We start from the raw sequence: 57139 nt of genomic DNA on the forward strand, positions 1-57139 counted from the left end.
TTGCTCATGTTAACTCCATCAACACCGGTGAAGATCTGATATACCCTCTATAACTACGTCTATTACACTATGGGTAGAGAAGATATCGAAGAGGAAACCCATGTCAGCACCTGATGAAGATCTGTCTACCAAACCAAAATCGTCATCTAGGCCTAGAGCGGTCTCCACCGAAGGGATCCTGGACGTCGAGAAGGCACGGCCGGTGCTTGAGCAGATCGCTAACAAGTGGTCGGTTCTGATCCTGACCGTCCTGTGTACCAGGCCATCAAGGTTCAACGAGATCATGCGGCGCCTTGACGGGATCACGCACAAAGCGCTTTCTGAAGCATTGAAGCGCCTGGAGCGCAATGGACTCATTCGCCGTGAGGTGCTCACGACGACGCCGGTCGGCGTCGAATATACCATCACGACCCTCGGCCGTTCCCTTCAGCAACCGTTCGAGGCGCTCTATGGCTGGTCGATTGCGTACGGTCCCGAGCTTGAGCGGGCGCAAGAAGAATACGATCGGGTGCGAGATTAGCCCGATTGACATTTCAGACCTTCTAACGCTCGCTCGACACCCTGACGACCGCAAGCCAAATTGGGTCCCCTCGTGAAGGCATATGAGCGCAGCTGGAGCATTCTCAAGCCCGTCAAAGAAGTCCTCTTTCCACTTCAACCTGCCATCGCAATTCAGGAAGCCGAGGCCCTTCTCCTGATCGAAAATTTGACTGTGCCGTTCGCCACTTCGAATTCCCGGTCCAGATCAAAACGAATTCATAACCGCTCGACATCCCGCCGCACCGGTGCGCCGTCCGGCCTCGTTCACATAGTCGAGGCACTGACTAGCTTAGCGGGTGATGCCACTCGATTTTCAGGAAGCGACCATTGGGGTCCGCCGGTCGCTTGCCAACTCCGAGCGATCCGCCGCCTGGCGCTCAAGGCAACCCGCACATACACATCAGCGGACCATCTCGGAATTAGTACGAGGAACCTCCGCTAGCGTTTGCCGCCACGCAGCATCTGAAGGTTTCATGTGAGGGGAGAAAAAGACGTGGTTACATGGGGTTACGCTGTGAACAGGCTGTGGGTAACATGTGGGTGACAGTTATCGGGCGGAACGATGCGTTCCACATCCGTTCACCGGCTGCTTGTCAAACCGCACCGACTCGGCTGACATTCTTTCCAACCACTCCTTGGCCCCCGCCACAAGCATCGCTGAGATGGTTCGGCGCTCCCCATTGGGTTGAGCGCCCTTTTTTCAGGAGATGCCACGTCATAGACAAACCGCTTGCCGCCGGTGGATTCGATTTTGAAGGAGGCGGTAGGGGCGAGGGATTCAAGCTCCGACCGACGGGCTACGGCGGCCCTTACCGCGTCGTCTGGGCGAAGAATCCCCTTAACAATGATTTCCCCCTCCAGCGTTCGCGACTTTGCTCCAAATGCGACGAGTTCAAATCGTTCTTTCGCCCGAAGTCGCGCATGACGTGCGCGGCGATGATCGGTGCTGGGCGGCTTCTCGATCCGTTTCGACTACCTCTTCACCATGCCGGAAGCAGCGATACGGCAGGCAGCCGAGCAGTTTCGGCCTGCGCCCCATCCGGGGCGTATGCCCCTGAAGCAGTGGCCGAAGCGCACGAGTTGCAGGAGGGCAGGAAGGCTATCGAAAAGGTTCTCATCCGATTGCAGAACTCGTGGCGCGCGCAGTGCAAGCTGCGCTTTACTGAACGGTAGAGCGATGGCGCTACTGCAAAAGCAGAGGTAGGTGTCAACCGCACCGACGTGGCCGGTGGAGCCCATCATCTCACGGGAGCTTGATCCCGCCCATATCAAAATCCCCCTCGCGGTATGGAAAGCGATAAAACCCGTGAAACTGGCTCGCCAGAAACGAACTTCGTATGAGCCTCGTCGGCTAAATCTCTAAATCGACTACCGTCGCTACAAATCGCTGCTTTGCCGCAGCTCCCTGATCAAGTCGACAAACCGGCGCAGCTTCGCCGGTATATTGCGTCTGCCGGGATAGTAGAGACACAGCCCCGGATACGGCGGTGTCCAATCCGACAGAACCTGCCCCAGCTTTCCGGCGGCGACGTCGTCTGCCACCTGCCACTTGTTCAGATAGGCGAGTCCGGCTCCATCGCGGGCAGCGCGGAGCATCAAGTCACTGTCGTCGAGCATGAGCTTGCCCGGAACGTCGAGCGCGAAGCCCTCTCCTCGCCGTTCGAACTCCCAGCGGTAGACCTCGCCGCTCGCCATACGGGCGCGAATGCACACGTGGTTCGAGAGATCTGCCGGTACCTGCGGCCTTCCATGTCGTCGGAAGTATTCGGGCGAACCGACGATCGCTGGGCAGACGCTGTCGCCGATCGGGACGACCACCATGTCAGGAGGAACGGCCTCCCTAATCCTGATCCCGGCGTCGAAGCCCTTGGCGTTGACATCAACCAATGCGCCCTCCGTGACGATCTCCACTGACATCTGCGGGTTCCTGCGCATGTATTCAAGGATCAGCGGCGTCAGGATCATCCGCGTCGCCCCCACCGACGCGTTGATCCGCATGGTCCCCGTGGCCTCCGCCCGGTGCTCGTCGACATGCTCGACGGCGCTACGGATCGCCTCCAGCGCCGGACCGACGCTCGCCACAAATTGCTCGCCGGCCGCTGAAAGCACCACGCTCCGCGTCGAGCGGTTGAACAGTCTGACCCCCATGCGCGTCTCCAGCGCGGCGATCTGTTGGCTGAGGGACGACGGCGAGATGCCCAGTTCGCGAGCCGCGGCTCGGAATCCGCCCCGGGAAGAGATGGCGAGGACCGCCTCGAGTTCGGCAAGCGAGCCACGCATCATTGTTCGTAATCTCCAATCAGGCTGAGCGTTTTTGACCAGCTTATCAGGACAATCTGGAAATGCCAGATATGCCTGGCCACCGAAAGGAGTTTGAAATGCGCGACATCGACAAGATTTACATCGACGGCCAATTCGTCACGCCGCAGGCGACAGAGACGGCTGATCTCCACAATCCGGCCACGGAGAAGAAGATAGGCACGGTCCGACTCGGCGGCATCGAAGACGCGCGGGAAGCTGTCGCCGCTGCGAAACGCGCCTTTCCCGCGTTCTCACGCACCTCGAAGGCCGAACGCGTCGACATTCTGAAGCGGTTGAACGCCGCCGTTGCCGCGCGAGTTTCCGACCTCACCGACGCGATGGCGCTCGAATACGGCGCTCCGCAGACATTCACGCGGTTCTCAATTCCGCACGCGGCTTCGAGCTTCCTGACAATGGCGAACGTTCTCGAGGACTACGAGTTCGAACGCAGGATCGGCCGTGCGCGAGTGGTCATGCAGCCGATCGGCGTGGCGGCCGCCATCACCCCCTGGAACAGCAACATCGGCTTCATCACCTCTAAGCTTGCAACCGCCATCGCCGCCGGTTCGACGATCGTCATGAAGCCGAGCGAGATGAGTGCGACACAGACGCAGATCCTGACCGAGTGCCTTCATGACGCCGGTTTGCCGAATGGTGTGTTCAACATCGTCAACGGGCTCGGCAATGTCGTCGGTGCGGAACTTAGCCGGCATCCGGATATCGCGAAAGTGACCTTCACGGGTTCCACCGCGGTCGGTAAAGAAATCCTGCACAGCGCGGCCGACACCTTCAAGCGCGTCACGCTGGAGCTTGGCGGCAAGGGTCCGAACATTATTCTCGACGACGCCGATCTGGACGTGGCCATCCCCTCAGTCTTGAGGATGGGCTTCATCAACAGCGGCCAGGCCTGCATTGCCGGCACCCGCATTCTGGTTCCGAACCATCTGCTCGATGACGTACTCGCCAGGCTGAAGCAGGAGATCGAGACGTTCAAGGTGGGTGCTCCCGACGATCCTGACGCGATGATTGGGCCGATGGTCAGTCAGAAGCAGTACGATCGCGTGCAGTCCTACATCGAACTGGGGACGCGAGAAGGGGCCGGCCTCTTGACGGGCGGTCTCGGACGCCCGTCAGGATTGGATCGCGGGTGGTTTACGAAGCCGACCATATTCACTGACGTCAACAACCAGATGCGCATCGCGCGCGAAGAAATATTCGGTCCGGTCCTGTCGGTCATCGCCTACCGCGATGAAGAGGAGGCCGTTTCCATCGCGAACGATACCCCGTACGGACTACAGGCCTATCTTCATGGCACCGACGCCGCACGCATGCAGGCGCTTGCGGATCGATTGGATTGCGGTCGCGTTGTCATCAACGGCGCTCCCCATGAGCCGCTTGCGCCGTTTGGCGGGTTCAAGCAGTCTGGAATAGGTCGCGAGTACGGCGTGTTCGGTCTTGAGGCGTTTCTGGAGCCGAAGGCAATTATCGCGTAACGTGCTGCCTCAGCAGAGTTATGATCGTCACGCGTGGCGGCGGTCAGGCAGATCTCGTTGCGACCTAGTTACGTCACACTCTTAAAGTGGCAGCGGTAACACTGTGGCTTGAGGGTGAAATCAATCGGTAATCGGCAGACCTCAATTCTTCTCGCACGAGAAACAGCCAGTTGGATCGCCTCCATGATTTACCGAAATCTTTCGTCCTTTTCCACCGTCACGCTCATGAGGGGACTCATTTTGCTGACACGGTGCTGGCGCCTTTTGGCTTGGCCGCAGGCGCTTGCCCGGGACTTGCGTCTGAGACAAGAAGCACAGCGGCTTGCAGGGCTTAGTGACAAAGCTCTCGCTGACATCGGGGTCGCACGTGGTGCGATCGACCACTATGTGATGCACGGTAGAACTGTCGGCCCTTGTCATCAGCGAAGACCACGAAGCCGGAGCCGCGGGTGCGCTCCCCGTTTTAAAGGAATTTGACTGTTGACGGCCATTTGCGGAATTCGCGTCAGCTCGCCTGGGCCCCGCAACCGCTCGACGCCACAAAGAACCGGCGATATCACCTGGGCCGGCTTTTATCGAATGCCGAATTCAAACTTCGCTCATAATGCCACCGCCCTCGGGCGTTCCGCCGGAGGTTCGAGTGTAACTACCGCCTTCGGCCATCGGCCTAGCCTTGTTCCCAGCAAAAGTTGCAGCAATGAAGGCAAAATGCCATTGTTTCAGGTTCCAAACGTTGTTGCGATTTGGCCAATTCGAAGCATTGGTTTTTGCCGGACGCGTCGGTCGCAGGTTCTGTTCCGAAAGACGCCAGCGCGCGCCCAGCTCCTAACAGAAACCGTCAAGCTTCAGGATCTTATGCGCATCGATCGCCGCCCGAAGAGCATCCTCTGACGCGCGGTCTCCACCGTTTGCGTCGGGATGGTGCATCTTGAGCTTATGCTTGTAACGGCTTCTGATCTCGTCCGGCGTCGCGTCCGGTGAAAGCCCAAGGGTTTCGAACGCATTTGCTTCCAGCACCTTGAGTTTCCGGGATTGAAGGGCCACACGAGCCATCTGGCTCTGCGCAGCGTTCTTTCTTTCATTGATCGCCTTCGCGGTCCCGGAGCGAACCGAGGAGAGCAGGGGTGTTGCAGAAGCATGATTGACCCTCACGCCCCAGGTCGGTCGGCTGCCGCTCGCCGCTTCCCTCTGATAGCGGGCCGTGACAGGGTTCGAGAGCTTCGTCACGTAGTTGTAGCCTTCGCCGTTCTGTTTTGCGTGGCTTCGACAAAAGAGAAGGTAAAGACCTTCGGCATCCGCTCCGACGGGCGCGCGATGCGTGCCTTGCTTGTCGCATCCATCCCATTGGCATCTCGGGCCGCTAGTATCGCGATGTTCAGGTGGCCTGTTTCGCGTCGGTCGTAGGCCGACAAAAATCTTTGAATCAGACGTCATCGCGCCTTACATGGCAATGCTGCTGGCCCAGACAAGCTTGTCCTCGGCAGATGATAAACCTCTTGCCTATCGCTGGACTCGATGGGACGGCACCCGAAACGACCGCGATCTTGGCATATATTCTTTGGAATGATCTGTTCACGAATGCGGCGGTGCCATCGTGAGGCCTGCCTGCGCTTTTACGCGACCGAAGTGCGGATGGTTTTCTCACCACGAGATCGTGCAGAGCAAACAGCGCTGGGACGTGAACCTCCTAGGCGCTCGCAAAACCCTATGATATCGAGACGGTACCCTTCTCTTTTCCACATCGAAACAACACAGGACCGACGCTAAGTCGTTCGCGCATGTCAGGCGAGTGACACAGAGCGGCCGGCGATTGTCAGCGACGGTTTCGTGCCGGAATCGACCCAGGACTTGTCGAACCGCGGTTTCGAGCTGACGGAGCTGAGGGCATCGACTTTAAGATCGGGCTCGGTACCGCATGGGATCGGGAAGAACCGACCGCTGCGCTCAACGACATTATCGATATCGTACGGTCGCTCGCGCGGCAGGAGAAGTGAAGGCGGCGAATGACGACGTCGGCTAGGAGGTGGTGGGCCAGTCGGTCCGTTTGTCCTCCGGAACGCTCACGCTAGAGTCCTGCGGTTGCCCTTGCTCACACCTCGGTTTGACACGAGTTCCCGCTTTCGCGCGTGGCCCCGCGCCGCGATGCTGAAAGCTCCGATGCGCTTCATTTCTTTGATCGAGCAGCACGCTCTGCGCCGCGTTCGGCGTCTTAACGGATGTCTTTCTTCAGCATTGAAGATTCATCGCCGGCGAAGCAAAGGGAGGCGATGACCATGCGGATGGCCTTGGACTTCCCGCGTGTTTGTTGTGTGGTTATCCCATAATTTTGCCCAGCTCTTGGGGTCGCTCACGTCGAATCTTCTCCTTTGTCGTTTCAAATGCGGCGTTTGATTGTCGCCAATAGCTCTTCTGCCCGGGCATTCGCGTTCAGCATCAAAGCAGGGTTATCGGCGAGCGAAATGAGTGCGACGAGCGTTTCCTGACAGCGCACGAACCTCTCTTGCTGATCCTCCGATGGTTTGGGGGGGAGCTATCTTCATTGTTCCGAAGTTGAAAGAGGTTTTGGGCTCTTGGCGGACGCAATTGACTGAGTCCTCTCACATAGCCCCGCCGAAGCCCGTGATGAAGCGGGGTGCTTGCAGAGATCCGCTGCCAGCGACCTTATCCACACTTTGTGCCCGAAAGCTCGCTAACGCGGATCCTGGTGGCGAGGAAGACGACAAACCCTGTGTCAACATCAGCCGCATTGCAAAAGTTTTTCAAGTGGGAGGTGACCCGTGACGCTTACCTGAGGTGGCCCATTAATGACAGAACCCACACTGAGTATGCCGCGTCATTGTGACGAGGCGCGCCCCAGGGTCCCGCCCAAACTGCCCAGGATCTCTTTCAGCATGTTCTGTGGCCGATAACCGATGTCGTTCGGTGTCAGTCCCATACGCACGAAGACAAGATGGGCCGATGGCACGATCGCCACTGTTTGCCCGTCATGGCCCTCCAGCCAAAACGTGTCCTCAGGAAGCCCAAACTCCGCACTCGTCTGATCTCCCGGCCCCGCAAGCCAAGCTTGGCCCTCTGTGTACTTGCCATCAGAGCTCGTGGTAGGCGTTCGCATCTTGGCGACGAAACCTTCTGGCAAAAGTCTGTGCCCGTTCCAGGTGCCATCCTGCAGCAAGAACTGGCCGAATCTCGCCCAGTCACGCGCTGTGGCATAAAGGTAAGCTGCCCCCACGAAAGTGCCGCGCTCATCGGCTTCAAAAACCGCGCTGGTCATGCCGAGGGGGCCGAAAAGCGCCTCGCGGGGAAAGTTGAGAGCAGCGCGCCGATTACCCGTCTTGACCATCCAGATGCGTGATAAAAGCATTGCGGTGCCGCTCGAATAGTGGAACTTGGTGCCCGGGGTCGCCGCCAGGGGGGCGTCGGCAGGCAGCAAAACCATGTCGGGCTCGAGATACAACATACGCGTCACATCGGAGACGGCACCATATTCCTCATTAAAGGCGAGCCCACCTTCCATGGCGAGCAAATCAGACAGCATAATGCCTCGGCGGTTGTCGTTATCCCATTGCGGGAGAAGATGTGTATCGTCGAAGGAGATCTTGCCTGACAGCATCAGCCGGCCGATCAGCGCCGCGTTGACCGTCTTCGTCATCGACCACCCGATCAGCGGCGTGTCAGATGAAAAGCCAGGGCCGTAACGTTCGGCAATAATACGGCCGTCCTGCACCACGATTATCGCCCGCATCGCCGACCCCGCGAGCCTGGCATCAGAGAGCAGCCTGACGATATCGGCGCGACCGTCGGCGGGATCGACACCATCACCCTTTGGCCAAACTGCTTTGTTTTCGTTCGTTGGCGACGCCGGCGCAAACGGCACAGCCTTTGACGCGGCTTCGAAATCGCCATCCGGTACGCTCGTGCAGCCGAATGAACCACGATAGAGCGCATAGCTTGGCGCAGATAGACCCAGGAACCGCGAAGTCACCCGCTTGTGGTCGCGATCGACTTCGACACGTATCAGCCGCAAAAGCGGATTTCCTGGAGCCTGGACATCTTCATAGAGCACCGCATCAGGATCGCGTCCGGCAATGAAGACGTTGGAGCAAACGATCTTGGCGGCATAAGCATTCCCTACCTTAAGAAGTTCGGGCGGGCTTACCAAAAGCCAAGCGAAACCAAATCCAACGGCGGCCAAACCAAGATAGGCTAAGGCGGACCGATGATTGTGAGTGTATCGCATCCAGCAACCGTTTCTAATTATTGGACCGGTGGGTCGGGTCGTTGAAAGACGACCCAAATAAGGTTTGCACGAGCAGGCCTGCTGATCGGGCAGCTTTATAATCGGAAGAAACGAAATTTAGGTCCGACCGCAGTTGCGATGATGAAAAGGCGGTAAGGTCCTTTTGTTATTCAGGAGGCATGGTTCGCGTCCATCGGCTCTCATAATGACGTCTCCGTTTAACAAAGTATCCTTATCTCTCCCATTCCTGTTACCCTGTTATTTCGTCACGCCCTTTCGTGTTTCAGATGCAAGACGGATGTGCATGCCCGATTGGCCTTGGCCTGTTTACAGTTCAGGCGTCAGCGAACGGCAGTGGACTGAGCCCCTCCGGCGGAACGACGGGACACGGGAAGGCCTCAATTGAGGAGGCTCATGACGTCCCACCATGGCGGCGGCACTCGACACCGTTCGAACTTCAGCTTGACCAGGAACCCGGGACGACGTCATGGGAAGACGAGATCCTCAGCGAACTTGCGGGGTGTCGGCCAACCTCACTCAGTTGTCGTGGACGCAGCTGGAGCGCAGCAAGCTCCATGATGAGAACAGACTGCCGCGTACGTCCTATGGCGCTAAATTCACTGACCGACGAGCAAAACCGGCGGGTTTAGCGACGTCTCTGCGAAACTCCGCCCGCACGCAACGCCTGAGAAACCTGACGCTAAGGCAATTGTCTCGGCTTTGGTCGATGACCTCGAGTGGCGTTCGCCGAAGGCAGGCGGACTTTGGTTTTCTGGCCACCTGAGCCACTCGGTCTTCGGAGGGGCGGCCGGCGACTACACGCCGACCGTGAGGTACCCGCCGGCTGATTAGGCGTGGCGGTGTTCAGCGGACGGTTTTTGGTTGCCGCTGAACATGCCACCCCGATAGACCTCCGCCTTCGGGTCGAATGAGAATAGGATTAGATCGGAAGTCATCAAAGCGCGTGGTCGCTGATCCCGCGATGTCGTGAACACGCTCTCACCCTCCGAAATCGTCTCGTCGCCCAGACCGATTTTGCCGGTGAAAACATAAAGCAGGAACCCATTTTGAGAATCCGCTGCGACTGGCAATCGCAGCTGAGTTCCCTCGGTGAGCCGCGTATCGTAAACCCAGATAGCAGACCGTACCATCAGAGGTGCCGTTCGAGGTCCAGCAATCAGTCGCCAGTTGTCAGCGCTTTCTTCATCTGCAAATTCATGAAACTGGACCATTGGCTCAAGATTGGGAGCGTTCGGTCGAAGGAATATTTGCAATGCCCGAACGGGCGCCTGCCCGAGCATCAGCTCTTCATGTTGAAAGGTGTGCCCGGCGTTCATCATCATGAAGTGCGTCTTGTCGAGCCTCTTTGCGTTCCCAACGGTGTCGCGATGGAGCATCTCGCCGCCGCGGATATAGGTCAGGATCTCGTCGTCCTTGTGCGGGTGCATGCCGATGAGATGGCCCGGCTGGACCTGGGCTCGGTCGATCCTTCCGATCGGGCCGATCCCGCTGTCGTCTGAAGTCACCGTCAGCCCGGGATACAGGATTTCGACGCCGAAGCCGTGCCTGAAGTCACCGCGCATCCGGCCTGCGGGAATCTTGTTGATGGTCATTATGTCTTCCTTCAATCCAGGCGCGGGCTGTTTTACCCGCGCCAAACACTGCGTGTTCACATTCAATGGTAGTTAAGGATGCCGACAAGTTTCTGGCCGAGCGGGCTCGTCCAGTCGACGGCGAGTTCCGAGATGATCTGGTCGACGGTGGTGATGATCGCGCCAGCCTTTTCCATGCGGCGCAGGGCGATTTCATCGCCGTACTTGGTGTAGGAGGCCGAGGCGTCCGCTGAGACCTGGACTTCGTAGCCCTCGTCCAGCATCTGAAGAACCGGGAAGGTGACGCAGATCTCGGTCGTCACGCCGGCGACGAACAGCTTCTTGCGGCCGGTCGCCTTGACGGCCTTGTTGAAGCCGTCGTGATGCATTGCATTGACGATGCCGGGACGCTTGACGCGTGCTTCGAAGGCTTCGGGCAGGATCGCTTCGAGTTCCGGCAGCAGCGGTCCCTGGATCTGGTCTTCCATGCTGGACGTCAGGATCGTCGGGATGTTGGCGGCGTTCGCGATGCGGGCGAGCTTCAGCGCGTTCTGCTTGACCAGATTGATGTCGTGCGAGTGCGTCCAGGCCATCGTGCCGATCTGATGGTCGATCAGCAGCATGGCGGAATTTTCGGGAGAGAATACGTCCTTATGCATTGTCGTGTTCCTTTTCCTTGTCGGCGGCGGTTGGTGAGGTTCGTTTTGATCCGCTCGACGATTGGAATTTAGTGTTGCGATTGATGGCGCGGTAGCTCTATGGTTAGCCACTCTGTAGAACGAAAAATGGAACGCAAGATGATCAGCTTCGAGGACATGCAGACCTTCGTAGAGGTGGCGGACGGCGGCGGGATCACGGTGGCCGCCCGGCGTCTCGGACTGCCAAAGTCTATCGTGAGCCGCCGTCTCGTGCGCCTGGAAAGCGAGCTCGGCGTCCAGCTTCTGGCCCGCACCACGCGAGGTGCCTCGTTGACTGAGGCAGGCGCCTCCTTCCGCGAGCACGCCGCGCGCATGTGCCTGGAGATGGACGTGGCGCGCGAAGAAATGCTGCCGACCGGAGAGCTGCGGGGACGGCTGCGTGTCGCCGTTCCCTCGTCATTCGGTCCTGGACACTTCGCTCCGGCGCTGGCCGAGCTCGCCCGTCAATATCCGCTCCTGCAGCTCCATGCGCATTACAGCGACAGATACGTCGACCTCGTTGCAGAGGGCTTCGACTGCGCTATCCGCGTCGGCTACCTCCAGGATTCGAATCTCACGGCGCGTAAGATCGGCGCCTTTGCGGCCGGACTGTTCGCAAATCCCGGATACCTGAGTGTCCACGGCGTCCCACAGAAACCGTCAGACCTTCTTGAACATCAGGCTATCCTTCAGGGAACCGAAAGCTGGAAGGTGTCCGATGGCGGCAGGACGGTCGTCGTCAACGCTCAGGGACGGTTCAAGGCTGACAGCGCCGTGGGTATCGCTGAAGGGACTGCCGCTGGCCTGGGTATCGCGGCACTCCCCGTCGTGATCGCGGAAAGCTACGTCACCCAAGGGACGCTCGTGCCGATCATGTCAGACTTCAGTCTGCCAGAAATCGGCGTTTACATCGTCCGGCCGCCGGGATCGCACGTGTCTCGAAAGGTCAGGGTATTGACTGACTTTTTCGTGGGGCGTTTCGCTACAGGCGCTTCGTCCTGATTACTAGGTGGTCTGCTCACTCGTTTTTGACTGGCGACGTTTCTGGAAGGACGCTCCCCAGTCTCGCATAGCGATGAGGACGGGCGCGAGCGTGTGTCCGAATGGAGTGAGGGAATACTCGACCCGAGGGGGGACCTCTGCGAAGACCGCGCGAGCGACGATCCCGTCTGCCTCGAGTTCGCGAAGTTGCATCGTCAGTGAGCGCTGGCTCGGGTCGCCGACCAGGCGGCGCAACTCGCCGAATCGGCGCGGGCCGTCGAGGAGACGGTAAATGATCATCGGTTTCCACTTGCCTCCGGTCACGTCGACAGTGATTTCGACCGGGCATCTTTGACCGTTGTCCATTTTCTTGCTCCAAGAATGTACCTTCTATCCTATAGGAAAAACTGTGACATACCTGCAAGTCCGAGTGTGTCGCCTCTCGCTGGACGCTGGATTTCCGAGAAGATCGCTCAGCTGGACCAAACACTGGGTCTGAGGATTTGATCTCATGCGGAGCGGCTGGCGATAGAACCCAACTAGGCATTCTTCGATCTGCCTCAAAATTCCAACTCGACGAACCGAGGAATTCCCTGGGTATCGATCTAGAGCGAGCCGTCCTTCACAACGAAGCGCTTTTGGCATGGTCGCCAATCGCACGTTCGTTGTACTCGAGCACACCTATAATCCGTTGAAGTTTCAGATCGAGGAGAGCACGTCTCAAGAACCGATGTATCGCAACCGCTGTTTGCGTAATTTGAGGCTTTGCTTTGTCGCCCTCTCGGGCTCGGGGCGGGGCGGAGAGCAGCGGTCAGGCTGTTGAGCCTGCTTTCGCCGCGTCAGGGAGCTGTCCGTAGGCACTCAGGATGGCCCTGACGAGGCCGGGGAAGCGTTCCTCCACTTCCTGGCAGCGCGAATGGTTGCGCATCTCCACGCCCTGACGTTCGCCGCGGATAAGGCCGGCTTCACGCAGCACCTTCATATGTTGCGACAGCGATGATTTGGGGATGACGCGCCCGCCGAGATTGGAAAGCGCTACGCACGTGCCGCTGGAGCCGTCGCCAACAATCTGTGCAAAGATCTCCACACGCTCCGGATCGGAAAGCGCATAAAGAATCGCCTCCGGCTTAATGTCTTCAATGGCTGGGTGAAAAAGCGGTCTCATGGATTTTGATATAGGCCTCGCAGATTTGATGTTCAACCGGATACTTGAACTCGGGAACGGATCGTCCTTGGGATCGAAGGAAACCCAAGAAAGAGTCACCGTTGTGACAGGGCAACTAAAGGCATCGGCCCCCCGATCGACAAGGATTGCCGGCACCTGTGTCCGGGGATGTTGGGCTGGAGGTTCAAAATGTCTTCCTCGCGGTGAGGGCCGCATCAATTCTGACTGCTCCAACTTGTGGTAGAAGCTTTGGATAGCGTGGTGCTCAACGGTCTCCGGGCGAACTCCGCATCGAGATAGTCAAACGCGGGCCCCAATTCCTCCGCCAGCTGGTCAAATGGTCCAATCCTCTCTTTCCGTCCGACCTCCCACATTGCTGAGGCTCGAGGCCGAGCGGGCGATCCGGCAGCTGGTCGTGAAATTTGTCTACCCTGCGGACGCCCGCGATTTCGCAGCTGTCGCCGACATGCTCAGATATGTGACCCTTGTCGTGCCGCCGAAACCCACGGTCGAGAGGCGACCGCAGCTTTTATCGCCAAAGGTATCCGTCGACACGAAGACGGCACGCCTAAGACCTGGCATTCCGTCTCCGATCTCCTCAATGTCGATTTGTCGAGGGGGCAGGCGACCTCGATCTTACTTCACGGTCGTCAGGCGTTCGAAGGTCTTTTTTGCAACCGATCAATACCGGACGGTACGCCGACGCGGCGGCGTTCTGGTAGCTAGCAGGCTGTTTGGCACGAAATCAGGAACCTCTCCCGCTGATAGTCCGGTCGAAGGAGCCGCTCGCCAATCGCATCGGCCAACGCCTTTGCCGTAAGCGGTTTACGCAGCCAGGTCAGGTCGGGAGCGCTCATCAGACTGATGCCTGCCGTTTGCCCCGGCTGCGCGATAAGGATGATCGGCGCATCACCTGCCATCGCTTCGAGTTCTCGCAACGAATAACCGGCCGGAACGGAACTCACATCGATCATCACAACGTCCGGTGCCGTTGCGGCCAAGCCGTCCTGCATTCGCTGAATATCCGAAAATCCCATGGGCTCGTATCCGAGAGCCGCGATCTTTTCCTCAAGCATCGGCCGTTCGTTAGGATTGGCCTCCAACAATGCGACGAGTTGACCGCCGCCCCTCTTCACCCGGGGAGCGTCGAAGAATTCGCTGACAGGAACAGGCGGCAGGCTAGACTGGGGAAAATAGATCTCGAAGCAGGTGCCGCTTTCGGGTCGACTTGTCACATGGATGCGACCATCCGAGGCCGTAACCAGTCCGTGAACCGCCGCCAAGCCAAGGCCAGTGCCACCCACTGCACCCCGCGTGGTGAAAAAAGGCTCGAAGATGCGCGGCAATATATCGGCAGCTATTCCCTTTCCGTTGTCCGCAACGCGAAGAAGCAAATATCGTCCGGGAGACAGCAGGCCCAGGCTAAGGGCTTGGACCTGCTCGATCGACACGACACTGATCTCGATATCGACGCGGGCATAACCATGTGATGCCTCCGAAGCATTCTTGCACAGGTTCATCACGACCTGTTGAAGCTCGACCGGGTGGCCGACCATGACGCAAGCGGCGTCCGGCACCAGCTTTGCGTTGATGTCCAGATCAGGCAAGGACGCGCGAGTGAGGGGAAGCGCATCTGTGATCGCCTCGATAAGATTGAACGGTTGTCTTTCTTGCTCCCGGTCTCGGCTCAAGGTCAGGATCTGGTTGACGATATACTCCGCCCTCTTGGCCGTTGTCGTGATCTCCTCCAGATAATGACCAACCTCGCCGCCTTCCCTGGACAACTGGGAGGCGATCTCTCCATAGCCAAGGATCGCTGAAAGGATGTTGTTGAATTCATGTGCGATCCCGCCAGCCAGTGTGCCAACGGCCTGCACCCGTTCTGCATGCCTTAGCCGCCTCTCGAGATCCTCCCGATTCTTTCGCTTGCAGTGGTCGACCGCGGTCTGGATGAGGCCTGACAGAGAGGCACACAACAAGGAAATCTCGTCCTCAGAGAAGGCGCGGCGCGGCGTGTCGAAAGCAAGATGCAGTATGGCGATCCGTCCAAGAGGCGTCTTTACTCCGGCGGCGACGTCCGTCGTTGAGGTGCGTATGTGAGTTGCGAAAGCGCGCATTTTGCCGGTGTCGACGAAATGCGAGGGGGCATTGTATCCCTGTTCGGCCGGCGATCCAATGCGCCTCAAAAACTCCGATTTGACTTTCGGTGTCACCCCATGCGGCGAATGTTCGCTGGCAAATTCTTCCACGATGACGCCGGTGCGCGGCTCTATGATCTCGAGTTTGAATTCGTGAGCGCCGAAATGGAGTGAAAATTCGGTCAGCGCCCGGAGCGCTAGGGTGTGGAACTCTCCGCGCGTCAGGTCCTCCGCGAAATCCTTTTTGAACTTGTCGAGCAACCACTGACTTTGAAGCAGACCGGACAATGTACGGGCTTGCGCGCCAACCTTGAATGCGAGACCACATGCGGAGGCGAAAAGTGCGATAAAAGCAGCGATGATGATCATCCGGTAGGGATCCGTTAAGGACGGGTAATCCCCCTCGCAGGCACCAAGCGGCACCTGCACCAATGCCAGCAGGGCGCACAGCAGCGCGCCGGAGAGAGCGAGGAGAATGCGCAAGGGCTTGTGCGTTGACGACGTGTTCAACCTCTGTCCGGCTCCGTATTTCGGCGAAAGACCGGCCGATCTAACATTTTCTCGCTGATGGAAGATTTCAAGCTAGCCCAATTCGATTTCAAAGGTAATCAACCTGCACGCTGCTCTCCCAAGTCAAAGACTGTTGGGAGTCTTCACCCAGGACCCAAGCCATAATTCGCACACGCCCACCGGGGCCGCTAAACGCGTCCCTGGTGAATGTCAAGAATTCTCGTTCCAACGCTGGCCTATCGCTCCATTTAAAACTTGAGCGCGAAAGTTTTCCCAGGCCGCTTTGAGAAATGTCCTCATCTGCTCACGCTTGGGAACACAGTATGTTTGGCACACGACTTTCGTTGCTGGTTGGCAACGGCATGCAAGGGCTGCAAGCGACCGCCGGCCATTGCCGAAGCTACAGCTGTAGCATGATTGCAGCGAAACGCTCATCGGGTCGGAGCCGGTGTGGGTTAACCTGATCCTCATCGCAAAGAGGAGCTCACTAAAATGGGATATTACTTCGGCCATTCACCACTAGAATTGGATCGTCTCAAGGCCCAGTCTACTGTCTTGAAGCCGATAACCAAGCGTCTTCTTGATAGGGCCAGAATCCGAGAGAGTGATGTGGTGCTCGATTTGGGATGCGGAGCCGGAGATGTTTCCCTTCTGGCGGCCGAACTCGTCGGGCCGACGGGCGCAGTCATCGGTGTCGACCAGAGCGCAGCGGCAGTCGGCCTAGCGCGTGCCCGGGCGCACCAGGCGGGGTTAAAGTAAAGAACGTCGAATTCCAGGTAGCCCCGGTTGGGAACTCAAGGCGCGAGGCGAATTCGATATCGTGGTTGGCCGATATGTCTTGATGCATCAGGAGCACCCGTCTGCTTTTCTCAAGACTGTCAGCTCATATGTAAAGGATGGCGGTATCCTCGCGTTTCACGAAATCGACATGCGCACCACATTTGATATTTTGCCAAATGTCCTGGCCTACCTGGCAGTATGCGATGAAATCATGCAGGCCATTGCGGCCGGGACGCCCCATCCCGATACCGCGGCAAAGCGTCCCTTTTTCGGCAAGCCGAGCTGCCCGAGCCGAAGCTCTTCTGCGAAAGACCGGTTGGAACTCCAGAGACGTTAGAACTGCATCGTTGGGTGGCATCGGTTCTTTTGGCTGTGCGCGAGATCGAGGGTCTTGCCTCAGACGGCGATGGCGTTGAAAAGTGGGAGCGCAGGCTCGCAGGCTGGCTCGCGACGTCCAACAGTCAGGTCGTTGGGCCAGACCAATATTGTTGCTGGGTCAGGCTTTGACGAGCCGACAAGGGCTGGGTCGGATCTAATCGGCTGCCTGCGGCGCACTGGCGCCGACTAAAGATGCCGAGAAATGCACAGGTCGGGATCGCGAGCAGTCTTGGGCGTCATCGTCGTAGGCACCCGAAAGCCCGATTGGGCAATTTCAGAACTCTAAAGACCACTAGAAATCATGAAGATCGCGGCAAGATTGGTGGCGAGCGTGAACGTCGTATTTCTGCAAGACGCGGAGGGGCGCCGTGACGGGAAGCGATGGCCTCATTGCGAAGGCCTGCGAAGTCGCAACGGCATTTGCCCCGAAGGTGTCCCGTCTGGTCGAACGCGAAACCACGTTTTGTCTTCCCTCGACCATGTCAGCGTGCAATGACCAAATTTGATGGCGACGCGCATGGCGAGCCTTACGGATCTTAAATCGATCGCGGGCTCGCGCTCGTGGAGGTACTTGTAAAGCTGGCCGACTGTCGACCCGACAGCTACCTTGTCGATGAAAAACAAACGGTTCTTACGCACCGCCCCGTCGAGATTGAATTCGATGAGATAGGTTGTTGCGAAGGCGCGATCATCAGAATCACGGTGAGGCGCTTGCATCGGTGAACTCCAGGCCGGCCACCATTTCCCGCCGAACAATCACGGTTGTAACGAGTGGATTGCTTCGACGAGCGCGTGCGGATCGGAAAGAAACGGGGAATGGTCGCAAGCAAGGGTGACAACCTGCTGGCACGGCATATTTACGAGCATGGCACGTTGGAGCTCGATCGGAATCGCCCTGTCGAGTGTGCATTCAATGTAAGCGCGCGGTACTGTTCCAAAACGCGACGAGGTCACCTTTATCGGCGTTGCCAACGCGCTTAGCGGTTCAAGTCCCAGAGACTCATGGGCGATGACGAGCCAATCTTCTGATACCTCATTGTAAAAGAGCGCGTCTGCGCTGTCGACAGAGACGGACAACATACCGCCGCCGGCCTCACGGAAAGCAGCCGTGATAGCCGCGGCATTGCTGCCGGTGGCCGCGAGATCAAACACGCTTTTGCCGGATGGCAGGATGAACGCTGCCAGGTAGATCAGTAGCTGGACCCGTTGCGGCACACGTTCGGCCACCTCGCTTATCAGGGCGCCGCCGCGACTATGCCCGACCAGGACAACCGGTTCGTCGATATCAGCAAGGACGGCGGCAATCTGATCTGCCCATATGGACAGAGATATTTCCGATAGTGGTGTCCCGTCGCCGCCCATTCCAAGAAGTTCCGGGGCGGTGACGCGATGGCCAGCCGTCTCCAGCAGCGGGATCAATCTGCTCCAGCATCGCCGACCATGAAAGGCCCCAGGAACAAGGACGATATGTGCCATGCAGATCTCCGTTTCGTGTACCCGCGCTGCGCACACATTGCACAGACCGCCTCCATGGAGTTAATTCCCGAAGGTCGAAGGCTTGTGTCAGATTGGCAGGCTTTGACTACAACTGTGATTTGGGTTCCACCATGCTGGCACCCGACGAAGATATGGGACGAGGTTTTTCGCCGGAACCTTTCTTATTGCAAGAACGGGACTCCGGTGGTTGGGCGGGAAACGACCCATCTTCCATCGCAGCGCTGTGCTAGACGGCTTCGTTCGCCATTTGAGGATGCGCTGGATCAACAGCCGGACATGCACGTGATACTCGCTTGATGCCGGCTTTGATCGCAGGCCGATTTCGGTGCCACCATATAATCATGCGTTTTTGGAATCCGTCCGTCTTTCCTGAAAGATAAGAGATACCGCGATCTCCATGGTGAGCCTACCGTTATGTTTCAACCGGCAGAACACTTAAACGTCTCTGGCAGGACGGTTCTATCCGCCGGCGAATGAAGAGGACACTGAATATGCCTTTATCAGGACGCTCGGGATCTCTGGTGTATGGTTTTGTTGCTGCAGCGCTCATCGCACTCTTTCTGCTCGAGGTGTTGGGTCCATTCGATGTAATGCTGAGCGTCCTCTACATCCCCGTAATCGTATACACAGCGCGAACATCCACAAGCAGCGCTGTCATTTGCGTTGGCCTCATCTGCGCCGTGTTGTCACTCGTAAGCTTCCTGATCACGGATATTTCCACGTTCGAGCCAGTACAATATGCGGAATTTACAGCAGTCATGGTCACAATAGCCGCCACGACGTTGCTCACGGGTACCGTTGGCGCGCCGGCGCTCTCGGCCGACAGGACGGGCAAGGCGTCGTTTACGGAGCCACGGTCTTCGATCTGGATCATTGACGACACCCGATATGCTGAAGAAATTAAGATGGCGACCGGATTCGCTTCTGCCGTTTCCTGCGAGATCCGCCTGCCTCTGTCGGCCGCTGAGTTACATGCCCACGCGGGTCTTCGGTGGCTCAATCGCGCACATCCCGATCTGGAGCGCGCCAGGGATTCCTTTGCTCGGATTATTCAAAGCTCGAAAAAATCTATCTTCTTGATCGAGCAGTTCGACAGACAGCGCGTTACCGCAACGGGACGGCAACTCTCTGTCGGCACGGAGGCAAGAGCATGAAGCCACGTTATGCGGCTGTGGCAAAAGACGCCTGAGGGGCTTGGTGAGAGGCGCTACACCTGCATGAGGCGACAAGAGGGCCGCCTCCGAAGAAAAGCACGCCCCGCCTCTAAGCGGATGATCTCCATACAATGACGAGTTTGAGCCATATGGGACGCAATCGCGAATTCGACACAGAGACGGCCCTGGAAGCTGTGCTGCGCGTTTTCTGGCGCAAAGGCTATGAGGGTTCCTCCTATACCGACCTGACTGAGGCGACCGGGGTACAAAGTCCTTCGCTTTACTCGGCATTTGGCAACAAAGAGGATCTATTTCGCTGTGCGCTTGTGCGCTACAACGATCGTTACTTGGACTATGTGCCCGAAGCGCTTGCCTTGCCGAGGGCGGGGGACGTCGTGGCATATCTGCTCGATCGCGCCGTCGATCTCAATACTCGCTATCCTGACCGGCTCGGCTGTTTTGTCATCAATGGACTGCTGGCGGGATCGGATGAGGCGGAACCCATCCGATTGGCCCTGGTCGAAGCCCGCTCTGCCCAAGAAGCGGGGCTTCGACGCCGACTTGAAAGGGCAAAGGACGAGAAGGATCTTGACGCCAGGGCCGATCCGGCCGTTCTGGCCGCATTCGTGATGACGATCCAACATGGGATCGCAGTGCAGGCCAAGTCCGGCATTGGCCGCATGGTGCTGCAACCGGTCGTCCGCCAGGCGCTATCGACGTGGCCAGAAGGCGCCTGCTCCAACAGTGTCCGTTCCGACCGGAGAGATGACGCCACGCCACGCTGATGTCGCGGCGTCCGAACCGGCGCATTCTGGATGCGACGCAATCAATTGCGATCGTAACCAGAACCTGAAACGGCGGAATGAAGGCGAAACATGGCGATTGCATCCTGTCCCGGTACCCAATGAAAGGACAGTTCCGTGCACAATATAGTCAATGACGAGGATCTCAGGCAGTGCGGCAACGAGAAGATAAATACAGATCCGTTACGCCCGCTCGGAGCATTTGAGAGACTTCTCTATGTCGATTCCATTGCCCACCAGCGACACTTCTGCATCGTTGCCGAAATCGAAACTGAAAAGGGGCTAGCCGATTTTCGCCGCGCGATCGACAAGGTGCAGAAACGCCATCCGCTGCTGTGCGCTGGGATCTCGGAGGATCCCGCAGCCGGCCCGGCCTTCCACCGAAGGAGTGAGGAGATCAAGATCATCTTTGAACCTCTCACATCGATGACGGACTGGCGCCAAGCCGTGGAGCGTGAACTCGCGACGCCGTTCATCGCAGAGAAGGCGCCGTTGATGCGCGCCATAATCCTTCACAGTCCGCGGCGCTCGATCGTGATCCTGACGCTTCACCATTCTATTGGCGACGGCCTTTCAGCCGTCTTTCTCATCCGCGACCTCATGCAGGCCCTGGAAGGTCAAGATCTGCAGGCGCTTGGCCTGCCTCCGACAATGGAGGAACTCGCAACGCGGGCCGCTGAGGCAAGCGGGACGACGATCGCAAACGGCAGGGCCCCGGAGGCAGTGCTCGAGCACATGCGCTCGCTTGCCTGCTCGCCTTTGTGGCGGCCGTTCCAGGGAGATCAACCTTCTGTCTCCAGCCTGACCTTGTCCCGCAGCTCCAGCGAGTTGCTGCGCGCGACCAGCCGCGCTCAGGGCACGACTGTCCATGGAGCACTATGTGCAGCGGTCGTTCGCAGCATTGCAAGTGAGCTCAGCCAGGAGACGGTTCTGATCGCGAACCCGATCAATCGACGCAGCGACGTCGGTGCTGTCGATGGCGTGTGTGCGTTGATCGCAGATCTGGAAATGGTCCACTTTCCAATAAGCGTCCCTTCGAATTTCTGGGACCTCGCCAGGCACGCCACCGGGAAACTTGCCGAAGCCAGAGGCCATCAGGCGCTCTACAACCACATTTCCGGCATGCAGTCGTTGCTGCCGTCGCGCACAGATCCGGCATTGGCTTCGGGCATCTTCGCCTCTATGCGCCCGGATGTCATTCTTAGCAATCTTGGCAGCCTGCCGATCCCGTGCAAGATTGGGAACACAACGCTCAAGACCCTCTTCGGACCCTTTGTCCAAGGGCGATTCCGCGAGGAACGGGTCATCGGCGCGGCCTCGACCGATGGCAGGTTGACGGTCGTGCAAAGCAGCCCGAACTATATCCGGTCGGTCCTGCCAAGGATGAAAGAGGAACTCCTGCGGGCCTGCGGCTGATACGGTCTGTGATGTTCTGGCTTGGCGCCCGCGAGCGTCGCGAGCGTCGAAAGACCACGCCACGACTTTTCGTTTTTCGATACGGCCATAACATGGAGCCTCACAAGACATGCTCGATGCACGCGGGCTAAGCGCCTCGTCTATCCGAAGTACCCGCGGCCGTCGGATACTGGAATCTGAAGGCGGTAATGTCCTTGTGCCAGTCGATGATCGGCATTCCTCGCAAATCCCGCTATAGGCGGGGCAACCGCCCGCAATCGCTGCCACCGGTGCCCCGTCTGCCTGAAACCCTTATGTGGAAAACACCCTGCCGGGGAGCCCGGGTTGGAAACTTCGGACCCGGATTGCTCTCATTTTGCGCAACGCAGCCTTTCTGCGATTTTATCTTCATCCGCACCGTGGTGTCCCGCAGAGTGAACACAGAGCCGGCTGACACGCGCTCTCCGAACTGTTGGTTGATCCCGTGTCGCAGCTTCGATCCCACACCGTTCAGTGAGGGATCTCACTTTGACGGCGTCTCGTACCTGCTCGCAGACGTCAAGGCCAGCGGTGCATCACGACGGCACCCGTTATAAAGCAAGGAGATAGTCGATGAACAGGTTTTTGAAGACAACGATTCTACTGGCGCTTGCAGGCACCTTTTCAACCGGGGCGCTTGCCGCATCGGGCAAGCCGACGGTCGTCCTCGTTCATGGCGCGTTTGCCGACGCGTCGAGCTGGAATGGCGTCATCTCGATCCTCGAGAGAGATGGTTTCAAGGTCGTTGCCGTTGCCAATCCCCTGCGCAGCGTCAAAACCGATGGCGACTATGTTGCCCGCATCGTCGAAAGTATCAAGACGCCGGTGGTGCTCGTGGGTCATTCCTATGGCGGCTCGGTGATTAGCGCATCAGGCGCTGCAGCTAAGAACGTGAAGTCCCTCGTCTACGTGGCAGCTTTCGCACCGGAGGTGGGGGAATCGGCTGCCGATCTGTCGGATCGGTTTCCCGGAGGGACATTGAAGCCGACGCTGGCCGAACCCGTCGCCCTTGCTGGTGGCGACAAGGACATGTCCATTCGCAAGGACAGGTTTCACGAGCAGTTCGCCGCAGACATTGCCGCGCCGGTGGCAGACCTGATGGCGGCTACACAACGTCCGATCACGTTGTCCGCACTGACGGAGCCGGCCCCGGGCGCGGCCTGGCGGACAATTCCCTCGTTCTTCATCTACGGCGAAAAAGACAAGAACATCCCTGCTCAAGCCCACGCGTTCATGGCCGACCGTGCGCACTCCAAAGACACGGTGGCCGTCAAGGATGCATCGCACGTGGTCATGATCTCGCATGCGAACAAGGTTGCGAAGGTGATCGAGGAGGCGGCCAAGTAAGTATCTTGCTGGTCTCAGAACCGCGAGACGCACCTGTCGGAAGTGCGTCTCCACTTCACGGGGAATGCCCGACGCGCCACTTCGGGGTACAGGAAAAGGGGCCACCGCTTTATCTGGTCGAGCCATGCGAAGATCGCGACAGCCTGGCGCGGCTTTGCCCTTGGCGAAATCCGCTAGTCAATCACCTTGATGGCTCATGGCGATCGTCGATAAAGATGGCTGTAAGAGGCGACTGGATGTGATGAGCAGTCGGGCTAGGTCAAGCCGACACATCGCTCGATGGAAGTGCCGCGCAAAGCGGATCGACCTGCTCAGTTGAAGTGGCGATGCGCCCGAAGCCTTTCGACAGCGAACTCTATGAAGCTTCGCACTTTGGCAGAGGCGTTGCGGCCATTCGGATGGATGACATGGATCGGCAACGGATCTTCCTCATATTCCGACAACACGGTCTGCAGCTTGCCTGTTTCAAGCTGGACCGCGACCTTGTAAGACAAGACCCTGGTCAGCCCCCAGCCTCTCTCGGCCGCTGAAATGGCCGCTTCATTGGTGCTCGTCGTCAATCTCGGGCTTATCAGGATCGATGGTGCCTGGGCTCCGCTGAACCCCCATTCGAGCACGGATCCGGTGCTCGTCGCGGCGACGATGCGATGACTGTTGAGATCGGCCGGCACGATCGGCACGCCAAACGTCGCGAAGTATTTCGGGGCTCCGCAAATCACCCGTTTGACAGAGCCAACACGAGTGGCGGTAAAGCCGGAGGCCGGCAAGTCGCCCACACGTATTGCGACATCGACCCCTTCTTCAATAATATTGACGGCCCGATCGACAAACATTCCGCGAGCTGAAACTTCAGGATAGTGATCGAGATATTCGGTAATGATGGGCAGGATAAACCTGGTGCCGAACATGGCCGATGCTGTCACGGTTAGCGACCCCTTCGGTCTCGCATTGGCGCCGGCGGCGACCGCCTCGGTCTCGGCAAGCTCAATCAGCAGCCGCTGGCAGTCGGTGACGTAGCGGGCTCCGGCTTCCGTCAGTCTGACCGATCGTGTTGTGCGCACGAGCAACCGCGTGCCTATCGTCTCTTCCAATGCTGACACGATCCGGGTGACGGCTGGCGGGCTCAGTTGCAACTGGCGGCCCGCATCTGCGAAGCTTTCAGCTTCAGCGACCTTGACGAATACCTTCATTGCTTGCCAGCGATCCATGGTGCCTCCGTTTATACAGACGTTTGAAATTATTCACTCGGTTTCACAGACTTGGCTTCTCAATCGACATCACTTCAGCCCTTTCTGCGAACCCGAAATCCCAACCTCGAGCATGGCCAGCGTGGACGAAGCGACCAGCACGGTTCACGTATTTGCGGACGCGGTTTGGCATCCGGTTAACTAGAGCCATCTCGCTACCGCTTCCGTCCTGTCGATCCCTGGCATTGCGTTGGTACCTTCCGGATTGGGTTGACAGGGCCGGGCGCAGCCCCCTTGCGTTTCCCCGCGTCGATGCCAGCGTCTCCGTCGCAATTATCCTGCAGGCCGAGGCCGCTCGGGATCGTTCCCGTTTTGCGACGCTTGAGCCAGAGGCTTTGCGACGTGAGTGTATCTTCGCCCAAATCAATGGTTCGGGCTTTCATAATGAGCGTTGTGTTTTTAACAATTGCACGATTTCGACGGCGTGGTGCCGACGTGTTCGCTAGTCACCCATCGTCCGGCGCCAGCGCGCTGGAGTGTCTCCCAGGATCTTGCGAAACGCTTGTGTCATGTGTGCTTGGCTGCTGAAGCCCGTGCGCAGGGCAGCTTCCACGATCGACACGTCCTGCCGCTTTAGGAGTTCCTGGGCACGCGCGACCCGGCATTGGACGATGTAGGCTGCCGGGGCATGGCCCGTGGCGGCTCGGAACTGACTTGCAAAGTGCATGCGGCTCAAACCGGCGACATCACTCAGTTCAGCGAGGTAGATCGGCCGCTCGAGATGCGCGTCGATATACTCGATAACACGTATGAGACGCCATTTTGCCAGCGGTGAGACTTTACTGGGACGGACACCGATCGCGCTATGATAGAGCCCAAGGAGGCGTGATGTCAGCGTCAGTCCCAAGGCATCCAGAAAGCTCGGACCGAGCAAAGCATCAGAGGCTTCAAAGCCACGCAACGTTCGCGCAATCTGCCCGAGGTTGTCATTCTCCAGACGCTGGCTCTCGAAAAGGCAGATCGGGCCGGCTGGCGCGCGGCCGAATGTAGCTTCATGACATTCGACCAAGAGGGACTGCGGAATGAAGATCCGAAAAACATTATAGGAGGTTCGTACAACACCACGCCAACAGCCCTGAGCCGGCCCCGTCAAGAACATCGTGTTTGGGAACCACTGACCGCTCCAGACGGAGCGACCGTCTAGGGAAATTTCTCCGGTGATCTTGTGCGACACGATGCTGAGTATATGAGAATCGTCATTCTGGTCCGAATAGACTTCGGTCACGCCAACTGGCCGCGAATCGACCCAACGCGACAACGCTATGCGCGATGCGTTTTGTCCCGGCTCCGAACCGACCGGATTGGGGCGGCGACGCCAGTGCGATTCTGATTGAACAAGTTTGGATTGCGCGGGCTGCAAGCGTGGCTCAGAAGTCGGTCTGGCCTGGAGTGCGACTTCAGGTGAAAATTCGTCATCCAATGGGTTGAAGCTCTCGCTGTCTGAAGAGATTGTTACGGAATTTGCCAGGGACCTGTCGCTCCTTTGGCTGCCGGCATCCCGACTGGTCATCTCTTTCTCCTCGTGATCTCCTTGGAACCAAAGTCTTGAGGGCAAAGACGTTGGGACACGTTTGTTATCGGCTCGACGGGACGGTGACTAGGCGTCCCAACTGTTTTTGGGGGCGCAGTCCTGAATTGCTGTCGACGATCCCAGCGAGCGTCTCCGATAGACCTATCATAGGAGAGGATTATCTCTCAATCGCGTTACGGTTGCGAGAGGATCGGCCTTGCGCCACAGGCCATCATTTGCCGTGTAGAAATGCAACCTCGCGGAGCCTTCACCAACATTTTATCTGTCGTGATGCGGATTGCCATCGAGAGGAGTGCTGCAGGCGTCAAGCCCATGTGGGCTGACACGAAAGCTGGTCGCGTTATCTCTAAAAATGGCAAGCCGATAGCCCTTCCGTGATGCGGTTCAATAAGACTTACGTATCGGCCGGGTTAAACTCGGAGGCGATTCATCTGCCGCTTCGCCCGACGTATTGTCGGCACCGATCGGCGACCGCGTCGGCGGCTCGTGCGGGCCTTTGCGCTCTAGATTTTCAGCCGGATAGGACCTGACACATGAAAAACAGACTTCGTCTCTTTGCAATTGTTATGCTTGCCGTCCCCTCCGCCACGACCGCTGCCCAGACCGAAGTCGGCAAATTGGATTGCGACGTGTCGAAGCGGATTGGAGTAATTGTCGGCTCGAAGCAGGGCATCGACTGCACGTTCACGTCTGATGCTGGCAACCACAGCCAACACTATGTCGGCACGATCACTAACTTTGGGCTCGACATCGGGACTGTTGAGAAGGGCCGCCTTTTATGGTTGGTTTTCAACGCTACGCGCGGGCCGGTCACCTGCAGGGCGAGTATGTCGGCGCTACTGCAAATGCGAGCGTTGTGGTGGGCGGGGGCGCCAACCTCCTCGTCGGGGGCACCAATAAGACGGTCTCGCTTCAGCCGATTTCCCTCGACGGAGATGTCGGCGTCAACCTTGCCGTTGGCGTCACGGCTTTGACGCTCCAGGTTGCGAAGTAACATCTTCTGAGACGCAGCCTTGCGAGGTCGATCGCGAGATCTGCATTCGATTTTGCCGCGGCCATTTGTGGCCCTAGTTACCTGGACTGGTCATGTTCGATCAAAAAAAACACCCAGTGCCGAATATTGCAATCGCCCCGTCTGGCTCGTCCCTTGCGATCCCAGCCGAAACGACCGCAAGGTTGGCACGAAAAACTCTCATGCTTGATATGTCGTCCCATGCGGACCGATTGGCTGAGGACGCCGGCCTGAGACAGCGGAGCGATCTGCAGATCGTCCTTTACGATATCGCCCAGTCGCTTCGGGCGCGTGCGGACGATATCGCTTCGGCACGCGCCGGCCCGTTGTTGATCGAGCGGATTAGAGGAAGCCTCGAACGGATCGAACGCGATCTCCACAACACGGCCGAACGTGGCAGTCTGGTCTGCATCTCGACCACATGACCAGCAAGTCTGCAAACGGCCCGTTCGGCATGGTCTCACGGGCACCGGCAACTGGCGCAAGGCGCAAACGTATCCGAACCGTCCTCGATCATTGCGGGATGGGGTTAGGCTTGCGTCGGCACTGAGGTTCCGCGAACGCTCCTGGCAATTACAAAAGCAACGCAAAAGCCCTTGCCGCGACATTCATTCGAAGGCTTCATCATCAGGATCCAGCCGTCGTGCTGGAACGTACCTATATCCGAGAAGGGGAGCTGATGACCACTGTCAAACTCGTAAGCGACGCACAAGCCGCAAACAATCCGGACATACTTGCAGTCTTCAACGATATCCGCACCACCCGGCAATCCGATTTCATCAACAATTTCTGGCGGGCACTCGCCATCGACCCCCCGCTTCTTCAGCGCACCTGGAGCGGTTTGAAGGCCGTCATGGCGAGCGAGGGGGCACTCGACCCCCTGGTGCGAGAGATGATCTACATTGCAGTCTCCACGGCTAATGGGTGCGCCTATTGCATCCACTCCCACACGGCCGCAGCCCGCGCACGCGGCATGAGCGACGCCCAGCATGCGGAGCTCTTGGCGGTCATCGGCCTGGCGGCACAGACCAATCATCTGGTCACGGCGATGCAGGTCCCGGTCGATCTTGAGTTCGAGGTCAATTCCGAAGACTAACTGCTTCTGCCGCCTTGATTAGCCTGTTCGCCAGCCTGTCTGGCGCTCGCGACCTGCGATCGTCGGCTTGAATGCGTCATCAGCATGCCTGGGCCGCGCAGGGAAGCCGCGCTTTCGGACCCTTTCGATTCTTGAAAGTGAGCGTGCGCCCGTCGAGGCTGTTTGAAAGACGGCATCCTGCCATCAGGGCTGCAAACGGCCGGAAGGTTTCGATCATGTCTTGTGGGCGAAAGCGAGCGGCAAGACAAAAGGAGGTCACCGCGTGATGGGGGGAGCGGTGACCTCAAGTCGAAGGTCCAGGACCTTCTGGGGAGCTTCCAGGATGGGAACCAGGAAACGTCATCATAATGACCGAAGATTCCTCGATCGCAACTACAAAAACGCCCTTAGATTGAGTAAAATACTTTCAAAAACAACCTGAGGGTTACTTTTGTAATCATCTGTTGCATTGAACGCTTTGCGGCGTGAACAGGTCAGGCTTTGAGCGCCCAGAAGCCGACGGCGCCAGATTTCTTGTAGCCGATTCTTTCATAGACCGGGGCTCCGGCCTCGGTGGCCTGCAGGACGCTGCGCGTCAGACCGGTGCCCTTCCAGGCCTCTTGAAGCGCCTTGCGGCAAGTTGCCTCCCCAAAGCCTCGACGTTGGTGATCCGGAAGTGTCGCGACGAGGGCAAGAAAGAGCCGCCCATCATGCTCAATAACAGAAGCCGTCGATACCGGATGGTCCTGGCTAAAGCCCAGATAGGTATAGGCTCTCTCGTGCCAGATGCGCGAGCCTAGCATGCCGTCGCGGACATCCTCGGCGCCCATGCCGTATGCCGCCGCGTTTATATCGAAGGCAAGGCGTGTATCGTCTTGTGTCGCAGCTCGCCTGAAGACGAGATCCTGATGATGTGTTTCGCCCATGGGAAGGATGTCGCCTGCCATTGCATATCCTGAAAGGGCGCGTACCAAGCCTGCTTCGTTTGCAAGGTGCTCCAAATTGTTGCGAGCATCGGCATCGAGAAGATCTTCAAATAGCCAGAGAAAACCGCTTTTCGACTGATCTGCCATGTAGTTGGCGGCTTTTAACAGCCTGTCCTGCAACAGCTGCCCGTTCGCTTCCTCGTCCGTGAGCGTGAGCGTGTTGAAGAATGCGAACGCAGTGTCAGACCAGCGGATGCTGATGCCCGGAAGATCGCGCACCTCTCCCAATCCCCGGTCCCGGATGATGTCAGCCCAAACGCCAGCCAGTTGCTGGACGGATTCCTTCGCCTCTGTCGTTTCATTAAACATTGCCAGTCCTCTTTCAATATGACGGCCAATTGTGGAGAGGACCCGTTGAGTGAGAATGTCAGGGGCGACTATTGTCATTGCAAATGCAATCGTTTAGCGGCTGCGGTCGCTCCATATCGAACGATTGCCTTGACCGGACTGTTGTGACATCGCGCAGGATTGCACGAGGTCACAACAAGTTCGGGGAATTGGTATTTGCCCCTATACGCGGGCATGATTGAAACTATTCTTCGCGCCGCTATCGTACGCTCAAAAAGGCAGAAGCGGTATTGGAGAGAGGGCTGATGCTCAACGCGGTTGACATTCAAGATCAGGAGGGTCGTGAACATGCAGCCCCGATGATCGACCCTTTCGGGCGGGCGGTGACGTATCTGCGCGTCTCCGTCACCGATCGCTGCGACTTCCGCTGCACCTATTGCATGGCGGAAAACATGACCTTCCTGCCGAAGAAGGATCTGCTGACGCTGGAAGAGCTCGACCGGCTCTGTTCCGCCTTTATCGCCAAAGGCGTGCGCAAGATAAGGCTGACTGGCGGTGAGCCGCTGGTGCGCAAGAATATCATGTATCTGGTGCGCCAACTCGGAAAGCAGATCGGCTCCGGCTTGGATGAGCTGACGATCACCACCAACGGCTCGCAGCTCGCCCGCCATGCGCAAGAGCTCTACGATTGCGGCGTGCGCCGCATCAACGTCTCGCTCGACACGCTCGATCCCGACAAGTTCCGCAGGATCACCCGCTGGGGCGATTTCGCCAAGGTGATGGAAGGCATCGATGCCGCCGAGAAGGCCGGCCTGAAGATCAAGCTCAATGCCGTGGCACTGAAGGATTTCAACGAGGCGGAAATGCCCGCCATGCTGCGTTTCGCGCATGGCCGCGGCATGGATCTCACCGTCATCGAAACCATGCCGATGGGCGAGATCGAAGAAGACCGCACCGACCAGTACCTGCCGCTCTCCAAGCTGCGCGCCGATCTCGAAGCGCAGTTCACGCTCACCGATATCGACTACCAGACCGGCGGCCCTGCCCGTTACGTTCGCGTCGCGGAAACCGGCGGCCGCCTCGGCTTCATCACGCCCCTCACCCATAATTTCTGCGAGAGCTGCAACCGCGTGCGCCTGACCTGCACCGGCACGCTCTATATGTGCCTCGGCCAGAACGACGCCGCCGACCTGCGCGCCGCATTGCGCGCCACCGAAGACGACGGTCTGTTGCATGCGGCCATCGACGAGGCGATCACCCGCAAGCCCAAGGGCCACGATTTCATCATCGACCGCACCCATAACAGGCCCGCCGTTGCCAGGCACATGAACGTTACGGGTGGGTGATCGATAGGGCGGCGGCCCTGACACAGCTTGACGAGAGGGCCTCGTTCTGGATCGTGTTCGGAAACTGGTACCTTGCCAGTGTCGCAATCAGTCAGGATTTTCGCTTTCTAGGCCAGCGGTGATATTGGTGTAATCGGCCGAGACCATTCGTCGGGACCGTTCTCCTGCAGAGTTGTTCTCTTCGTCATAGGCCCCTGCGCGACCGAGAGAGCAGCGTCGATCGGCCCGTTCCCTCGTACATCCGGAAACTTTCTCGGTCATACCCCCAATTCTCGTCGTTTGCATGGGCAAGGGCGCTGTGCCGGGTCAGCTTGCCCGTCGCCTGATCCAAGGCTGCGTTGCCGTCCGGTCCGGGTATCTCGCTATCCAAGTAACGCCTGAGCGTTTCCAGGTGAGCAAATCGATCCCGGTTCTCCTCGTCGATCGATGCCGACTTGCGCAATATCTGTCTACAGGCTTTAAAGATATTCATACCTGTCCTTCCAAGTTGAGCGGTACAAGGATTGAAAAGGGAGGTACGAGCCGGAAAACGCGGCCAGGACGTCGCCGGCCGAAATCCTTCGTGCCTGTCGCAGGGGCATCGTTACTCTTGCGGCTCTTGCTGCACAGCCGCGACAAAGGATGCCAGCGCTTCAGGCGGAAGCCGGTCCAGCTCGACGTCGAGAGAGACGGTAATGCAGGCCACGGTGAATGCCGCGCCGATGACACCTAACAGCTCGACAATCTGACGATCATCCAGATGTCTCTTGACCGCCAAGACAGCCTCCTCGGGCACTCGGGTTAGCCCGACTGCGTCCACCAGTGCAAGTATACTCCGCTGTCGGTCGGAAAATACATCAGTCGGGAATTTAACGTTCTGCAGCGCCTCGATCTGGGCTTCTGTCAATCCGGCGTTGCGCGCCAGATCTTCGTGCATGCCCCACACATATTGTGCGCCGTGCTTTTGTGCCATTCTCAGAAGAACAAGCTCCCTGTCCGCCGCAGGCAGTGCCAAGTTGCACATCTGAATGCCGACGATTTTCACGAAAGCCTCGGCCCAGATAGGCGCGTTAAAGATGGCGCGCAGCAGATTGGCCTTTTGCGAGGCCTTCAGAATATCCGTGTATATACAATCGTCGACATAGCCAATTCTAGCCATCATGTATGCTCCCTCGTCGCGAGGCTGAACTTTCGCTCCAGCCCATTGCCGGCAAATTCCTATGCGCGCGTAATCAGTTCCCAATGTCTCAAACGCGCATTCATGCGGTATGCAGCAGGACAGGGCAGGGCGTCACTTAGTCTCGCCGCTTTGCTCGCCGAAATTGCAGTTTAGCAACGAACCCTCCTGCGCTTACCTGCAGCTTTTCCGCGCGAGCCCGGGGCGGAGCTTGCGGTAGGCGGCAGACAGCCCGGCGGTGGTGGATCTAGTGTTCTTGCGAGCTAATCGCTCTGATCGCGAATCTCAATGTCCTGTTCATTTGGGGGCGCGGACTGTGTGTTTCCGAGCGATACATCAACATGCAATTTCGCCCTCGCGTGCTAGCGCGCCCATCGAGCCAGTCGCTCCCCGTAGGCACGAACAACCCAACGCCAGGCACTATCACCAAGCAGGCAGCGCAGCGGAGGTTCTCGATTGTCAACGAGCGCAAGTACGTCCGCGACCGTAGAGCTCGGGTCTCCTGGGACCTCTGATCCCAGTGATCCGTATAGTTTGCTTCTCGCCTCCTCGTAGGCCTCAATCGGAGTCGAGAAGCGGATCGCCGAGGAAAAGTCCGTGGCATACATGACGGGCTCGAGGATCGAGACCTTGATACCAAGATGCGAGACTTCCAATGCCAACGACTCCATCATCCCCTCAAGGGCCCACTTTGATGAATTGTAAAGGCCGATAGTCGGCTGGCCCAGAAGGCCACTGACGCTTGAAACTGCGATAACATGACCCGCTTTCCGGGCGCGCATCGCTGGCAGAACAGCTCTGGTTGTCCAGAGCGCACCCAGCAGATTTGTGTCGAACAACTTGCGGGCGTCTGCTTCGTCCACCTCTTCGAGTGCACCTGCGAGGCAATATCCAGCATTGTTGATCAACACATCGATCCGCCCAAAATGGTCAAGAGCGCTCTGAACCGCGTTGGCCGCTTCGGCAGCATTCGTTACGTCGAGCTTGACTGGGAGGACACGCTCGCCGTGCTTCGCTTTCAGATCTGCGACGCTTTCCAGATCGCGGACGGCTGCTACGACGCTATCTCCACGATCAAGGGCTGCCTGTGCCCAAGTTTTCCCAAGGCCGCGGGAGGCGCCGGTGATAAACCAAACTTTCAATTTACTCATCGCTCCGCTTTCCCTTCGTTCAGGCTGAAATCTAAAGGGATTACGGCCACACCTACAAATGCTACCTTCTTACAAATGTAGCCTCGGCCCTGCTTTAGGCTTCAGATTTCATGTGTCGTTCGTATCCGGTTTGCGGCCGTTTCTGCATCGCCTCCCGCCGCGCTTCGGGTGCGCGGGAAGTATAGGGGAGGGTGTTTCGAACATCCGCTTCGATTGGCCCCGCGATCCGATGAACTCCCGCCATAGCGACAGCTTATCGACCGTCAGCGAAAGCCGGACGAGCATTGCGGCTCGCTGATCCGAGGTTTCGTCGTTAAGCGGCATCATCGCCAAGCTGCGCAAGTGGTTGTTGCAGGCCTCCATCAGATTGGCGATCGCTCTCGGCAAATGCTGTTCGGCCGAGGCTTGCAGCTTCTCAGCCCAATTATGGTGAGCCGACAGAACTCCAGCCTCGGCAGCAATCCATGGGCTTTTGTGCCTGCCGTACGGCGAAATAGCTTCGCCTTTCGTCTGTCGACAATTGATTGCGATCCCCTCTTTGCCAATGCTTGCGTGCCGCTGGAATCGCGTGTCTGAGAAATGTCAGGCGTGATCTCTGCTTCCCCAACCTGCTGCTGCAGCATCGCAGGCGTGTCTGCTACTGTCCAACCCTCAGCGCGCTCGCCTTGCCGGAAGGCATCGGCGGCGCGCAGATAGACGGCGAGCGTTTGCTTTCGCCGCTGCGCGATTGATGCGTCCTCGGACGTTCCTCTATCAAGCTTTGCCAAGGCCTCGCCCCTTCATCGGACAACGACAGCAATCCGGCCGTCCGCCACAGCCGACGTCGCCGCGCCAGCTGTGACCGATGCCAGGTCGAGACCATGGGTCTTGAGGTAGGCCAGTGCACCGGCTGCCCTGCCGACGTCGGCTCCACATGCAGTGGCGAGGGCTTCAACAATCAGGGCGGCGTAGCTGAAGCGGAAAGGGTGAGCCGCCTCGGAGCGCGGAAGCGACGCGAGAATGTCTGCGATCAGCATGCTTGTTTCGGCCACTCCGGAGGTTCTGGAGCCTTGCGCCTGCTTTCGCCCCGTGCTCAGGTCGGCGAGGGGAAATGTCTCACCCCCGCTTGCCAGCTCGTCATGACGCCAGCGCCGACCACCGGCGGGTTGGCGCGGCGCGCTTGGCGCCTGGCGTTCGACAAATCGCGCGACGGCGAATTCAGCCAGTTTTTCTTTATCCAAGGCGGCAAGGAACAGCATCACCTCGCGCCGATCCTCCTCCCTGATCTCGGCAGAGGACTTGATCGGATTGCGGATGACGGAGGGCAACGCAACGCCGACGGTCCCTGGCTTGCCGATCCGCTCCTCGGCCACCATGCGAGCCACCTGACGCGTCTGGGACGCCGTCTGCCCGTTCAATACAGCATGTGAGGGCGTCAACCTGCATTGTTGGCCGTTAGTTGCTTCCCATTTTCGATAACCGGCAGAGTCGCCGGCAGGGCCTCCAGACGACCGGCATAGGGTGCGACGCCCTGGCTGGTGCTGATCGACCCTGCCGAATGATGCATTTCGACCATGATGATCCAGGGCGCCCTGGCCCCACGGCCCTTGCGGTATCGACGAAAAATGTCCGCGTGGAACGCAACCAGTCTTGGATATCTGCCATTGACGCTCTCGTTTTCTGATAGCAAGGCTGAATGATCGCAATGGGAAGGGTTCGAGCCAAGCTTAGGCGGGCAACATCACCGTTTTGTGAATGAAAGCCCGCCGCCGGTACCGAAGCCGAAAGCAAAATAGTCAATTATTTCAGCTGAAATGAATGCAGCCGCTTATCCCACCTGCAATGCAAGGTCAATCAGGCGTGAGGATTGTAGCGGTTTTTCCTCGGTCGGTTATGTTGGAGCTCGGCTGGCAGGCCGGTGATCCAGACAGCTATTCTGTTGGCCCCCAACGTCATGTTGGAAAGGTTACATAAGTGCATATCAGCGACGGCAAGACCATGCGAGCAACACATCGCGTGGAGACCGCCTGACATCGGGGACAGGCGTATCGCCGCCGGTCTCGCTGGAAAATTCTTCTGAAACCAAGCGCGGAGCAAGAGGATGAACGAAAAACCAAACCGACTGCTGACTTATGCCAATGGCGCGCCGGTCAGCGACAATGTCAATATTCAGACGGCGGGTCCCCACGGCCCGGCGCTGTTGCAAGATCTCTGGCTGATGGAAAAGCTGGCCCATTTTTCCCGCGAGGTGATCCCGGAACGGCGCATGCATGCGAAAGGAGCCGGCGCCCATGGGACCTTTACGGTCACTCATGACATTTCCCATTATACCAAGGCAAAGATCTTTTCCGAGATCGGCAAGACGACGCCAATGCTCGCGCGATTTTCTACCGTTGCCGGCGAGCGGGGGGCAGCCGACGCCGAGCGCGACATCCGGGGATTTGCCCTGCGTTTTTACACCGAGGACGGCAACTGGGACGTGGTCGGCAATAACACGCCAGTCTTCTTCTTCCGTGATCCGCTGCGTTTTCCTGATCTCAACCATGCAATCAAGCGCGATCCGCGCACCGGCTTGCGGTCGGCAGACAACAACTGGGATTTCTGGACCGGACTTCCTGAGGCACTACACCAGGTGACGATCGTCATGAGTGAGCGTGGCATACCGAAGAGCTTTCGCCATATGCATGGATTCGGCAGCCACACCTTCAGTTTTATCGACACCGATAATCAGCGCACCTGGGTCAAATTTCATTTCCGCACGCAGCAGGGTATCCAGAATCTCTCAGACGAGCAGGCAGAGGCACTTGTCGGGCGCGACCGAGAATCCCATCAGCGCGATCTGTTCAACAGTATCGAATCGGGTGCATTCCCGAAATGGACGCTCTTCGTCCAGGTCATGAGCGAGACCGAGGCCAAAGCCTTTCCGTTTAATCCTTTCGACCTGACCAAGGTATGGTCAAAGAAGCAGTTTCCGTTAATCGAGGTCGGTGTCGTCGAGCTGAACCGCAATCCTGACAATTTTTTCGCGGAGATCGAACAGGCAGCCTTCACACCCGCCAATCTTGTTCCGGGTATCAGCGTTTCGCCTGACAGGATGTTGCAGGCAAGGTTGTTTTCCTATGGCGATGCCGCGCGCTACCGGCTCGGCGTCAATCATCACCAGATCCCCGTAAACGCCCCCAAATGCCCGTATCACAGCTATCATCGCGACGGCGCGATGCGTATCGACGGCAATCTGGGTGGGACTCCGAGCTATTGGCCGAACACGAAGGGTGAGTGGGTGGATCAGCCCTATCTCAACGAGCCGCCGCTTGCCGTCGACGGCCCGGCAGATCACTACGATCATCGTTTGGACGACGATCACTACCAACAGCCTGGAGACCTATTCCGCATGATGAGCGCACAACAGCAGCAGGTGCTGTTTGACAATACCGCACGGGCGATGGGAGACGCCCGTCTCGAGGTCAAGCAGAGGCATATCGACAATTGCTCACTCGCCGACCCGGCCTACGGCGCCGGGGTGGCGAGTGCCCTACAGCATCTTGGATCCATGCGGTAGGGCATGGCCGCTTGAACGCTTCGCGCGTAAATGGACCGGGCAGGCGTTGCTGCCCGGTGTCGCGCGTCCACAAACGAAGTCCTCCTCAAAGCGTGCTGTCGAAAACACGACACGCGCCGATGGCGCGGCCACGGCTTCAATTGCTCCCGGCGACCCTCGTCTGCATGGCGGGGCTGTCGACGCGGTCTCCGTCGGTGATACCAAGTCGCGACACGGTTCCGCCAGCTAGTTCGACGGCATATCTGGCGGGGGCACGCGACGCGATGATGTGGTGAGAAAATGGCACGGCGTTGGTCTTGATGCTGATTATGACGCCGGAGGCGTCGAGGAACAGCATGTCGAGCGGTATGAACGTGTTTTTCATCCACATTCGTACCGTTTGCAGGTGATCGAACGCAAAGAGCATGCCGCGATCAGGTGCCAACCCGGTACGGTACATGAGACCGCGTTGCAGTTGCGCGGGGCTGAGGGCGATTTCAACCGTGAACGAAAAACGCTCACCCCCTGCCGTCTCGATCGTCAGCGGAGCGGTTTGAAACTCGACACGCACCGGTTTCGATCCCGCCCTGCCGATTATGACGATGAACAGGACGCCAGCAACGGCAAATGCACATGCAAGCAAGCAGCGTTTCAGTGGAGCCTGGTAAGGTCTCATTCTGAGTTCCCGCTTCGAAAACGACAAGGAATGGGCGCAAACGTCACGCTGAATGCGCGTTGTCGCTGCGAGATCAGGGAAGAGCTTTGTTGGTCCGTGGCGAGTCGGCCTGGCTGGCGGGAGCCCGGCTGAAGCGGTTGGCTGCGACCTGGCGGTCCGGTTCGGGGCGGCGGAAATAGATCGCGCGACCGTAGCAGAGCGGCTTTGCTCCGCGAATGACGATGAAGGCCTCGTCGGTGCGGCAGTCGTTCATCAGCTCGTCCTTGCGAATGAGCGGTCTTGCCATCTCTAATATGTGTGCCGCGCGGCAGGCTGTCGAGCGAAAAGGCGTTGCCGAAGGTTGCCTTGTTGCTGCCCTCGGACAGCGGTTCCACGCCGCATTGCTCGAAACTTTCCAGTTCGCGAGCCGTGTCGAGATCCTGAACCACCGCGTAGGTGCGATGAGAGACACCGTCATACAACTCCCGCTTGCCCTCCTTTTCCCATTGTTTTTCAAGCTGTCCGACGGACTGGTAGAGACGTTGCAGGGTAATGCCATATTTGTGTCCGGCGTCACGCGCCGTCTCGATGATCTCCATTGGTCCGAGCCGGGCGACCTCATCGAGCAAATAAAGAATGGGGCCTTTGCTTCTGCCGTCCGCCTCGTAGGCAGCATTCAAAAGCGCTCCAATAACGGTGCGGCCAACTGGCGGCGTGGTTTGTAATGCCTTCAGCGAAATCTCCAGGAAAGTTGAGCATTTTCCTGACAGAATCTCCGATGAGCTAAAGCCTTTTCCGGAAACAAGCGCGGCAAAGGCGCCGTTGGCGAGCCACGCGCTCGACTCATCTGCATTGGCGTACATGCCCGAAAAGGTCTCGTCGACGTTTCCCATCAGGGGGCCGGCATAGTCACGCGCAAGAGAGCTGTGGCTTGTGGCATGGATCGCAGCCAGGATCTGGCGCATTTCCTTTTCCGGTCTGGCGAGACCGTTCCGCAACTGCCTCAGCGTCTTTTGTTCGGGCGCAAGATACCTATCCCAGAGAATATGGGCGAGGAGACAGGCTGTCATGGCCTTGCCGCGACAGGTGAAGAAGCTGCTGTGGGCGCTGGCGTTGGCCGGCGCGTCGCCCGCCATCCAGACGGCCACCGAAAAGACATTCGTGATTGCCATCGGGGCCTTGATGTCGATCCAGTCCAGCACGTTGAAACCTGCTCCGTTGTCCAACAACAATTCATGAACCTTATGCCCCATCGCCTGCCGGACGCATGACACCATCGGACCGAGCTCGCCTGAAGGATCAAGGATCACGGTCGATCCGGTCCATGTCAAAAAGGGTTGAGACCGCTGACGTACTTTTGAACGAACCGGATCGAACAGGATGAGGGAGCGACTGCGGTGCGCATCGGCGCGCCAAGCGATAAAATTCGTCCATCTCCAAGGGATCTGCGTTCGCCGACGCCACGCCCATGCCACCTGCAAGCGTGGCGGTAAATGCCGCAGCCTGAACCAGGAGATCGACAAATTCCCAACGATTCACGAGTAATCTTCAAGTCCTTCATACGTCGAGGCGGTCGACTGTCTGTCGCGCTTGAAATCTTGCCGGAAGATTTGGCTGCCTCGTGTTAACCGAGCATGTGCGGTCAGGCAGGTCCAGTTTCATCTGCAGTCAATTGGCATCATTGCGCCATGTTGGAGATCTCGTTGGGACTCGACGTTCGATTCGCTGGCCGGAAAACGATGAGGGATGGGGTGACGACGGACATCCCGAGCGAGGCGCTTTCCTCGATTGGCGGCGCGCTCAAGCAATTGCTTCAGTTTACGCAATTGTTTCTTGCGTATCTTCGAGGTTCAGAAACACCGCCAATGATCGCATCTTCTTCACGACGGCAAGATCGTCGGTCCTAACTAGGAGAAATTCGATGTCGTACATCAAAACGCCAGCATCCATCGAGGACGCTCCGGAGCAGTCGCGTCCGGTGCTTCAAGCTGTCGAAAAGCAGCTTGGCTCGGTTCCCAACATCTTTCGCATCATCTCCAACAGTCCAGCCGTCCTCAGTGGATTCGTCGGGTTTCAGGGGGCGCTTGGCAAGGGACAACTGACGCCCGCAACGCGCGATAGGATTGCCTTGGCGCTCGCCGAAATCAACGGCTGTGACTATTGCCTCACGGCACATACTTATTTCGCCAGCAAATTCGCCAAGCTGGACGAGAATGAGATCATCGCCAATCGCGCTGGCACCTCGAGCGATCCGAAGGCTGCGGCAGCAGTGACTTTCGCCAAGGCCCTCGCCGAAAAGCGCGGCGACATTGCTCCTTCTGAAATCGAAATTGTGCGCGCAGCCGGTTACAGCGATGCAGAAATTCTGGAAATCATCGCCCACGTCGCGCTCAACACGTTCACTAATTATGTCAACCGGGCGCTCGATACCGAGATTGATTTTCCCGCGATCTTCGGAAAAGCCGCCTGAGCCGTGGAGAAGGGCGCGAAAGAAAGGCGCCCTTCTCGGCCCACATCAGTGGTGGCAAACGCGTTGCTGCACAACGCACAGTCCGGCGAGATCGCCACAACCCATCCAAAAGCACTTCCGCTGCGCGCCAGCACAACAAGAGGATGCGTCCGTGAACACGCTTATCTACAATGCCCTGCACATTCTGGCCGACGACCGTTCCAACAGGCTGGGCATCGGGGCGATGAGAGTTGCAATCGCCATTATCTTCATCTGGATCGGCCTTCTGAAGTTCGTTCCCTACGAGGCCGACAGTATCACGCCTTTCGTCGCCAACAGCCCGATCATGTCTTTCTTTTATGCCGACCCCCAAGATTACAAGGGTCACCTTACAAAAGAAGGAGAACTTGTCCAGGCACAGCGCAATTGGCAGTTGGCGAACCGGACCTATGCTTTTTCCACGGGGCTGGGGATCGTTGAACTTATCATCGGCTTTACGACGCTTTCCGGGTTTTTCACTCGGTGGGGAGGCCTGATCGGTGCGCTTTTAGCGTTTGCAACGCCATTCGTGACTTTGTCATTCCTCGTCACCACCCCAGAAGCCTGGGTACCTGCGCTGGGCGATGCAGAACATGGTTTCCCCTACCTATCGGGTCCCGGTCGACTGGTGCTTAAGGACATCGCCATCCTTGCAGGCGCTTGGCTGATCATCGCGGATACGGCAAGAGGAATCCTGTTGAAGACAACAGCGCCGGCGAAAAAAGAAGCGCCACAACCCGTCGCGCCGCATCCGCTGTCGCGCCGCTGATACCCGATACATGACAGCGATTTGCGAGCCTGACAAAGACCCGTGTCAGGCTCTCGCCGTCATCAACTCTCCGCCGGTCGAAGGACCGTAGCTTCGTGGGCACAGGAGACTGACCATACGGGCTTAACGATCTCGCTGCCCGTTCGTTATGAACAAGATCACTCGCTCAGTATCTAACGAGGCAGGTTCAGTGGGAAGCGGGTCGGGGTATGAGTGATCCGTCGGCGTCAAGGCCGATCTCAATATTCTCGATTGCCTGAGCTAGCCGGTGAATAAATACGGGAGCGTTGGTGGCGACGGCAATCTTTCCGGAGGAGGTCAGAATCTCCGCGGCACTACTGATGAGAGCCGCCTCGAGGCCACGGTTATTTTCTCGGTGAGCTTTGTCAGCAAGGATTGTCAGCCGCGCTGACAACACTAGAAGCGCCTTCAGCCGGTCCGTCGATGTCATCAGGCAACTAATCGCCGGATGATGTCGCGTCGCAAACAAAGGCGACAGTCCCGGCGCACCGGTGAGAAGATTCAGCATGGTTGACCTCCGTCAGATTGATGAAGCCAAGGTATCAGGCTCGCAGGAAAGTCAAATTGTACCGGAGTATAGGGGTCTAGATCGGACGTTTGAAATTGTGAGCTTAAGCTCGGCCCTAAAGGCATCCTGTTTGCGAGATCAGGGCCGTCCGACGACGCCACATCATCGCCCTCGCAAGCAAGTGATTTCATTTGTAGCTGATTACCCATCGTCGAAATCGTACGAAAGCAGCAACGTGTTATTACGCGGTCGGCCTGAGGCTGGTGAAAACTGGGGGCACGTTATCCCCGCAAGGAGACAGGCATGAATATCCAGAGCAAGTCCATAGACCTCGAGTTCGAGATGCCAAGCGTTGACGAGCTGAGAGTCAAGTTCGGACCCCACCTGGCAGAGATGGAATCCCTGCGCCGGTTGCCGAACGCACTCGTTCAACAACTTGAAACCATTGGCGTGTTCCGCATGCTTGCACCCAGGCAGTTTGGGGGGCTGGAACTGGCATTTCCCACCGCGTTGGAGCTGATCAGGCGCATTTCCATCGTCGACGGTTCGATCGGCTGGATTGCCGCGATCAATAGTGGCGCTTGCCTGGTACTGCCCCGGCTGCCAAGATCCGCCCTCGGTGAGATATACAGCAATGGCGCAGACCAAATAGTCGCCGGCTCGGCTCAAGCATTAGGGATTGCGAGGCGCGTGCCGGGTGGTTGGCATGTCAGCGGCCGGTGGCCTTTTGCAAGCGGATGTACTGCGGCAAACTGGATCATCGCCGGCTTCAAAGACGCCGAGCCGGGGGCCGACGAAAAGCCGACCACGAAGCAAATGCTTCTTCGATCCGACCGGTATACCATTGAGGACACTTGGAAGGTTTTGGGCCTGCGCGGGACCGGAAGCCATCATGTCTCCATCACCGACGCTTTCGTGGCCGACGCTTTCGTGATGACGCTCGGACCCGGCGAGCTTTCCGTTGATGCACCATTGTATCGTCACCCTGCACATCTGATTGCCCTGGGGCATGGGGCCGTTCATCTCGGAATCGCACAGGCAGCGGTCGCAGACGTTGTTGCACTTCAGCGTGAGCGGTCGAGCGACGCACCGGGCCGACGAGACCTCATCGACTATGAACTCGGAAAGTGCCATGGTCGATTGAAAGCGGCGCAAGCTGTTTTCAACCTGCAAGTAAACTCGAACTGGTCGGACGCCACTAACAATATTCCGGCAAAGCCGGTGACGCTTGGAAATACCGTACAGACACTCGTGCAAATTGCTGCCGAGACGCTTGACATTGTTCGAACTTGTTTCGAGATCGCTGGAAGCGCGGCGATTTATGATGAAAGCCCCCTCCAGAGACGGCTGCGCGATATTCAGGTTGCCACGCAGCACGGTCTCGTTCAAAGGGCAAATTGGGTGGCGGGTGGCAAAGCCCTTCTGGAGGAGGACGGCAGTGCCAGCCTGAACAACTCGTTTTTCTCTGCCTTAGCCACGGGTTAGCCGAATCGTCCCGGAGATTTAGGCACTGCTTGCGTTACGCGACGGCTGCGCCTGTCGCGAGACACCTATTTGGGTTTGTATCAGATCGAAAACTTGCCCACGTGTCCGCCAAGCGAACCGCCGCTGGTTCACCAAAATCGACGGGCATTGTGACGGTACGCGGAAGCCTGTTTGTGCTCCTCGGCGCGAGGCTATTGCATGACAGCGATAGCGCCAATGATCAGCACCTGCGGATGTCTCGTTGCCCCATCTTTGACGTTCGACCAAGTCGTTCCTTCGCTCCGGTCGAGTGCTGGACCGGGACCGTTCACAACTTGGTGGAAAAGTCCTGCCGCGTTCGAACGTCTCCATCGGTGGACAAGGCCTCTACTGCCATCGCAGTTATCGGCCCTATCCCTGGCATTGTCTGAAAGCGACGCTTCACCCCATGCCAGGCCTCGCTATGAAGCACATTCTCAAGATCTGCGATCTTCGGCCCAGTTGCTCGATTAGCTTCGGCAGGCCAATGAGATACTGCGCAAAGCTTCTGCTTGTTTCGCGATGGCGGAGCTCGACTTTTCTATGACGGTCGGATCCGGTCAAAGGCTTTCGCGCGTCGCCTGATGCTCGGGCTGTCGGCGATGCTGAAGCCCGGCTGCGCCGGTCTTCCCCCGGGCGGGCGTTCCTGCCGCGGGTTGCGCTTGCGACCGGGCGGCCGCAAGGGAAGCTTTGCCGCGACCATGATCCGAGTTTTGTTTCCGATCGCGCCCTTGCACCCGCCGGCCTTCGCGCCGGCGGGATGGAAGACCTCTTGGTGTGAGAGGGGCAGAGGAGCAGCGATATGGACAGACAGAAGGTAGAAGAGGTCCGCAGTAAGGTCTCGTGCGTGGAAGTGCTCGTGGAGGCCGGTTTTCATTTCGACAAGCGGGAGAGCAGTCGCCGTGCCCTGAAATTCCGCCGTGGCGGTGAGATCATCATCGTCACTCATGGCGGCATCGGCTGGTTCGATCCGTTATCGGAAGAGAAGGGCGACGTCTTTGCGCTCGCAAGCCTTCTGAAGAAGATCCCGTTCAGCGCCTCGGTCGAGCTCGTGGCTAGTCTGGCCGGGCTGCAGCTTTGGCAGCAACCGGATCGAAGGGCACAGCGACTTTACACGCCGGTGGTCACTGAGCGATGGGCGCGGCGGCCGGCAATGGAACTGGCGTCAATGACCTATCGCTATCTGCATGACGTGCGGATGCTGCCGTCGACGCTTCTCACGCATGTTGCCAGATCTGACATTGTCCGGCAGGGACCTGGCGGCAGCGCCTGGTTTGCCCATCGCGATACCGCAGGCTGTCTTTCTGGCTGGGAGGAGCGCGGGCCGCAATGGCGTGGTTTTTCCACGGCCGGTGCCAAGACACTGTTCCGTTTCGGACCCCATCAGTTCTCGCGCATCTGCATCACGGAAGCAGCCATCGATGCCCTCAGCCTAGCGGCGATCGAAAAGATCAGGCCTGACACGCTTTATAGCAGCACCGGGGGTGGATGGTCGGCGGCAACAGACGAGGCGATCCGCGCAGCCGCGGCCGGCGCAATGCTGGTGGCTGCCACCGACGCCGATCCGCAGGGAGAAGTCTATGCCGATCGTTTGCGCCGGATCGCGGATCTCGCAGCAAGCGATTTTCTGCGGCTGAGACCACGCGCGATCGACTGGAACGAGGTCCTGAAGGAGCAAAGAAGAGAGGAAGAAGAACTGCCGCATGCGCGGGCGACCGCGTCAAGGGTGAAGCTTCGCCCGCCGGACGGCGGCCCCTGACACGGTTCCCGCGAGGCGGCCGTGGGGGAGGGGTGATCAAAGGGCTGACAGGAAGGCGATCGGCATCCCTGCCGCCATCATCCGCGAAAGGAACCGTCCATGTCCGAGCTTTCCGTCTTTCATCCGCCCTTCCGCAAGGTCCTCGAAGGCGTCGCCAGCCGCCAGCAGATGTATGCGTTATTCAACCGCCATTCCCAGGCTCCCTTCGACGAGAACAGGATAGCCGGCGCTTACTATGCCGGCGAGTGGTTCGAGGTTGCCGAGCGCGACCACGACCGGATGTTCGCGATCCTGCCGCCACTCTTCTGGCGTGGTGACATGTTCGCCATGCGCGAATTCATCGGTGAGAGCATCACCAGCGTTTTCTTCACCCTGTGGATCGGCGGCCGTCAACGGTGGTTTCACGGCTATTGCGATCTTGCGGAGCGTCATCCATGGGCAAAACAGTCTGCCGGCCGCCGGCCGCCGGCCGCCGGTCGCCGGTCGCCCGAGGGCATGCGTGCCGCGATCCTGGAGCGTGAGAGCCGGGCCGATCGCGCGATGACCCGTCAAGAAAAGCTCGACCATATCTGGAGCGCGACAGGGCCGGATTTCCGGGCCTACGGCGATACCCGGTTTCCGGACTGGTTCCGCGGCCGGCAGATGGTCATGGTCTTTTCCACCTCCGGCGCCAAGGCCTGGAAAACTGTTCGATGGCCTGACCGATCCGGAGATGGCCGTCAAGCTGCCGGTGCAGCTGCGTTGCCTGCCAGCCGCAAAAGCCGACTGAGGTTCACCACACCCCTCCATCTCACTTTTCGCGCGCGGACGCCCACACGCCGGGTCGTTTGCGCGCGCCTTCCAACAGGGAGCCTCTCTCATGGCGCATGACGATCCCTTCACGCTTGACCTCTTTGGAAACACCGCGCTTTCGTCGACATTCGATATTGCCGGCGACATCGCCGCATCAAGCGTTTCTCACACCCGCAGCGACTATGATGCGCATCGCCCGGCGGCAGCGACAGTGCCCGCCGGTCCTGTTTCGGCGGCCCGCGAAAATAGACCCGCTCAGCGGCGCAAGAGCGACCTCCGCCTGACCGGCGCGCGCCGGCTGGCCAACACCTGGCGGGCGTGCGCCCGCGACAATGTCGCCGCGATCCTGCTGGCAAAGGAGATCGAACGATCTGGTCTGCCGGCGCGGCGCGACCAGCAGGAAAGGCTGATCCGCTTTGCCGGCTTCGGCGCCTCCGAGCTTGCCAACGGCATGTTCCGGCGTCCCGGTGCCGACGGCTTCCGCGCCGGCTGGGAGGAGCCCTCGGAGACATCTTTCCCTTCGAGGCCGAGCTTGCGCTGAAAGTCGGTAAGCTGGAGGACATCGAAAAAGACCTCGCCGCCACCGACGAGGTCGGCGAGACCGCGCACGCGGCGGCGTGACTAGCGGGCCGCGTCCATGACGCCGCGCAGGGCAGCATTGATGCGGTCCTGCCAGCCCGGGCCGTCCTCCTGGAAAAAGGCGAGAACGTCCGAATCGATGCGGATCGAAACCGTTTCCCTTCCCGCCGGCACGGCCGGGCGCTCCGGTGCCGGCGGAGCCGCCTTCTTTGTCGGCTTGAACAGGGCTTCAGCCGCATCGAGCGGGTTTTGTGGTCTTCGCGCCATCGTCTTCTCCTTCAATCCGTTTCCAGCGGGGGTGCAAACCCTGCCGGCGGTTCCTCATGCATCCGTTGCAAACTCTCGTCCGGTCCATCAGGCCCGGCCCGAAGCTCATGACCGCTCGATGAAGGCTGTAGTCCCGGCGCAAGCACGCGCCCCGCGCGTTCGTCACCCCGCAGCCGCAGGAGCCGCGCATAGCGCTCTCGCATCTCGGCGCCGCCAATCTCGCCTGCGATCCAAAGCTCTACGATCTGCATATAATGCGGGTCGGCATCCAATGCGAAGCCACGCTCCTTCCACCGCGCGATGACGCGGTCGGCAATCTCTTTCCTCCGGTCCATTCTCCCCCGCATGTCTCAAACCGTGACACTCACCACTTAACAGGCAGACAGCCTACCGGCCAGCAAAAGCGGGAGTGCCGCCCGTGCATTCAAGATCAATTCCGGCGAGGCCCTGGATGGAGCGGCTCTGGCCCGGGCAGTCGGTCCCGTTTCTCCTTCGGACCGCTCTGCTGAAGCTCCTGCGGCTGCCCCCGCTGCGCCAGACCCGCGACGCGAATTCCCGCTTTCCCGCGCCGGTGGGCGCGGCGCTATGCTGAAAGCTCCGATACGCTCCTTTTTTGGGGCGCTCGCATACGCCGCCCTAAAGGCAAGGCAAGGCTCCACGATGACGCGAGGCAGTTGCAGCACCATGCAGAGGTCGGTGCTCCTTGTGTTTGCTTGTGCCATTGCGCCCGCTTGCCTTGGCGGTGCCGGCGATACTGCGCGGCGACAACGCGCTGACATGCTTCCTTCCCATGTGATTAGGCGGCGGCGCCATGTCAGCGTGGCGATGTCTTCGGCCGCATCCCGTGCGGCGCGATGGTGCTCAAGAGATGAAAGGGAGGAAGAGAAGAACAGGTCGCAGACGGCTGTCCCACCCGCCGGTTTCCTCAATCGCGACCGTCGCAATGCCGGCCCGCGCCATCACGCAGGCCGAACGACCCGCTGGGGCGCAAACCGGCACCGCTCGTTCGCAATTGCGGGTGCGCCATCCGCCTGCGGCCGGGGAGGGGTCTTCGGGATGAAGACGAGAAGGCACGGCAGGAGGCCGTTCCCGAAACCCTTAAAGGATACTTCCATGCATCTGATTTCCATCGATCCGCGCGCCCTGCAGGAAAACCCGAACAAGGCCCGTCGCTCGAAATCCTCGCCGCAGGCCGATGCCGTGCTGCTCGCCTCGATCAGGGCGGTCGGCATCGTGCAGCCGCCTGTTGTCTCTGTGGCACCTAACGGGGGCAACGGCTTCGTGATCGAGGCCGGCCACCGTCGTGTCGCCCAGGCGATCGAAGCGGAACTCCCGGAGATCCTCGTTCTCGTTGATGACGCGGGCCAGGCCGACGGCGCCATTCGCTCGGTTGTCGAAAACATCGCCCGCGAACCGCTGAACCCGGTCGACCAGTGGCGCGCCATCGAGCGTCTGGTCGCGCTCGGCTGGACCGAGGAATCGATCGCCCTGGCGCTGGCGCTCGCCGTGCGCCAGATCCGCAAGCTGCGCCTGCTCGCCAATATCCTGCCGGCGATGCTCGATCAGATGGCGCGTGGCGATATGCCGAACGAACAGCAATTGCGCACGATCGCAGCCGCCAGCCAGGACGAACAGACTGAGATCTGGAAGAAGTACAAGCCGAAGAAGCAGGACCCGCAGGCGTCCTGGTGGGATATAGCCCGGGCCCTGACCAAGACCCGAATGCTCGCCAAGGATGCGAGCTTTGGCGACGAGCTTGCAGCCGCCTATGGTATCGTCTGGCAGGAAGACCTCTTCGCCCCGGCCGATCAGGATGGCCGCTATACGACGGACGTCGAAGCCTTCCTCGGTGCCCAGCAGGAATGGCTTGCCAACAACCTGCCGAAACGCGGATCGGTGATCGAGGTCAACGACTGGGGCCAGCCGAAGCTTCCGGCCAAGGCAAACCAAGTCTACGGGAAGCCAGGCAAGGGCGACAATACCGGCTGGTACATCAATCCACGCGACGGGTCGGTGCAGTCGGTGGCCTATCGATTGCCCGAGAAGAAGACCAAGACGGTCAAGGGCGAGGACGGCGAAGAGACCGTGGTGGACGACGTCGATGTCCCAAAGGTCCGCCCCGACGTCACCCACAAGGGTCTCGACATAATCGGCGACCTGCGCACCGACGCGCTGCATGAGGCGCTCGCCAAGGCACCGATCGAGGACGACACGCTGATGGCACTCCTGATTCTTGCCTTCGCCGGCACGAACGTGTCGATCGCCAGCGGCTCGTCTGACAACCCCTACGGCCATGCCAACTGCCGCAGGCACGCCGCCCGCCTCATCGGTGAAGACGGCAGGCTGGCCTTCGATCGCGATCTTTTGCAGCAGGTCGCCCGCTCGCTCCTCGTCGACGTCATGTCTTGCCGGCGTAATCGGTCCGACAGCGGCATTGCCGCCCGTATTGCTGGCGATGCGATCGGCGCCGATCAGTTTCTGGTCAATACCGCGACAGAGGAGTTTCTGTCCTGCCTGTCGCGCGGTGCGCTGGAGGCAGCAGCCGGTGAGGCCGGCGTTGCGATCGGCAGCAAACTCAAGGAAACGCGTGCGGCCTTCGTTGCGCATTTTTCCGAAAACCGTTTTGTGCATCCGGCAGCTCTGATCGCCCCAGCTGTCGATGACGTCCAGGCCTTTGCCGCCGCCTTTGCAGAACCCGATGCCGCATTGGTGGAGGAGGGCGAAGATGATGACGATCATGCCGATCCGGACGTTGGTCGGACCGAGTTCGCCAACGACAGCGACTTTCGAGAGGCCACTGAATAGCAGCACCCAATCTTGTCTCGCCTCAGCGCCGCCCGACACCCGTCCGGCGGCGCTCTGTTTTCTTTTTGCATGGACGGGAGCAAACAATGTCCATTTTTTCTTCTGCACGATACGGCCGCACCCGCGACGGGTGGTTGGCTGCGCGGGTCGGCGAACAGGCCTTCGCCATGGTCCCGCACGAGACCGGCTATCACCTGGTAAAAGCCTGGGGGCTTCCTGGCCCGATCGAAGACTGGTGTAGTGCCGATTTTCATGATGGCAGGAATGCGCCTGTCGATGAGCAGAGGTTTCGGGCGCTCGTCGAGGAGTGGGCAACCCATTGCCGGCAGCTGGCAGGTCTCGGCCGGCGATCGATCCAGCCGCGGGTTGTCACACCTTGGGGTCCCTCGCACATTGCCGTCGCCTATGGCGTCGGGATCGTCTCTCATCAGACGGCGAGCCACGGTGGCTTTGCCCTCTCGGCGGAGCGCAATGCCGCAATCCCGGCGTCGTTGCGGACCAAGGACGGGTTTTACGAGGAAGATTGTGCCTGGGCGGCTGTCGCTATCACCTTTCCGGATCTCTTCACAGACCTAGAGAGGCGCCGGGCAGACGAGGTGCTCCGTCACATCTACCCCGACGCCTGGGAAGCGCTCCACAACACGTCCCTTCAGCCAGGCCAGTCCCGTGCCAGGGACCGTCAACGGTTCGATGCCGACAATGGCGATCGGTGGGTGGTCATATCGGCGATCCTGTCGAACCAGCACCCCGGATACATCGAGTGTATCGCAACCCTTGGCGGCCGGCGGCCCAGCAACCCTGGCGCCAATGCCGGGCAGGGGCCGGTCGAGCGCCGCTTCCTGGTCGCAGAAGAGCGTTACGACATGAGGCTGCACGGCTTCGTGATCGACGAAGACGAAGACCTGCCGTACGACGGTCCGTCGAGCTTTGTTGGCTGGAGCGAGTGACAGTCGGGCGCTAACCGGTCACCCGTCATCGCGCAACGATGGCGGGATCGCTTTTCGGTCGGCGACCGTCAGGCCATGATCGGGGTCGTTTTCGGTTCGGCCGAGCACTATCCATGCGCTTCATCGCGCGCCGTCCCTCGGTTTTGCTGCGGTCTGAACCGGTCGCAGCCCGGTCAAAGGCCGCGTTCCGCGCCGTAGGGCGGCAGTCCCGACGCGTGCTGCGCAAGGCGTGGCCGCGTTTTCCGCAGACCGCGTTGCGGTCCGCGGCCCCCGCAACCCCACCTCGCTTGTCCGCATCGTCCTGGCCTTGGGCCGGGCCGCTTGCCCGGTTCGTGTCGACCGCACCCGAGGGACAGCACCGGATGAACGGACCCTCGGGCTTTGCTCAACCGAACCAAAAAGGACACCGATCATGGCATCGCTCAACCGTTCCGCCCCGAAAGCCCGTCCCGCCGCCCAGCGCGCCACCACTCTGGAAATGGTCCGCCACGCCTGCCCCGACAGCGCCCAGGCGCTGCGCATCTCTGAAAGCTTCGGCCTTCCGGTCATCGACAGCGACGGCATTCGCGAGCTCCATTACAGCCAACTGATCGATAGCGCCGAGGCGCTGAAGGACGGACTCGGCGAAAAGGCCATGCAGATCCACATGCAGCGCATGGTCGGCTCGTTTATCGGCTCCGCCTATGGCGCTGGGCAGTTCTACAGCCGATCGGTCACCGAGGCACGCGACCTCACCACCAAGCTTGCCAGCGAGTTCCGCGACGAGGACCTCGAAGGGCCGGTCGGCTTCGATAGCCGCGCTCAGCGCAAGCGCGAGTTCGCCGCCGACATGGGGCTGCAAGCCCATGTGTTGCGAATGGCAGCCGAGGGTGCGGTCCGCGCCTACGAGGAGATCACCGGCGAGGCCTGGAAACCCTACGAGCGGACGGGTGCACCAGCACCGTCAAGCTCGATCGACCAGAAGGCGGCCACGCTACAAATGTCCGCCTTCGATTGAGACGGCAGACCCTCCCTTGAGATCGAAAGCCCGGCGCGTACCGGGCTTTTTTCGTGTCGCTGGCAAGCCGTCACACCGATCACGGTCCTTCCCGGGTCGCGGTCTAGCGCGGGACGGAGAAGTGTCAGCGCAACGGGCAAGCCGTCCTCCACTGCCGTTCCGGCCCGGCAACGACCCACGATGACAGGCACGGATTTCAGCCGGGTGCGCCGCCTCCGCCCCGCGCTGGTCGACCGCCGTGACGGACCGCGATCGGCGCGGTCTGCGAAAATCGGAAGGACAGGACAATGAAGAAGGCAAGTCAGAAGAACGAGAACCGCCCGGATGTCTATGCGCGCATCACGGACATTCTGATCGGCGAACTTGAACGCGGCGTGCGCCCCTGGATTCAGCCATGGGGATCCGGCCATCTCGGCAATCACGTGTCTCGCCCGCTGCGCTTCAACGGCGAACCCTATTCCGGCGTCAACGTTCTCCTCCTGTGGTCGGAGGCGGCGAGACGCGGTTATGGCTCGGCGATGTGGATGACCTTTCGCCAGGCGCTTGAGCTCGGCGGCAATGTCCGCAAGGGCGAGACCGGCTCTATGGTCGTCTACGCCAACCGCATCACCAAGACCGAAACCGACGGCAATGGCGAAGACATCGAGCGCAACATCCCGTTTCTCAAGGCCTACACTGTTTTCAATCTGGAGCAGATCGATGGTCTTCCCGAAGGCTACGGCGCCCGGTCCGATCTAGCACCGTTAGAGCCTGTCGAGCGCCTTGACCATGCCGACGCTTTTTTCCGGGCAACCGGCGCCGTCATCCGTCACGGCGGAAGCAAGGCCTTCTATGCACCAGGACCCGACATTATCCAGATGCCGCCGATCGAAGCCTTTAGAGATGTCGAGAGTTATTATGCCACCCTTGCCCATGAGCAAATCCATTGGGCTGGCGCCGCTCATCGGCTCAATCGCGATCTGTCCCGTTATGCCAAGGATCGGTCGGAGCGGGCCCGCGAAGAACTGATCGCCGAGCTTGGTGCCGTTTTCCTTGCGGCCGATCTCGGTATTGTTCCTGAATTGGAACCAAGGGCAGATCATGCGAGCTATCTCGCGTCGTGGCTCACGGTGCTACAGAACGACAAGCGATTTATCGTCCAGGCAGCGGCGCAGGCGCAACGGGCCGTCAGCTTCCTGCATTCGCTGCAGCCGGAAGCGGATGTGAAGGCTGCAGCCTAAGCTCAAAGCGGCCGCCACCGCCGGTCGCGGCAGCTCGGTCCATATGCCGTTGAACCTTGGTGCGGTCGGCTTCACTTCACCCAATCTTGCTGCCGGCCCCGTGCCAGCCCCAAGCCCGTTTCGATCAAGCTCAATGATCCGTCCTTCCCGTCCCGAAATGGACGCGAAGGCCGTCTGCAGCTCATCTGGCTGCGCCCGAACCGGGATTGATGAAGGGCAAGGGCTCCGCCAGCGGGGCGCTTTCCCCCATCGGAATGACCGCGCGCGGTTAGCGCACCTCGAATCTGGCGAGCATCTTGCGCAACTGCGCGTTCTGCGTGATGAGCTTCTTTGCAAGCTGCCGCCGCAACGCATCGACTTCCGCGTCAAGATCGGCCATCTCATCCATGAAGGATTTCGGGGCAGTAACGACGGCAGGAGCGACCTGGCCGGTTGGATCGGCAGAAACCACAGGCTTAACAATCGCGTCAACCTTCTTCCGGCGTGTCGGCGATGTCTTCAAGCTTGTTTCGACAGCAGGGATCCGCGTGGGGGAAGCCGATTTGTCCTCAAGCTGGTGCGGGGCGGAGATATTTGTGGGCTCCTGGATATCAACTAGGGCCGCAGGAGTTTCCACTGCAACTGGTGCCGCCGTTTCGGTGTCCGTGGAGCCAGCATCTGGTTCGAGCAGGCTTGCCTCGACTTGCGCCTCAGAGCCGGACTCAGCGGAGCGGTCGACTGCAGTCTCGTCAAGGGCAGGTTGTTCCTCTTCGGGAACAGGCTTGTATTCGAGAGCAATGGTCTTCTGTGCGAGTGCTGGACTCTCGTCATGACCATGTGGTTTCGGTTTACGCGACACCAGGTCAGCCACAAATCTCCATGGTGTTCTCATCACATACAACCTTCAAAGCAAGGCGGCAGGACATTGCCGCAGTCATTTCTATTTGCTGGGTCCGCCGTGGTCCCGGCACTATCAAATGAAGATTGGCGGCGCCATCGCATGTGGGCATGTGGCGCCGCTTAAAATCCAGACCTCAGGCCTTGCCAAGGCGCTTGCGCAAATCCGCGTTCTCGGCGCGCAGCTTTTCGGAGAGCTCCTTGCGAAGCTGCTTGTTCTCTTCCTCAAGCTTGATCAGGTCGGCGATATCGTCAATGACGTCAACAGGGGTGGCGACCGGAGCGGAGGCCGCAGCTTTGACGGGGGGCTTGCGAGTGACGGCCGCCTTCGGTGCGGTAACCGCCTTTTCAGCCTTGACCGGAGCCGGCTTGGAGGCGCGCTTCGCACGCGTCTTCTTGGCCGGCTTTTCAACGGGTGCAGCAGTAGCATCGACGGTGTTAGCTTCAGCCAAAGCCTTCGGTGCCCGAGGCTTGCGGGTCTTCTTATCGGCGGGCGCTGCCGCTGGCGCTTCGGTGGTCGCAGTTGTTTCAATCGTGGTTTCGTCGGCCATCAGTGTTCTCCTCTGTCAGGCGGGCAAGCATTTGATTCGCCGCGACTTAATGTCAATGCCGGCGAGCCGTGTTTTCCCGCGCAATTGCTGCTTGAGAGGTCGCTACGCTCTGATTCAGTGGCCAGAGCGCTACACGGCTCCGGTTATCTACTGGCTTGCAGCCACGCTACGACAGGCAGCAATTCAGGGTGAACGTCGTGCAGACCTGCGTCTCGAGATCGCGTCGTCTCTGCCGCCAATGCCAGTGTCGCGCCTTCTCAAAGCAGCGGCTCGCCCATTGCGGTCTCGATGCGGCTTGTCTGACCAAAAACCGCCTCGCAAGCTCGGCTCGATCGTCTTCCCGCAACGGCCTGCTCGTTTTCTTCCCCTGGTCGCTGCGCGCCCATTCCTCGCGAGACAAGAAAGCCTCGGCCAAAGGCCGTCCTTCACTTCGTTACGGCCCGATGGGTGCGGTCCGATCGTTTCCGGTCTCATCGACAGCCATCGAGACCGCGATGGGCGCGGCCCGAGCAACCGAAAAGGATCAAGACAATGGCAACCATCGGCTCTTTCACCGCTTCCGAAAACGGCTTTTCCGGCACCATCAAGACGCTCAACCTCAACGTCAAAGCCAAGATCGTCCGGGTCGAACGCTCATCCGACGACGCACCGGATTTCAGGGTGCTGGCCGGCAATGTCGAATTCGGCGCCGGTTGGCAGAAGCAGGCCCGTGAGAGCGAGCGCGATTACATCTCCATCAAGCTCGACGATCCGAGCTTCGCTGCGCCGATCTACGCGACGCTGACGGAAGTTCAGGGCCAGGACGGCCTGCAGCTCATCTGGTCGCGCAACACGCGCCGCTGACGGTCCGACCGAAAGCCCCGCTCGACACGAGCGGGGCTTTCGTCATGTCACTTGTTGAGCGCGTCTTTGAGCGCCTTGGCCGGCTGGAAGCTCAGCTTCTTAGCCGCGGCGACCTTGATGGTCGCGCCGGTCGCTGGGTTGCGTGCCTCGCGCTCCGGCGTGGCTTTCACTTTAAACTTGCCGAAGCCGGGCAGGGACGTCTCATTACCGGCAACCGCGGCTTCGGTAATAGAAGCGATTACCGCCTCGACGATGGCCTTGCCCTGCACCTTGGTCAGGCCATGTTCGCTTGCTATCTTGTCGGCGATTTCATTGGTCGTAGTCATTTTATTCTCCGCATCGTGTCAGACGCAGAATCCCTGCCATCGCCATCAGGAACTGTCATCGACACGCTGCTGCAAATAGAGCGGAAAGCCCCGATCTCCACAGTTATTCACGTGGTCGGGTCTTAGTTTAGCCCGAAGACGGGCATCGAGCCCGTCCTCGCGTTCGGGTGCGATACGGAGAGGGAATGTCTGCTCAGTCCGTCCGAGGATGTCATGGCAACATGCCGGCCTCAAGGACGAGTGGTTCCCCCAATTTTGCCTCCGCTCCGGTTCCCTGCGCTTCGACAAAATCGGCTCCCCCACCCGCCGCCGCTGGCGGTCGCGTTCCGCGATCCTTGACTCCGCCACGCCCCATGACCGCCCGCGCCGTCTTTCACAAACGTCAAGGAGACGACGATGCTTCTGGAACAACACATCGAAGAGCTTCACCTCGAACTGCGCGAAGCAATCGACCTGGCCGAACGCCGCGAGATCGAAATCGAACTGGAGCTGGCGCGCGCCGAGCTGGCGGTGATCATCGCGGAGCAGGAGGGCACAATCGACGCCGAGCCACCCTTCTGAGAGTGGCTTTCGCCATGTCAGCTGGCCTGATGCGCCGGATCGACCGCCACCTCAGGCTCGAAGCTTCGCTTCGCCAGGCCTCCTTCCGCTACCGATCAGACAATCGTCTCATCGAGGATGCGGTTTCGGGCCGTAGCCGCGCTTCCGCTTCTGCCGCAGAAGTTCGAGGAAGAGTCCAACGGCTTCCTCCTCCCGCTCAAAATGGTGCACCAGCCTTTGGCCTCGAGAACCGATCCGTCCCCAGCGCCGTGTCAGGCAGGCCTGCCCGAACAGGGTTGGCTCGATCGACATCGCATAGTAGCGTGCCATGTTTTTCGAGGCGTCCTTGCGTTCGACATAGAGCTGGTAGGGCTGCGCGATCATGACAGGCAGAATCGGACAAGGCAGACTCTGCGTCCAACGAGACATTTGAATCGGTCGGCGGTGATCGATTCATGGCGATGATGGATTGCCGGCGGGATGATCCGGACGAGCCGCCTGCGGCGGACGGTGCTATGAGCTGCGCTCACCGAACCCCTGGCGGGTTTCGTCCCATTCGGTTAACGCCCCTCTCGCGACTGCCGCATTGGCGGCGCGACTACTCCACGACAATGGTCGAACATAGACAGGATAGCCGGCTGGACGCCGGATACGGACACGGCGCTGGCGGCGCCGTGGTCTATCTCTCTCTGACGTCGCATTTTGCACCCGCCACTCCGGCGTCAAGGACCGCGCGGCCCCTCCAATTTTCGGCCGCCGCCCCTTCGGGCCATGGCCAGAAAATCGGCTCCTCCGCTTGCCGCCGCTGGCGGTCGCGTTCCGCGATCCCTGACCCCTCGCGGCTACAGTGCGGCCTCCTTCCGTCAGAGACGGAAAGGAGACACTGATATGTCCGATGAGTGGTACAACGTTCATCAGCTCGCAGCGCTTGCGGGCTTTAGGCTCATCGTGTTCGCAAATCGCATCGGTTGCGAGGACGAATTCTTGCTGGAACTGCATGACGAGCTTGCCGAAGGGCTGGCAGCGGCAATTGCGCGGCTGCGATCCATCATGGCGCTGGAGCGCCAGCTCGTCAATGACACGGACGAAGAAGGCTTCGCCACCTTTCAGCTTCATGGCGAAGAGGAATGCTTCGCGCGTTTCCGGATCACGCTGCTCGACGACCTTGAAATCGACGTCGACACCTACGAATACCGGGTGAACGGCGGCGAGTGGCACAACGCACTGTCGGCAGACTGCGACGGCATCGAGATCAGCTATCCGAGGCTTGTCGCCCTCACGGATGACGAGTTGGGCACCCTCGCGCCGATCGTCCGCTCCATCCGCAATGAGGCGAGCATCGCCATCAGCATCGCACGCGTCGTCTACGATTGATGCGGGAAGAGAGGCGGCTCTGGCCGTCTTTCGTCTCTTCTGCAGGCATGACCGCTTGCCGCCATCGAGCCTGCACGTGGTCTTGAGGGGAGAGACTTGCCGCCTCTCCCCTTAAGCTCCCCTCTCCCTGTGGTGCGGGTCGAGACCCGCCCGGCCTTTCGGGCCGGTAGGCGGACGCTGCCGCGACTTCCCCAAGCAAGACGGAGATGGGGATCACCTTATGCTGCGCCCTCATGCTTCGGGCATTCGCGTCAGATGATCCCCATCTCCTGCGGTGCGCTCGCCGTCTCATCGTTCGCCGGCCATCGATGCCCGTTCCCTGCGGTCACGGCCATCCCGGCAGCTCACGACGACGGTTCGCTTCAGCATCTCTCACCAAAACGGTCTTGCCGTCGTGCTATTCCTTCGGCGTGGATCACAGGCCTGAGCCTGTGATAGCTGTTGCTTTGTCTGATGACTCGCAACAGCATGAGCGCCTCGGGCACCACGGCAAGACCGTTTTGGTGAGAGATGGCAGGATAGGCTATTGGTATACCAATAGCCGTTTCGCCCGAGGGGCGATTATCTGATTGAGCCCAACCGCAGCCGCGTTAGGTCGGGTGCCCGGCCGAGAATGATGTTCGGCGGCAAAGCTCATGGAGCCGGAAAGGGGAGGCGGAGAGGAGGGCGGGCCGCCCGGTCGGAAGGGCGCTGATCAGCGAATATGCGTCTGAGCGCTTCCGCGATCAGGTGAATAGCCGGTTTGCTCGCTACGCGCATCGGCGAATGCGCGAACAGGTGAATGAGCGGATCTGCGAGTGCGCGCAGTGCGCGATCAGTGAATCGCTCGACGCGCAAATAGGCGGATCGGCGATCTCGCGATCCGGCAACTCGGCGCATCGGCGAATCGGTGAATGGGCTAACCGGTCATTGTGCGAATGCTGATGTGTGCGAATCCGCGAACGAGCTCTTTCGTGATTATCTCAGACGCACTCTCGGTGAAT

General features: G+C 59.3%; 52 protein-coding genes and 1 pseudogene. 27 read left to right on the plus strand and 26 right to left on the minus strand.

All coding sequences use genetic code 11. From position 1 onward, the window contains the following. Window positions 1–100: 100 nt before the first annotated feature. Complete coding sequence (locus KQ933_RS31420) at window positions 101–520, plus strand: helix-turn-helix domain-containing protein (protein ID WP_216761156.1); 420 nt, start codon at window positions 101–103, stop codon at window positions 518–520. 1397 nt (window positions 521–1917) lie between these two features. Here the strand turns inward: KQ933_RS31420 and KQ933_RS31425 are convergent. Beyond that, complete coding sequence (locus tag KQ933_RS31425; RefSeq protein ID WP_216761157.1) at window positions 1918–2823, minus strand: LysR family transcriptional regulator; 906 nt, start codon at window positions 2821–2823, stop codon at window positions 1918–1920. 95 nt (window positions 2824–2918) lie between these two features. Between KQ933_RS31425 and KQ933_RS31430 the strand changes: the two genes are divergently transcribed. After that, window positions 2919–4334 (plus strand): aldehyde dehydrogenase family protein, encoded by a 1416-nt coding sequence (locus KQ933_RS31430; RefSeq protein WP_216761158.1) that lies wholly within the window; start codon window positions 2919–2921, stop codon window positions 4332–4334. A gap of 825 nt (window positions 4335–5159) precedes the next feature. Here KQ933_RS31430 and KQ933_RS31435 read toward each other — a convergent pair. The 4 genes from KQ933_RS31435 to KQ933_RS31450 all read right to left on the minus strand — a co-directional run bounded on the left by KQ933_RS31435 (window position 5160) and on the right by KQ933_RS31450 (window position 10822). Next, window positions 5160–5768 (minus strand): J domain-containing protein, encoded by a 609-nt coding sequence (locus KQ933_RS31435; RefSeq protein WP_216761159.1) that lies wholly within the window; start codon window positions 5766–5768, stop codon window positions 5160–5162. Between the two features lie 1399 nt (window positions 5769–7167). Beyond that, on the minus strand, window positions 7168–8571 hold the full coding sequence (locus tag KQ933_RS31440; RefSeq protein WP_216761160.1) for a serine hydrolase: 1404 nt from the start codon (window positions 8569–8571) through the stop codon (window positions 7168–7170). An 848-nt stretch (window positions 8572–9419) separates the two neighbouring features. Next, complete coding sequence (locus tag KQ933_RS31445; RefSeq protein ID WP_216761161.1) at window positions 9420–10184, minus strand: pirin family protein; 765 nt, start codon at window positions 10182–10184, stop codon at window positions 9420–9422. 62 nt (window positions 10185–10246) lie between these two features. Then, a complete protein-coding gene (locus KQ933_RS31450; RefSeq protein WP_216761162.1) occupies window positions 10247–10822 on the minus strand; it encodes an isochorismatase family protein in 576 nt (191 codons plus the stop codon). Window positions 10823–10960: 138 nt separating this feature from the next. On the opposite strand from KQ933_RS31450, the gene KQ933_RS31455 reads away from it, so the two are divergent. Beyond that, the gene (locus tag KQ933_RS31455; RefSeq protein ID WP_216761307.1) at window positions 10961–11842 is read left to right on the plus strand and encodes a LysR family transcriptional regulator; all 882 of its coding nucleotides are present in this window, start codon (window positions 10961–10963) and stop codon (window positions 11840–11842) included. A gap of 3 nt (window positions 11843–11845) precedes the next feature. Here the strand turns inward: KQ933_RS31455 and KQ933_RS31460 are convergent, their stop codons facing one another. The 3 genes from KQ933_RS31460 to KQ933_RS31470 form a co-directional block, all read right to left on the minus strand. Continuing rightward, window positions 11846–12187, minus strand: coding sequence for a helix-turn-helix domain-containing protein (locus KQ933_RS31460; protein ID WP_216761163.1), 342 nt, complete (start codon window positions 12185–12187; stop codon window positions 11846–11848). 445 nt (window positions 12188–12632) lie between these two features. Continuing rightward, entirely contained in the window at window positions 12633–12986 is a 354-nt protein-coding gene (locus tag KQ933_RS31465; protein WP_216761164.1) for a helix-turn-helix transcriptional regulator, read from the minus strand. Window positions 12987–13708: 722 nt separating this feature from the next. Next, window positions 13709–15607 carry an ATP-binding protein gene (locus KQ933_RS31470; protein ID WP_216761165.1) on the minus strand — a complete coding sequence of 633 codons (1899 nt, stop codon included), beginning with the start codon at window positions 15605–15607 and terminating at the stop codon, window positions 13709–13711. A gap of 519 nt (window positions 15608–16126) precedes the next feature. On the opposite strand from KQ933_RS31470, the gene KQ933_RS33880 reads away from it, so the two are divergent. After that, entirely contained in the window at window positions 16127–16393 is a 267-nt protein-coding gene (locus KQ933_RS33880; RefSeq protein WP_216761166.1) for a methyltransferase domain-containing protein, read from the plus strand. 82 nt (window positions 16394–16475) lie between these two features. Next, the gene (locus tag KQ933_RS31480; protein WP_216761167.1) at window positions 16476–16751 is read left to right on the plus strand and encodes a hypothetical protein; all 276 of its coding nucleotides are present in this window, start codon (window positions 16476–16478) and stop codon (window positions 16749–16751) included. A gap of 428 nt (window positions 16752–17179) precedes the next feature. Here KQ933_RS31480 and KQ933_RS31485 read toward each other — a convergent pair whose 3' ends face one another. Continuing rightward, window positions 17180–17509, minus strand: coding sequence for a hypothetical protein (locus tag KQ933_RS31485; protein ID WP_216761168.1), 330 nt, complete (start codon window positions 17507–17509; stop codon window positions 17180–17182). Between the two features lie 39 nt (window positions 17510–17548). Next, window positions 17549–18268, minus strand: a complete 720-nt coding sequence (locus KQ933_RS31490) for an alpha/beta fold hydrolase (protein ID WP_216761169.1) — start codon at window positions 18266–18268, stop codon at window positions 17549–17551. 512 nt (window positions 18269–18780) lie between these two features. Between KQ933_RS31490 and KQ933_RS31495 the strand changes: the two genes are divergently transcribed. From KQ933_RS31495 to KQ933_RS31510, 4 genes are all read left to right on the plus strand, one after another. Beyond that, window positions 18781–19443, plus strand: coding sequence for a hypothetical protein (locus tag KQ933_RS31495; protein ID WP_216761170.1), 663 nt, complete (start codon window positions 18781–18783; stop codon window positions 19441–19443). Between the two features lie 149 nt (window positions 19444–19592). After that, entirely contained in the window at window positions 19593–20228 is a 636-nt protein-coding gene (locus KQ933_RS31500; RefSeq protein WP_216761308.1) for a TetR/AcrR family transcriptional regulator, read from the plus strand. 135 nt (window positions 20229–20363) lie between these two features. Further along, on the plus strand, window positions 20364–21662 hold the full coding sequence (locus tag KQ933_RS31505) for a condensation domain-containing protein (protein WP_216761171.1): 1299 nt from the start codon (window positions 20364–20366) through the stop codon (window positions 21660–21662). A 591-nt stretch (window positions 21663–22253) separates the two neighbouring features. Beyond that, window positions 22254–23027 (plus strand): alpha/beta fold hydrolase, encoded by a 774-nt coding sequence (locus KQ933_RS31510; protein WP_216761172.1) that lies wholly within the window; start codon window positions 22254–22256, stop codon window positions 23025–23027. A gap of 311 nt (window positions 23028–23338) precedes the next feature. Here KQ933_RS31510 and KQ933_RS31515 read toward each other — a convergent pair whose 3' ends face one another. Together KQ933_RS31515 and KQ933_RS31520 are read right to left on the minus strand one after the other, a co-directional pair. After that, window positions 23339–24235 carry a LysR family transcriptional regulator gene (locus KQ933_RS31515; RefSeq protein ID WP_216761173.1) on the minus strand — a complete coding sequence of 299 codons (897 nt, stop codon included), beginning with the start codon at window positions 24233–24235 and terminating at the stop codon, window positions 23339–23341. A 481-nt stretch (window positions 24236–24716) separates the two neighbouring features. Beyond that, a complete protein-coding gene (locus KQ933_RS31520; RefSeq protein ID WP_216761174.1) occupies window positions 24717–25784 on the minus strand; it encodes an AraC family transcriptional regulator in 1068 nt (355 codons plus the stop codon). Between the two features lie 587 nt (window positions 25785–26371). Here KQ933_RS31520 and KQ933_RS31525 point away from each other — a divergent pair. From KQ933_RS31525 to KQ933_RS31535, 3 genes and pseudogenes are all read left to right on the plus strand, one after another. Then, window positions 26372–26799, plus strand: a pseudogene (locus KQ933_RS31525) (DUF992 domain-containing protein). 200 nt (window positions 26800–26999) lie between these two features. Then, window positions 27000–27242, plus strand: a complete 243-nt coding sequence (locus tag KQ933_RS31530; RefSeq protein ID WP_216761175.1) for a hypothetical protein — start codon at window positions 27000–27002, stop codon at window positions 27240–27242. Window positions 27243–27496: 254 nt separating this feature from the next. Further along, window positions 27497–27913, plus strand: coding sequence for a carboxymuconolactone decarboxylase family protein (locus tag KQ933_RS31535; protein WP_216761176.1), 417 nt, complete (start codon window positions 27497–27499; stop codon window positions 27911–27913). Window positions 27914–28386: 473 nt separating this feature from the next. Here KQ933_RS31535 and KQ933_RS31540 read toward each other — a convergent pair whose 3' ends face one another. Further along, on the minus strand, window positions 28387–29187 hold the full coding sequence (locus tag KQ933_RS31540) for a GNAT family N-acetyltransferase (RefSeq protein WP_216761177.1): 801 nt from the start codon (window positions 29185–29187) through the stop codon (window positions 28387–28389). Window positions 29188–29471: 284 nt separating this feature from the next. On the opposite strand from KQ933_RS31540, the gene moaA reads away from it, so the two are divergent. After that, entirely contained in the window at window positions 29472–30512 is a 1041-nt protein-coding gene (gene moaA, locus KQ933_RS31545; RefSeq protein WP_216761178.1) for a GTP 3',8-cyclase MoaA, read from the plus strand. Window positions 30513–30696: 184 nt separating this feature from the next. Here the strand turns inward: moaA and KQ933_RS31550 are convergent, their stop codons facing one another. The 4 genes from KQ933_RS31550 to KQ933_RS31565 form a co-directional block, all read right to left on the minus strand. Next, complete coding sequence (locus KQ933_RS31550; protein ID WP_216761179.1) at window positions 30697–30984, minus strand: hypothetical protein; 288 nt, start codon at window positions 30982–30984, stop codon at window positions 30697–30699. Between the two features lie 111 nt (window positions 30985–31095). Continuing rightward, a complete protein-coding gene (locus tag KQ933_RS31555) occupies window positions 31096–31653 on the minus strand; it encodes a carboxymuconolactone decarboxylase family protein (RefSeq protein ID WP_216761180.1) in 558 nt (185 codons plus the stop codon). A 377-nt stretch (window positions 31654–32030) separates the two neighbouring features. Next, window positions 32031–32819 (minus strand): SDR family NAD(P)-dependent oxidoreductase, encoded by a 789-nt coding sequence (locus KQ933_RS31560; protein ID WP_216761181.1) that lies wholly within the window; start codon window positions 32817–32819, stop codon window positions 32031–32033. A 779-nt stretch (window positions 32820–33598) separates the two neighbouring features. Continuing rightward, on the minus strand, window positions 33599–34174 hold the full coding sequence (locus KQ933_RS31565; protein WP_216761182.1) for a hypothetical protein: 576 nt from the start codon (window positions 34172–34174) through the stop codon (window positions 33599–33601). Between the two features lie 725 nt (window positions 34175–34899). Here KQ933_RS31565 and KQ933_RS31570 point away from each other — a divergent pair. Further along, complete coding sequence (locus KQ933_RS31570) at window positions 34900–36357, plus strand: catalase (protein WP_216761183.1); 1458 nt, start codon at window positions 34900–34902, stop codon at window positions 36355–36357. Between the two features lie 136 nt (window positions 36358–36493). Here the strand turns inward: KQ933_RS31570 and KQ933_RS31575 are convergent, their stop codons facing one another. Further along, window positions 36494–37012, minus strand: coding sequence for a DUF192 domain-containing protein (locus KQ933_RS31575; RefSeq protein WP_216761184.1), 519 nt, complete (start codon window positions 37010–37012; stop codon window positions 36494–36496). Continuing rightward, window positions 37009–38301 (minus strand): type IV secretory system conjugative DNA transfer family protein, encoded by a 1293-nt coding sequence (locus KQ933_RS31580; RefSeq protein ID WP_216761185.1) that lies wholly within the window; start codon window positions 38299–38301, stop codon window positions 37009–37011. The genes KQ933_RS31575 and KQ933_RS31580 overlap by 4 nt, the downstream gene beginning before the upstream one ends. A gap of 611 nt (window positions 38302–38912) precedes the next feature. Here KQ933_RS31580 and KQ933_RS31585 point away from each other — a divergent pair. Continuing rightward, on the plus strand, window positions 38913–39461 hold the full coding sequence (locus KQ933_RS31585; protein ID WP_216761309.1) for a carboxymuconolactone decarboxylase family protein: 549 nt from the start codon (window positions 38913–38915) through the stop codon (window positions 39459–39461). Between the two features lie 223 nt (window positions 39462–39684). Next, window positions 39685–40248, plus strand: coding sequence for a reactive chlorine resistance membrane protein RclC (gene rclC / locus KQ933_RS31590; protein ID WP_301925123.1), 564 nt, complete (start codon window positions 39685–39687; stop codon window positions 40246–40248). 187 nt (window positions 40249–40435) lie between these two features. On the opposite strand, the gene KQ933_RS31595 is transcribed toward rclC, so the two are convergent. After that, window positions 40436–40777, minus strand: coding sequence for a hypothetical protein (locus KQ933_RS31595; protein WP_216761186.1), 342 nt, complete (start codon window positions 40775–40777; stop codon window positions 40436–40438). Between the two features lie 303 nt (window positions 40778–41080). On the opposite strand from KQ933_RS31595, the gene KQ933_RS31600 reads away from it, so the two are divergent. The 4 genes from KQ933_RS31600 (at window position 41081) to KQ933_RS31615 (ending at window position 45372) form a co-directional block, all read left to right on the plus strand. Next, window positions 41081–42262, plus strand: coding sequence for an acyl-CoA dehydrogenase family protein (locus KQ933_RS31600; protein ID WP_216761187.1), 1182 nt, complete (start codon window positions 41081–41083; stop codon window positions 42260–42262). An 820-nt stretch (window positions 42263–43082) separates the two neighbouring features. Next, window positions 43083–44039 carry a DUF3991 and TOPRIM domain-containing protein gene (locus tag KQ933_RS31605; protein ID WP_216761188.1) on the plus strand — a complete coding sequence of 319 codons (957 nt, stop codon included), beginning with the start codon at window positions 43083–43085 and terminating at the stop codon, window positions 44037–44039. Window positions 44040–44138: 99 nt separating this feature from the next. Beyond that, window positions 44139–44909 (plus strand): DUF1419 domain-containing protein, encoded by a 771-nt coding sequence (locus KQ933_RS31610; protein WP_367882559.1) that lies wholly within the window; start codon window positions 44139–44141, stop codon window positions 44907–44909. After that, window positions 44899–45372 carry a hypothetical protein gene (locus KQ933_RS31615; RefSeq protein WP_216761189.1) on the plus strand — a complete coding sequence of 158 codons (474 nt, stop codon included), beginning with the start codon at window positions 44899–44901 and terminating at the stop codon, window positions 45370–45372. Before KQ933_RS31610 ends, KQ933_RS31615 begins: the two co-directional genes overlap by 11 nt. 80 nt (window positions 45373–45452) lie before the next feature. Here the strand turns inward: KQ933_RS31615 and KQ933_RS31620 are convergent, their stop codons facing one another. Beyond that, complete coding sequence (locus tag KQ933_RS31620; RefSeq protein WP_216761190.1) at window positions 45453–45677, minus strand: BrnA antitoxin family protein; 225 nt, start codon at window positions 45675–45677, stop codon at window positions 45453–45455. 11 nt (window positions 45678–45688) lie between these two features. Next, window positions 45689–46012: a hypothetical protein gene (locus KQ933_RS31625; RefSeq protein ID WP_216761191.1), complete on the minus strand. Its 324-nt coding sequence runs from the start codon at window positions 46010–46012 to the stop codon at window positions 45689–45691. A 778-nt stretch (window positions 46013–46790) separates the two neighbouring features. Between KQ933_RS31625 and KQ933_RS31630 the strand changes: the two genes are divergently transcribed. From KQ933_RS31630 to KQ933_RS31645, 4 genes are all read left to right on the plus strand, one after another. Then, entirely contained in the window at window positions 46791–48482 is a 1692-nt protein-coding gene (locus KQ933_RS31630; RefSeq protein ID WP_216761192.1) for a ParB N-terminal domain-containing protein, read from the plus strand. Between the two features lie 86 nt (window positions 48483–48568). After that, on the plus strand, window positions 48569–49429 hold the full coding sequence (locus KQ933_RS31635) for a hypothetical protein (RefSeq protein WP_216761193.1): 861 nt from the start codon (window positions 48569–48571) through the stop codon (window positions 49427–49429). A 412-nt stretch (window positions 49430–49841) separates the two neighbouring features. After that, window positions 49842–50426, plus strand: coding sequence for a hypothetical protein (locus KQ933_RS31640; RefSeq protein WP_216761194.1), 585 nt, complete (start codon window positions 49842–49844; stop codon window positions 50424–50426). A gap of 287 nt (window positions 50427–50713) precedes the next feature. Next, window positions 50714–51646, plus strand: a complete 933-nt coding sequence (locus KQ933_RS31645) for an ArdC family protein (protein ID WP_216761195.1) — start codon at window positions 50714–50716, stop codon at window positions 51644–51646. Window positions 51647–51914: 268 nt separating this feature from the next. Here KQ933_RS31645 and KQ933_RS31650 read toward each other — a convergent pair whose 3' ends face one another. Further along, window positions 51915–52496, minus strand: a complete 582-nt coding sequence (locus KQ933_RS31650; RefSeq protein ID WP_216761346.1) for a hypothetical protein — start codon at window positions 52494–52496, stop codon at window positions 51915–51917. Between the two features lie 163 nt (window positions 52497–52659). Continuing rightward, window positions 52660–53073, minus strand: a complete 414-nt coding sequence (locus KQ933_RS31655) for a hypothetical protein (RefSeq protein WP_216761196.1) — start codon at window positions 53071–53073, stop codon at window positions 52660–52662. Between the two features lie 531 nt (window positions 53074–53604). Here KQ933_RS31655 and KQ933_RS31660 point away from each other — a divergent pair. Then, window positions 53605–53916 carry a DUF736 domain-containing protein gene (locus tag KQ933_RS31660; RefSeq protein WP_216761197.1) on the plus strand — a complete coding sequence of 104 codons (312 nt, stop codon included), beginning with the start codon at window positions 53605–53607 and terminating at the stop codon, window positions 53914–53916. Window positions 53917–53963: 47 nt separating this feature from the next. Here KQ933_RS31660 and KQ933_RS31665 read toward each other — a convergent pair whose 3' ends face one another. Continuing rightward, the gene (locus KQ933_RS31665) at window positions 53964–54242 is read right to left on the minus strand and encodes an HU family DNA-binding protein (RefSeq protein WP_216761198.1); all 279 of its coding nucleotides are present in this window, start codon (window positions 54240–54242) and stop codon (window positions 53964–53966) included. A gap of 396 nt (window positions 54243–54638) precedes the next feature. On the opposite strand from KQ933_RS31665, the gene KQ933_RS31670 reads away from it, so the two are divergent. Next, window positions 54639–54803 carry a hypothetical protein gene (locus tag KQ933_RS31670; RefSeq protein WP_216761199.1) on the plus strand — a complete coding sequence of 55 codons (165 nt, stop codon included), beginning with the start codon at window positions 54639–54641 and terminating at the stop codon, window positions 54801–54803. 108 nt (window positions 54804–54911) lie between these two features. Here the strand turns inward: KQ933_RS31670 and KQ933_RS31675 are convergent, their stop codons facing one another. Next, window positions 54912–55166 carry a WGR domain-containing protein gene (locus tag KQ933_RS31675; RefSeq protein ID WP_216761200.1) on the minus strand — a complete coding sequence of 85 codons (255 nt, stop codon included), beginning with the start codon at window positions 55164–55166 and terminating at the stop codon, window positions 54912–54914. A gap of 504 nt (window positions 55167–55670) precedes the next feature. Between KQ933_RS31675 and KQ933_RS31680 the strand changes: the two genes are divergently transcribed. Continuing rightward, on the plus strand, window positions 55671–56156 hold the full coding sequence (locus KQ933_RS31680; protein ID WP_216761201.1) for a hypothetical protein: 486 nt from the start codon (window positions 55671–55673) through the stop codon (window positions 56154–56156). Window positions 56157–57139: the final 983 nt, after the last annotated feature.

Source organism: Rhizobium sp. WYJ-E13, assembly GCF_018987265.1.
GTDB lineage: Bacteria > Pseudomonadota > Alphaproteobacteria > Rhizobiales > Rhizobiaceae > Rhizobium.

Coding starts and splice junctions, on each gene's coding strand:
- KQ933_RS31420 (WP_216761156.1), top strand. CDS start 101: ATGTCAGCACCTGATGAAGATCTGTCTACCAAACCAAAATCGTCATCT.
- KQ933_RS31425 (WP_216761157.1), bottom strand. CDS start 2,823: ATGATGCGTGGCTCGCTTGCCGAACTCGAGGCGGTCCTCGCCATCTCT.
- KQ933_RS31430 (WP_216761158.1), top strand. CDS start 2,919: ATGCGCGACATCGACAAGATTTACATCGACGGCCAATTCGTCACGCCG.
- KQ933_RS31435 (WP_216761159.1), bottom strand. CDS start 5,768: ATGACGTCTGATTCAAAGATTTTTGTCGGCCTACGACCGACGCGAAAC.
- KQ933_RS31440 (WP_216761160.1), bottom strand. CDS start 8,571: ATGCGATACACTCACAATCATCGGTCCGCCTTAGCCTATCTTGGTTTG.
- KQ933_RS31445 (WP_216761161.1), bottom strand. CDS start 10,184: ATGACCATCAACAAGATTCCCGCAGGCCGGATGCGCGGTGACTTCAGG.
- KQ933_RS31450 (WP_216761162.1), bottom strand. CDS start 10,822: ATGCATAAGGACGTATTCTCTCCCGAAAATTCCGCCATGCTGCTGATC.
- KQ933_RS31455 (WP_216761307.1), top strand. CDS start 10,961: ATGATCAGCTTCGAGGACATGCAGACCTTCGTAGAGGTGGCGGACGGC.
- KQ933_RS31460 (WP_216761163.1), bottom strand. CDS start 12,187: ATGGACAACGGTCAAAGATGCCCGGTCGAAATCACTGTCGACGTGACC.
- KQ933_RS31465 (WP_216761164.1), bottom strand. CDS start 12,986: ATGAGACCGCTTTTTCACCCAGCCATTGAAGACATTAAGCCGGAGGCG.
- KQ933_RS33880 (WP_216761166.1), top strand. CDS start 16,127: ATGGGATATTACTTCGGCCATTCACCACTAGAATTGGATCGTCTCAAG.
- KQ933_RS31480 (WP_216761167.1), top strand. CDS start 16,476: ATGCATCAGGAGCACCCGTCTGCTTTTCTCAAGACTGTCAGCTCATAT.
- KQ933_RS31485 (WP_216761168.1), bottom strand. CDS start 17,509: ATGCAAGCGCCTCACCGTGATTCTGATGATCGCGCCTTCGCAACAACC.
- KQ933_RS31490 (WP_216761169.1), bottom strand. CDS start 18,268: ATGGCACATATCGTCCTTGTTCCTGGGGCCTTTCATGGTCGGCGATGC.
- KQ933_RS31495 (WP_216761170.1), top strand. CDS start 18,781: ATGCCTTTATCAGGACGCTCGGGATCTCTGGTGTATGGTTTTGTTGCT.
- KQ933_RS31500 (WP_216761308.1), top strand. CDS start 19,593: ATGGGACGCAATCGCGAATTCGACACAGAGACGGCCCTGGAAGCTGTG.
- KQ933_RS31510 (WP_216761172.1), top strand. CDS start 22,254: ATGAACAGGTTTTTGAAGACAACGATTCTACTGGCGCTTGCAGGCACC.
- KQ933_RS31515 (WP_216761173.1), bottom strand. CDS start 24,235: ATGGATCGCTGGCAAGCAATGAAGGTATTCGTCAAGGTCGCTGAAGCT.
- KQ933_RS31520 (WP_216761174.1), bottom strand. CDS start 25,784: ATGACCAGTCGGGATGCCGGCAGCCAAAGGAGCGACAGGTCCCTGGCA.
- KQ933_RS31530 (WP_216761175.1), top strand. CDS start 27,000: ATGCTTGATATGTCGTCCCATGCGGACCGATTGGCTGAGGACGCCGGC.
- KQ933_RS31535 (WP_216761176.1), top strand. CDS start 27,497: ATGACCACTGTCAAACTCGTAAGCGACGCACAAGCCGCAAACAATCCG.
- KQ933_RS31540 (WP_216761177.1), bottom strand. CDS start 29,187: ATGTTTAATGAAACGACAGAGGCGAAGGAATCCGTCCAGCAACTGGCT.
- moaA (WP_216761178.1), top strand. CDS start 29,472: ATGCTCAACGCGGTTGACATTCAAGATCAGGAGGGTCGTGAACATGCA.
- KQ933_RS31550 (WP_216761179.1), bottom strand. CDS start 30,984: ATGAATATCTTTAAAGCCTGTAGACAGATATTGCGCAAGTCGGCATCG.
- KQ933_RS31555 (WP_216761180.1), bottom strand. CDS start 31,653: ATGATGGCTAGAATTGGCTATGTCGACGATTGTATATACACGGATATT.
- KQ933_RS31560 (WP_216761181.1), bottom strand. CDS start 32,819: ATGAGTAAATTGAAAGTTTGGTTTATCACCGGCGCCTCCCGCGGCCTT.
- KQ933_RS31565 (WP_216761182.1), bottom strand. CDS start 34,174: ATGGTGGCCGAGGAGCGGATCGGCAAGCCAGGGACCGTCGGCGTTGCG.
- KQ933_RS31570 (WP_216761183.1), top strand. CDS start 34,900: ATGAACGAAAAACCAAACCGACTGCTGACTTATGCCAATGGCGCGCCG.
- KQ933_RS31575 (WP_216761184.1), bottom strand. CDS start 37,012: ATGAGACCTTACCAGGCTCCACTGAAACGCTGCTTGCTTGCATGTGCA.
- KQ933_RS31585 (WP_216761309.1), top strand. CDS start 38,913: ATGTCGTACATCAAAACGCCAGCATCCATCGAGGACGCTCCGGAGCAG.
- rclC (WP_301925123.1), top strand. CDS start 39,685: ATGAGAGTTGCAATCGCCATTATCTTCATCTGGATCGGCCTTCTGAAG.
- KQ933_RS31595 (WP_216761186.1), bottom strand. CDS start 40,777: ATGCTGAATCTTCTCACCGGTGCGCCGGGACTGTCGCCTTTGTTTGCG.
- KQ933_RS31600 (WP_216761187.1), top strand. CDS start 41,081: ATGAATATCCAGAGCAAGTCCATAGACCTCGAGTTCGAGATGCCAAGC.
- KQ933_RS31605 (WP_216761188.1), top strand. CDS start 43,083: ATGGACAGACAGAAGGTAGAAGAGGTCCGCAGTAAGGTCTCGTGCGTG.
- KQ933_RS31610 (WP_367882559.1), top strand. CDS start 44,139: ATGTCCGAGCTTTCCGTCTTTCATCCGCCCTTCCGCAAGGTCCTCGAA.
- KQ933_RS31615 (WP_216761189.1), top strand. CDS start 44,899: ATGGCGCATGACGATCCCTTCACGCTTGACCTCTTTGGAAACACCGCG.
- KQ933_RS31620 (WP_216761190.1), bottom strand. CDS start 45,677: ATGGCGCGAAGACCACAAAACCCGCTCGATGCGGCTGAAGCCCTGTTC.
- KQ933_RS31625 (WP_216761191.1), bottom strand. CDS start 46,012: ATGGACCGGAGGAAAGAGATTGCCGACCGCGTCATCGCGCGGTGGAAG.
- KQ933_RS31630 (WP_216761192.1), top strand. CDS start 46,791: ATGCATCTGATTTCCATCGATCCGCGCGCCCTGCAGGAAAACCCGAAC.
- KQ933_RS31635 (WP_216761193.1), top strand. CDS start 48,569: ATGTCCATTTTTTCTTCTGCACGATACGGCCGCACCCGCGACGGGTGG.
- KQ933_RS31640 (WP_216761194.1), top strand. CDS start 49,842: ATGGCATCGCTCAACCGTTCCGCCCCGAAAGCCCGTCCCGCCGCCCAG.
- KQ933_RS31645 (WP_216761195.1), top strand. CDS start 50,714: ATGAAGAAGGCAAGTCAGAAGAACGAGAACCGCCCGGATGTCTATGCG.
- KQ933_RS31655 (WP_216761196.1), bottom strand. CDS start 53,073: ATGGCCGACGAAACCACGATTGAAACAACTGCGACCACCGAAGCGCCA.
- KQ933_RS31660 (WP_216761197.1), top strand. CDS start 53,605: ATGGCAACCATCGGCTCTTTCACCGCTTCCGAAAACGGCTTTTCCGGC.
- KQ933_RS31665 (WP_216761198.1), bottom strand. CDS start 54,242: ATGACTACGACCAATGAAATCGCCGACAAGATAGCAAGCGAACATGGC.
- KQ933_RS31670 (WP_216761199.1), top strand. CDS start 54,639: ATGCTTCTGGAACAACACATCGAAGAGCTTCACCTCGAACTGCGCGAA.
- KQ933_RS31675 (WP_216761200.1), bottom strand. CDS start 55,166: ATGATCGCGCAGCCCTACCAGCTCTATGTCGAACGCAAGGACGCCTCG.
- KQ933_RS31680 (WP_216761201.1), top strand. CDS start 55,671: ATGTCCGATGAGTGGTACAACGTTCATCAGCTCGCAGCGCTTGCGGGC.